This window comes from Dactylosporangium siamense (assembly GCF_016862795.1).
GTDB classification, from domain to species: domain Bacteria; phylum Actinomycetota; class Actinomycetes; order Mycobacteriales; family Micromonosporaceae; genus Dactylosporangium; species Dactylosporangium siamense.
Window position 1 is genome coordinate 53326 of sequence record NZ_BONQ01000052.1, and the last position, 56094, is coordinate 109419.

Here is a 56094-nt window from a genome sequence, read left to right on the forward strand (position 1 = left end):
GCTCGGCGACCACGGCTGGCGGATCACGCACCGCGTCATCCGGCCCCGCCGGGTGCCCCTGCAACCCTGACGCCGGCTCAGCCGCGGGCCTCGTACGACGCCTGCGCACCGAGCCCCACCAGCAGCTGGCAGAGCACCGAATATCCGGATCCGTCCAGGTAGTTGACGTACCTGCGGGACTTGCCGTTCGTCAGGCGCACGTCGACGCGCCCGGGCCGCAGCTCGACCCGCTCGATCTCGGCCCATGGTGTGGCCCCGGCGTCCTTGGGGCCGACGATCCCGGCCGGGGTCACCCGGACGTCACCGCGCCTGACGACGCGGCCGGCGCGCACCGCCTCGACCTGCCGGGCCACCACCCGGGCCACCGCCTGCTCGGTGATCAGGTCGGCGATCGGCCGGACCAGGGGAAAGTCCGCGGCGACCTCGGCCGGCACCAGCGCGGCGAAGAACCCGCCGCCCGGACCGTACGGATCCAGCGCGTTCTGATAGTCCGCCCGGATCGTCACGGTGCGGTCATCGCCGGCGGTCAGCAGGAACCCCTTATAGGACCAACTCGACTCCGATTCGCTGACGTCCGGCGTCCAGTGGTCCACCACGCCGGTGACCTCGTCCCAGCGCACCGGCCGGGGCGGCACGCCGGGGTCGACCTCCACCAGCCCGTCGGGGTAGGCGTACAGCCACCGGACGAACCGGCCCCGCCGGAGGCGCACCGGCGGGGTGATCTCGGTGCGGTGGTACAGGCCCAGCGGCTCCCCCATCCCGAGCTCCAGACCGACCTGGACGGCGTGCCGCCAGTTGGCGGCGCTGCGCTGCTTTGCCTGCCCCACCATGCGCTGGTACTGCTCGTCCAGCCGCTGCCGCGCCTCGGGCCGCATTCCCATACCCCCTGGGTAGCACCGCCGGGCAACCGGACCGGCTCAGCCGCTGGCCTCGTACGACGCCTGCACGCCGAGCGCCATCACCAGCCGGCAGAGTACCTCGTAACCGGATCCGTCCCGGTAGTTGTCGTGCTTGCGGGCCTTGCCGCTCGTCAGGCGCACCTTGACGCGCCCGGGCCGCAGCTCGACCCGCTCGACCGCGGCCCACGGCGTGACCGTGGCGTCCTTGGGGCCGGCGATCCCGTCGCGGGTCACCCGGACGCCACCGCGCCCGACGACGCCGCCGGCGCGCACCACCGCGACCTGCCGGGCCACCACCCGGGCCACCGCCTGCTCGGTGATCAGCTCGGCGATCGGGAGGACCCGGGGGAAGGCCGCGGCGACCTCGGCCGGCAGCAGCGCGACGATCAACCCGCCGCCCGGACCGTAGGGGTCCAGCGCGTTCTGATAGTTCGCCGGGATCGCCATGGTACGGCCATCGCCGACGGTCAGCAGGAACCCCTCATAGGTCCACGTCGAATCGGATCCGGCCGACGTCCAGTGGTCGACCACGTCGGCGACCTCGTCCCAGCGCACCGGACGCGGCTGCCCATCGGGGTCGACCTCGGCCAGGCCGCCGGGGTAGCCGTACAGCCACCGGGTGAACCTCCGGCGCCCCGTCAGCACGGCGCACACCAGGATGTAGGCGCCGGCGAGGACCGGCGAGACGCCGAGGACCGGAATCGCCGCGTCCGGCGCCCACAGCATGATCAGCACGACCCCGCTCACGAAGGCGGCGACGGGCGCCAGCAGGAGCAGCACCCGCCGGGCGCCCATCGGCGGGGTGATCTCGGTGTGGTACAGGCCCAGCGGCTCCCCCAGCCCGAGCGCCAGCCCGACCTGGACGGCGTGCCGCACGTTGGCGGCGCTGCGCTGCTGCGCCTGCTCCACCCTGCGCCGGTGCCGCTCCTCCAGCTGCTGCCGCGCCTCGGGCCGCATTCCCATGCCCACCTGGGTAGCACTGCCACGCAATCGGAGCGGTTCTAAGCTGTCGCCATGCCCGGCAGGCCGATGTCGCAGGACCAGTACCCGCATCGCGTCGCGCGCGTCCGGAGCCTGGTCGCCGGGGAGCAGGACGGTGCGCTCGTCGAGGAGCTCGTCGACCTGGCGGTGCACAACGAGGACGTGTGGCGCTACGACGGGGCGGCCGTGCGCATGGCGGTGGAGGTGCTGCCGCCGTCGCGCCGGCACGCCCTGATCCTGGCGGTCGCCGACCGGGCCGCGGCCGGGGCGCCCCCGGTCGAGGTCTCCTCGCTCCTGCGCTGGCTCGCGCGCGGCCTCGGACCGGCGGCGCTGTCCTGGCGCGCCGGCCGGTGCCTCATCGACACCACCGCCGCATCCGTGACCGGCCTGCCCGACGAACTGCGCGTGCTGGCCGAGGTAGCCGTGCGGGAGACCGGCGCGGTCCCGCCGGAGCTGCTGGCGGTGATCCGGCGGTCGGCAATGCGGTTCTCCGACTGGGCAACGGCGTTGCAACCGTGGCTCGACACCGCTGCTGACCCGCTCAACGTCGGCGAGGCCTGGGCCGGGACCGCCAACGCCGAGGTCGCCGATCGGCCCCTGCTCGTCCACGCGCTCGCCGCCAAGGGGGCCCACCCGGCCGCCGGCTGGGCCCGCCGGGCCGCGGCCGTCGCTGGCGAGCTCGGCGCCGCCAGGTGCCGGACGCTCATCCACCGCTGGTTCGACCTGGTGCCGCGGCCACGCACGCTGCGCCTGCGCGACGACGACCGGTACGACGCCAACGAGGTGCTCGACCCGCACAACGCGCTGGCGTTGCGCGGCCTGTTGTTCCTGCTGACCACCGTCCCGCCGGACCCGGAGGATCCGGCGGTCGTCGGCCGGCTCGCCCAGCACGCCGCCGAGAAGGGCCCGGGCCATGGGCCACGCAGCAAGGTCGTCGCGTACGCCGCGGTCCACACGCTGGAACGTCTCGGCACCGTGCCCGCGCTGCACGAGCTCCAGCGGCTGCGCAGCGGCACCAACCAACCGGGCTTCAGCGGCCGCCTCGACGTCGCGATCGCCCGTCGCCGCGCCGCGCTCAGAACCTCCGCGCTCATTGCCTGACCGAGGCCGGGACGGACAACGGGCCGGCGTCGAAGCGGGTGGCCGGGGCGATGCCGTATTGATCAACTCTCTATCCTGTCGGCGTGACCGACACTCCCCCGCCGAACGACCCCGCACCGGCCCCTGAACCCGCGCCGGTGCCGGTCCCAGCTCCGCCGTCGGAGGACGGGCAGGCGCCCGTTGCTGAGCCGGCGTCCGTTGCTGAGCCGCAGGTGGCAGTTGGTTCGGAGGGCGGGCGGCCTCGGCGGCGGCGCATGCTGCTCGTGGCCGCCGCGCTCGTGCTCGTGCTGCTCTCGGTCGGTGGTGTGGTCGCGTGGCGGGTGTTCGCCGCCGACCCACGCGACGCCGCCAAGGAGTACTTCGCCCGCCTGGCCGCCGGGGACGCGAACGGCGCGCTGAAGATCGTCGACGCCAGTTCGATCGCGGCGCAGCTGCCGACCTCCAACCCGCTGCTCTCCGCCGCCGCGCTGAGCGACCCGGCGGCGCGGCCCCGGGCGATGACGGTCACCCACGTCACCGAGGCCGGGGACACGGCCATGCTGGCGGTGCGGTACCAGGCGAACGACGCCACGGTCACGCAGGCGCTGACGGCGCGGCGGCAGGGACGCAGGTTCGTGCTGGTGTCCCCGTTCGTCCGGCTCTCGTTCGCGGGCGCCGCGGCCACGGACAAGGCACGGATCACGGTCAACGGGGTCGCGGTCGACCCGGCCGGGAGCGGGTCGGCGTTTCCGGGCGCGTACACGGTCACCGCGGACGGCAACGCCCTGCTCGCCGGCCGCTCCACCGCGGCCGTGCCGTCCCCGGACGCCACCGCCACGGTCACGCTGCCGCCGCCGAGCCTGTCCGCGGACGGCCAGGCCAAGGCCGACGCGGCCGTCACCGCCGCGCTGCAACAGTGCGCCGCCAAGTACTTCCAGCCGGGGTCGGGCTGCCCCGCCGTCACACTCTTCAACCCGCCGGCGCGGGTCGTCCCCGGCTCACCGCCGCCCGGCCAGCTGATCAGCGGCAGCTGGACCGTGACGACCGCCAAGACCGACATCACCGTAACGATCACCAAGGTCCCGGTCTGCACGTTCACGCCCGACGCCGGCGCCGTGACGTTCTCGGCCGCCGACGGCGTCGTCCACTGGGACGTCAAGCTTGCCGTGGACGGCAAGGTGCTGACCGGCCAGTCCGGCGACACGCAGTTCACGGCCAAGGGCCGGGTCGCCCTGGACGCCGACGGCACGCTCCACGTCACGTTCGCCTGAACCGCCGGGGTTGCGCGGCGCCGGCCGGATGCGCCATCGTGCGGTGGTGGACGCCCGGCTGACGTGGCGGCTCCTCCTGGTGCCGAGGCTGCTGCTCGCCGCCGGCGTCATCGTGTGGGCGTTGCTGAACGTGCTCACGGCACGGCGGCCGGCCCAGCCGCCCCGCCGGCCGCCGACGGCCGGGGACCCGGTCGGGGACGCCCTCGCCGGCGCCCGGCCCGTGCCGCGGTACACCGACGAACCGTTGAAGGTGACCGACCTGCGCTGGATCGTCGGCGTCGAAAACCTCGAGGTCGCGGACGAGGACGGGTTCAACACGGTCGTCGGTCTCGACGACGCGGTGTCGACGTACGTCGACGTGGCCGCCGACGGGCTCGAGGACGCCCTGGCCGACCAGCCCGGCATCGACGCGGTGGAGCACACCGACCGGGAGGTCGTGCTGGTGCGCAGCACGCTGTCGCTGCCGGACGTCCACGCGGCCGCCGTCCGGGCCCTGCTCGCCATCAACCGGGATCCCCGCCCGATGCCACGGCGCCGGCCGTTGGATCCGGCCGTGGTCGGTGCGGTGGCCGACGACGTGGCGGCCGTCATGAGCGGGCACGGCTTCGCCGGCCGGCTCCCCGGCCCCGCGTTCTACCGGCTGCTGCCCGACGAGCACCTGGTCCAGATCGTGGGGCTCCGCGACGGCTTCGGCCACCACAACGACGACGGCACGATCACCGACGCCCGGGTCAGGCTCGCCGTCGACGTCCTCGAACTCGACGCGGCCGACGTCACCGCCGGCCCGCGCGTGCTGTCCACGTCGTGCGACTGGGCGCCGGCCACCGTCAGCGGCATCGAACACGTCCTCGTGACCAGGGCGGTGCCGTGGTGCGCGGCCACCGCGTCACGGGCCGCGATCGTCGACCGGTGGGTGCGTGGCCTGCCGTGGCACGTGCCGGACCGGCCAAGGTGGGAAGCCGCCGACATCGCGGCGCAATGGGGCTTCCGCAAGCACGCCCGGGACCTGCTGGGGCGCAGCCGGTCACCGCAGTCGGCCGCCGTGGCCGCGAAGCACGGCTTCAGCCGGTGAGGACGTCGTCGAGGAAGTCGATGCCCGCCTCGGTGAAGGTGCCGACCTCGACCGACGCGCCGGCGAAGACGTGACCGGCGCCCTCCACGGGCAGCACGTCGCAGCGCACCCCCTGGGCCCGCAGGGCCTCGGCGAAGCCGACCGCCTCCGCGAACGGGACGATGTCGTCCTCGGTGCCGTGCACCAGCAGAAACGGCGGCGCGTCCGGGTGGACGTTGTGCAGCGGGCTGGCCAGCCGCGCGAACGCCGTGCGCTCCCCGATCGGGCCGCCGAGCAGGAGCGCCGGGAAGGCGAACGGGTCGTCCTGCTCGCGCAGGGTGGAGAGGTCGACCGGCCCGTACCAGATGACGGCGGCCTGGATCGCGGTGTCGCCGGTGCCCGTGAGCGCCGCGATCGCCGCGATCTGGCCGCCGGCCGACTCTCCCAGCACGGCGAAGCGGTCCGGGTCGAGCCGCAGCGTCGCGGCGTGGTGCCGCAGCCAGCGCACGGCCGCGTCGACGTCGGCCTGCTGCGCGGGGTAGACGGCCTCCAGCGCCAGCCGGTAGTCGACGTCGGCGACGGCGTACCCCCTGGACACCATGCGCTCATGGAACCTCTGGTCGACCGTCCACACGCGACTCCCTGTCGTCCAGGCACCGCCGTGGATCCAGAGCACGACCGGGAACGGGCCGTCTCCCGGCGGCACGTGCAGGTCGAGCTGGAGCGGGCGGTGCCCGAACGGGGCCGAGACGACGCAACCGGCGTGGGTGAGCGTCTTGCGTGGTTCGGGCACGGGATGGAACTCGGTCATGAACTCAACTTCCTGGTCGGATCGGCGTCAGCGGTGCGCGCCGATGGTGTGCCTGTACGGTGTGGCCATGCCACCGCCGAACGAGGTCGTCGTGTTCTTCCTCGCGGTGTTTCTGGCGGCGGGCGTGTTCAACCTGGTTGAGGCGCGCCGCTGGTTCGCGCGCCGGCGGCAGGGCATCCCGCCGCCGCGGCAGACGTTCTGGAACGCCAGCCACAGCGTGCCCCGCCATCCGGTGGACGGTTACCTGTACGGCGCCCTGTTCCTGGCGCTCGCCGCGGCGTGCGTGGTTGTCCTGGTCGGCCGGCGCCTGCATCGGTGGTGATCGAGCCGCGGTGGCTCAGAGCAGGAACGAACGCCGCGTCTCCGCGCCCACGTTGATGGTGCCGAGCAGCGTGCCGGCCTGATCATAGACGTTGGTGGTCCGGTTGCTGCGCATCACCTCGCGGATGCCCGGCGGCAGGGCCGGCGGGTCGTCCTCGGTCAGGCGCATCCGGGTCGCGGCGGCGATCAGGCGGGAGACGAGCCGGGCCGCGTCGGCGGTGACCGGGACCCGGCCGAACTCCCAGCCGGACACGGTCAGGTCCAGCAGTTCCAGCGTGTGCAGCAACAGCAGGTTCGGGTCGGTCAGCACCATGGCCCGCTTGACGTCGACCTCGACGGCGGTCAGTGCCGCCTCCAGGTGGACGTGGGGATGGAACCCCGTGGGCAGTTCCGCGAGCCGGTCCCGCAGGCCCGGCCCGAGCTGCCGGAACAGCGCGCGGTAGTTGTGCCGGTCGACGCCGCGGCCGAGGGCGGAGGCCTGGGCCTGGATGTCGGCGTGCGCCCGGTCGGCGGTCTCGTGCACGATCCGGTTCGCGACGGCCAGGCCGTCGTCGTCGGTGAGCAGCTGGACCAGCGAGCCGACCTGCTCCTGGAACCCGACCGGGACGTGCCCGCCGTACCGGTGCCGGATGTCGGCGATCAGGGCCTCCTGCCGCGCCGGGTCGAGCCGCAGCGCGCGGTCGGCCTGCCTGCGCCGGAACCATCGCATGTCCGCTCCTCACCTCGGCGCCGACCGACCATGCTACTGCGGCCGCCGGTGTCAGCCGGAAACGAGGATCCGGTACCCGGCGTCGTAGTCCGGACATTCGAGCAGGTCACGGTGGCGGTCGTGCCAGCGGCGGGACTGCAGGTCCGCGGCGAGCCGCTCCAGTCCCGGCCGCAGCACCTCCTCGTCGAGCTGGGCCAGCATCGAGATGCTCGACCGGACCACCGGGTCGAGGTAGGCCTCGGGCCGGCGCCAGTACGCCGCGCCGAAGCCGTCGGTGCAGTCGTGGGGCACCGGCACCGGCTGGACCGTGGCCCCGCCGAGCAGCCCGGTGAGCCGGTCCACCGGCACGGCCCTGGCCTCGTCGAACGCGGTGACCTCCGGCAGGTACTCGCTGACCAGCCAGAACGAGCGGATGACCCGCGGATCCCAGGTGAGGATGACGACCCGCCGGCGGGCGACCCGGCGCAGCTCGGCGATGCCGGCCTCGACGTCGGTCCAGTGGTGCACGGTGAGCACGGCCATGACCGCGTCGGCCGCGCCGTCGGCGAGCGGGAGCGCCTCCGCGCACGCCTGCACGACCGGTGCCGCTCCGGGCGGACGCTGTCCGATCATGACCGAGCTGGGTTCGACGGCGACGACCGTCTGCGGGGGTTCGTAGGCGCCGGCCCCGGCACCCACGTTGACCACGGACCGGGCGTCGCCGAGCGCGGCGGTGAGGTGCGCCGCGATCCGCCGGTCCGGCCGGCGGGTGGACGTGTACACCGTGCCGATCGCGTCATAGATGGTCACGGTCTCAGTGTCCCAGGACGGGGCGTCGCCGAGCGGCGCGGCGACCTAGGATTCTCGCGATGGGGGCTGACACGTCATTGCTGGACGGCTGGCGCCAGGTGCGGCGCTTCGCCGTGCCGCGGTGGATGATCGAGCAGGCCACGGCGCTGCGGTCGGCCGGGGACTGGCGGGGGGCGTGCGCCGCCGCGGACATCGAGGTGGACATCGACCTGGCCGGCATCGGCCGGGACCACGGCACCGCCGTCGCCGAGGCGGTCGAGGACGACCTGCGGCACCTCGCGCCGGACCTGCTGCGCTGGCACCTGGACCGGGACCTGTGGCCGCGGGTCAGCCTGCGCCGCGAGCCGACCCTGCTGAGCGTCCACCCCGGCGGGCAGCTGCTGGTCGTGCCGCGCTACCGGGACACCTCCAGGCCACGGCTGGTGCTGCGGTTCGCCGGGCCGGCCGACCCGCGCCGGGGACTGCACACCAACCGGGAGCAGTGGGACGTCCGGTGCACCGGCGATCTCCTGGCCCGGCAGCAGCCGTGCCCCGACGCGGCCGAGATCCTCGCGCTGCAGGACGCCGGGCAATGGCGCGAAGCGTTGCGCCTCGCCGGGTTCGACATCGACGCGCTCGCCGACCTGTCGCCGATGCTGGAGAAACGGCTCAGCCCCACCCGCCTCGATCTCACCACGCTGGCCGCGGCGGCCCGCGAGTTCGGGCGGCCGGAAGCGACGATCGACCTCGAGGGCGAATGCCTGTGGATCGACGGCTTCCGGCACCGGATCCACCTCGGCTACGACGATCGGCGCGACCTCCCGCCGGTGCTGCCGATGGCCCGGATGGAACGGTCGATCGACGCCGACCTCGTCCGGCTCGGCCTGCTGTCCCTCGACGAGCTGCACCCGCTGGTCGCCGCGGCGATGGTCCCGGGGCACAAGGGCGCCGCGGGTCCCGCGCCCAGGGTCGACATGTCGCCGTTCACCGTGCCGTGCGGCAGCGAACGGCACCGCATCGGACCCGACGGCATCCCGCACCCGCCGGAGGAGATCCGGCGGGAGCAGAGCCTGCACGCGCTCGGCGGGCCCACGCCCACCGGCTGTTTCGCCGCACATATCGGCTGGCGCGACCCGTCGGTGCCCGTGCCGAAGGTGCTCCGCCGGCGCCGTTCGGTGCTGGTGGACCAGGCCCGCAACGGCGACGGCCCGGCACTGACCGCGTGGCTCGACGCCGGCCTCGACCCGCACCTGCGCACCGGCGAGTCCTGGACCCTGCTGCACCTGATCGCCTGGCTGCCCGACCCGGCGGCGTTGGTGACGCGCCTGGTCGCCGCCGGGCTCGACCTGGAGGCCCAGGCTCGGGGCGGGAACACGCCCCTTCGCCACGCGATCGGCCAGGGCGGCTCGGTCGCCGCGATCCGGGCCCTGGCCGCCGCCGGCGCGGTCACGACCGGCTGGGCGGACGCCGCCGAGCGCGCCAACCGGCTCGCGGAGCTGCAGTTCCTGGCCACGCCGTGCTAGCGGCCCTGCGGATCCGCGACTTCAGGCTGCTGTGGACGGGCCGGTTCGTCAGCCAGCTCGGCACCTGGCTGCTCACCGTCGCGGTCCCGGCACACGTCCTGCACCTCACCGGCTCGCTCATGGCGACCGGTCTCACCCTCGCCGCGGAGTACCTGCCGGCGCTGCTGCTCGGCCCGCTCGCCGGGGTGCTCACCGACCGCTGGGACCGCCGCCGGGTCATGCTCACCACCGACGTGTTCCGGGCCGTCGTGGTCGCCGCGATGCTGCTCGTCGACTCCCCCGGCACCGTGTGGATCCTCTACGCCGCCCTCGCGGCCGAGAGCGCGGGATCGATCCTGTTCCGTCCGGCCGCGCAGGCGTACACCCCGGCAATCGTCGGCACCGGCAACCTGCTCAGCAGCGCCAACGCGCTCACCGCCGTGACCGACGGCACGGTGCGGCTCGTCGGCGCCCCGCTCGGCGCGGTGCTGCTGCTCGCGTTCGGGTTCCCGGTGCTGATCTGGGTCGACGTCGCCAGCTACCTCGTGTCGGCGCTCGCCATCTTCCTCACCACCCGCCGGCCCGCACCGACCCGGACCGCCGCCGCGGACCTGCGGGCCGACCTGCGGCACGGCCTGCGGACCGTCGCCGGCCACCGGATGACGTTGTGGCTGCTGGTCATCGGCGTCGTGTTCACCCTGGCCAACGGCGCGCTCAGCGCCCTGCTCATCCCGCTCGGCGTCACCGAGCTCGGCGGGCCACGCCAGACGGGGCTGGTCGTGTCCGCGCTCGGGGTCGGGTTCCTGCTCGGCGCGCCGCTCATCCGGGTGCTCGTCGACAAGGTCCAACCGCGGCGGCTGTACTCGGCCACCCTGCTCGGCACGGCGGTCGGCTTCCTGCTGCTGTTCACCGCGCACACCCTGACCGTGGCCCTGCCGGCGGCCGTGGCCATCGGCATGTTCGGCTCGATGACCTGGGCGGTGCCGCAGACCACCCTGCAACGCACGCTGCCAAACGACGTCCTCGGCCGGGTCAGCGCCGTCTTCCTCAGCGGCGAGGCGCTCGGCACCCTGCTCGGCGCCGTCACCGGACCGATCGTCGCCCAGGCCGCCGGGCTGGTCACCCTGGCGGTCGCCGCCTGCGCGCTGACGGCCGCGTGCGCGCTGCTGGGCGCGGCGCTGCTGCCGACCGTCGAGCTGCCGGCACCAATTGCCCATTGAACGTCTTCCATCGATCTTCGGTGTCTGCCTACAGTCGTGCCCTGTACCTCGACGACGGAGGGGAGAACACATCGTGGTGTCTCGCTCGGTTCGAAGACTCCTGGGCGCGGCGACGGTCGCGATCCTGGTGGGATCGATCGGGTTGGTGGATCCGGCCTACGCCGGCTCCACCGGTTCGGGCATCAGCACACCGAAGCAACTGACCAAGGCCGTGACGCTGCCCGGCGTCCTGCGGCACCTGCTGGCCTTGCAGCTGATCGGGGATCTCAACGGCGGCAACCGGGCGTCCGGCACCGCCGGGCACCGGCGCAGCGCCGACTACGTTGCGACCCTGCTCCAGCACGCCGGGTATCAGGTCACCCGGCAACCGTTCCAGTTCAACTTCTGTGACGAGACGAGCTCGTCGTTCGCGCAGACCGCGCCGGCGCCGGCGATCTACGTCGAAGGCACCGACTACGACCTGATGACCTGTTCGGGCTCCGGGGACGTCACGGCCGCGGTCGTGCCGGTCGACCTCAACCTGGTCGCGCCGCGGGTCGCGGTCACGTCCGGGTGCGAGGCGGCCGACTTCACCGCCGCCGTGGTCGGCCAGATCGCGCTGATGCAGCGGGGCGGCTGCCCGTTCGGGACGAAGGTGGCCAACGCCGAGGCGGCGGGTGCCGCGGGTGCGATCGTCATGAACCAGGGCAACGGCGACCCGGTCACCGCGCCCGACCGGTACTCGCTGCTGCTCGGTACCCTCGGCGCACCGGTCGGCATCCCGGCCGTCGGGGTGTCCTACGGCAGCGGTGAGGCGTTCGCCGCCACGCCCGGCCTGACCGTTCACCTGGCGGCGTCGACGACCGCCGAGGTCCGCGACACCGAGAACGTCATCGCGGAGACGAAGACCGGGCGGGCCGACAACGTCGTGATGGCCGGGTCGCACCTCGACTCCGTGCCCGAAGGCAACGGCATCAACGACAACGGCAGCGGCAGCGCCGCCCTGCTCGAGATCGCGCTGCAGATGGCCCGCACCAAGCCGGTCAACAAGGTCCGCTTCGCCTGGTGGGGCGCCGAGGAGGCCAGCCTCGTCGGTTCCACGTTCTACGTCAACAACCTCACCCCGGCGCAGCGGGCCGAGATCAGGCTGTACCTCAACTTCGACATGGTGGCGTCGCCCAACTACATGTTCGGGGTCTACGACGGTGACGACTCCGCGGCGGAGGGCTCCGGCCCCGGCCCGGCCGGCTCGGCGCAGATCGAGGACCTGTTCGAGGCGTTCTTCGCCTCCCGCGGGCAGTCCACGAACGCCGCCGACTTCAGCGGCCGGTCCGACTACGGCCCGTTCATCGCGGCCGGCGTCGGCATCCCGGCCGGTGGCCTGTTCACCGGCGCCGAGGGGATCAAGACCGCGGCCGACGTCGCCAAGTACGGCGGTGTCGCGGGCGCCGCGTACGACCCGTGCTACCACGACCCGTGCGACGACCTGTTCCGCGTCACCCAGAAGGGCGGCGACGCGGCGCTCTACGGCCAGCTGCGTAGCCAGTACACCCTGTTCGGCAACATCAACACGTTCGCCCTGGACACGAACGCCGACGCGATCGCGACCGCTGTGATCACGTACGCGTTCGACACGTCCACGATTCCGCCGCGTACCACCACCGCCACCGCCAGGTCGGCCGTGACGGCCGGTCCCCCGCTGCAATGACACCTCGTCGGGCACCGGCCTTCACCGGTGCCCGGCGACACAGCGGGGGATGCGGTGGTCAGCCCAGGGGTGGGAGGCGGTGGCGCAGGGGGGTGCCCGGGCCGGCGCCGACGAGACGGCCGGCGTGGGCGGTCAGGGTACGGCTGCCGGCCGCGTCGCACACGTCGGTGAACGGGTGCGGCGCGGCGACGGGTGGGCGGCTGACGATCCGGTCGTCGCCGGTGATGCCGTAAAGACGGCCGCCGAGCGTGGTCAGGGCGACGGCGCCGCTCGCGGTGCCGATCGGCCGCCACGCGCCGGTCCGCAGCTCCAGGGCGGGCAGATACCAGAGCACGTCGTCGGACGTGGCGGCGAACAGGCCCGCGTCGCACAGGGCGAGACTGTGCGCGCCCGGCGGTGCGGCGGTCACGTCGGTCCACTGCGGGGCGTCGAACGCGGGGTCGCGGTAGCACAGCCGGCCCGTGGTGGTGAGCGCCCACAGGCCCTGCAGCATCGCGCCGGCGGCCTCCCGCGGCGACGCGAGGCACAGCAGCGACGGGGCGTCGTCGATGCGGCGCCACGGCAGGTTCTGCGGGCACGCCTCGCGGGTGCGCAGGCCACCGTCGGCGGCAACCGCGTAGAACGCGCCGTCGCAGCTGGTGAGGGCGTGCAGCTCGGCGGGCGGGCCGATCACCGTCCAGCCGTCGCGGGCGGCACCCGAGGTGAAGCGGTCCAGGACGTTGCGGGTGATGCGGTCCACGACCGGGTCGCTGAGGCCCTTGCCCCAGTTGACGGTCGCGGCGGTGAACACCGTGCCGGCGCCGAGGTCGAAGACGCCCATCGTGGCGGCGCCGCCCTGACCGTATCGGCGCCAGTGTCGCAGGTCGGCGGTGGCGAGCACGACGAAGGAGGGTGGGGTGCCGTCGCGGCCGGTGGCGCGTGGCACGCCGGCGACGTCGACGATGTCGGCGGCGTCGGTCTCGTAGCCGAGGGTGCCCTGGCCGAACTTGTCGCCGTCGCTGACGCCGGTGCCGTCGAAGACCCAGTGCGTGGCGAACCGGGCGGTGAACGTCTCCTGCCCGATGATGGCCATCCCGTCGCCCCAGGCGCCGGCGCCGCGGCGGAAGCTGACCCCGGTCATCGCGTTCTCGGGCCGGTTGACCGGGGCGCTGGACCATTCGACGGTCACCCGGCCGGGGTCCACTGTGGACATCGGGTCGGTGGTGGCGTCGCGGTGGCAGACCATGGTGCGGCCGCCGTCCTCGAGGCGCATCTGCCACCAGGCGGTGTTGGCGCCGAGGACGGCGAGGTTCCCGCCGCGGCGGACGAAGGCCTCGACGGCGTCGCGCTGCTCCCAGGTCCAGTACTCGTCGTGGGCGCAGACGATGAGGGCGCGGCGCCCGTCGAGGACCGCCGGGTCGAGGTGCAGGTCCAGGTTGGAGCAGAACTCGACCGGGTAGCCGGCCGCGCGCAGCCACCGCAGCAGCGGCTCCTCCCAGCGCTCCGGCGGCGGGCCGCCACCCGGCCGGTCGAAGGTGACGGCGGTCGCGCGGGTCGGTTCCTCGGCGTAGTAGAGGCCCTCCGAGGGTTCGCCGGCCCGGTTGTACGCCTGCCACGTCGCGAACGGCACCGACACCAGGATCGGCGCGGTCGGTTTTGCTGACCGCACCACGAACCACGCCTCGTCGTCACCGGCGCTGTCGATGCGCGGCACCGCACCGGCGGCGGCGAACGTCGCCCGGTACAGCGACGACGGCCACGACACCGGCACGGCGAGGGTCCACGTCGGATCGGGCACCGCAGCGCGGTGCATGACAAGCCCGGAGATCGCGTCGGTGACGACGACCGTGGCCGCGTCCGGAGCGACGAACGACAGTGATGTGCCGGCCACGCAGGATGTGGCCCGCGCGTAGGCCCGGGGTGTCACAGCAGTCCGGACAGTACGGTCATCGGCACGTCCTCACCGGCGGCGCGGACCAGCAGCTCCTCGAGTGCCCGCAGCTGACCCTCGATCGCGGTCGGCGGCAGGTACGCGGTGTCGGCGGTCAGCGTCACGACGAGCGCCGGCCCGTCTTGCGTGACGTGCAGGCAGTAGCGGCAGGCGACGCGTTCCTGCGTGGCGGGGAAGTCGAACCGGGTTTCCCGGGGCGCGGTCGCGGCCTGGACGGGGCGCCCGTCGACGAGTCGCATGTCGTTGAAGCAGGTGTACGGGTGCACCTCCGTCCCGCGGGCAGCGGCCGCCGTGGCGAGCATCTCGTCCCAGCCGGCCGGATCGTAGGCGGCGGCGCGGTAGCCGCGCAGGGCGGCCTGCCAGCCCGGGCGCAGCAGCGCGCCGAACGTGGGCCGGTCGACGTCGAGGACGAACAGACCGTCCTGCGACAGGGTGCTGACGAGGTCGCGGTGCCCGGTGGTGAACCGGTTGCCGACGATCGGCATGACGGCAGTGGTCTGGTGCCCACCGGCGGCGGCGGCGAGCGCCCCGGCGGCGGTGAGCAGCACGGTGGAGCCGCTGACGCCGTGCTGGGCGGCGAGCGTGTCGACGGCGCCGGTGAGCGCGGTGGAGACGAGCCGTCCGGTCCAGAACCTCGGCGCGCGCGGCGCGGCGACCGGGGTGGCCCACATGGTCGCCGGGATCCGGGCGAACTGTTCGGCCCAGTACGACAGGGCGGCCGTGCCGCGGCGGTGCCCTTCCGGGGAGTCCTGCTCGGCGGCGACGTCGAGCGGGGTGGTCTCCGGGTCGCGCAGGCCGCGGGTGCCGCGCCGCACGAGCAGTCGCAGATCCCGGGCGAGCACCTCGGCGCCGTGCCCGTCGGTGGCGAGGTGGCACAGCACCAGGACCAGGTGGCTGACCTCACCGCCGTGCGTGACGAGCGCGGCCCGCACCGGCCATTCCGCGCGGTAGTCGAACGCGGTCCCGGCGAGCAGGTCCCGGACGCGGCCGGCCTCGGCGGCCGGATCGGCGCCGCCGTCGACGATGTGCACGTCCAGAGCACCGTCGAGCGCGAGCACCTGGTGCGGCCCATCGCCGAGCCGGGTGCGCAGCGCCTCGTGCCGGGCCACCAGCGCCGCGAGCGCACCGAGCGCGGCCGGGACCGGCACGGTCCGCGCGCCGAGGTCGACGATCCGGTCGAGGTTGAAGTAGTGGTCGTTGGGGACCGTGCGTCCGATCGCGTGCCAGATGGCCCGCTGCCCCCACGTCAGCGGGCCGGTGCCGGACCGCGAACCGGTGAACGGCACCCGGACCGGGGTCAGCAGCTCAGTCATCGCGGACCGCCCGTTCCTGCACGGTGCGCACCAGGTCGTCGAAGTCGTCGAAGCCGGGCGCGTCCAGGTCGAGCTGGACGCCGAGCTCGTCGTCGAGGGCGTCGATGAGCCGCAGCACCGCCAGGGAGCCGACGCCGAGGGCGGCCAGGGAGCCACCGCCGGCCAGGATCTCCGCGGCGGTGACCTCGCCGTCGGTGGCGGTGCTGACCATCGTCGCGACCCGGTCCCGGAGGCCGTTCATCGGGCGGCCAGCCGCTGCCGCAGGCTCAGCGGGCGGATGTCGGTCCACACCTCGTCGATGTGCGCGACGCACTCGTCCCTGGTGCCGGTGAACCCGGTGCGCCGCCAGCCGGCGGGTGGCTCCTCGGCGGCGTTCCACAGCGAGTGCTGCTCCTCGTCGTTGACGACGACGGCGTACGTGTCATTCATCGGGCCTCCCTCAGGTCGGCGATCGCGGCGACGACGCCGTCGATCGTGGGGGTGTCGAAGAAGACGTCGAGCGGCACGTCGACGCCGAGGCGTTTGCGGATGCGGACCGCGATCTGGGTGATGGTCAGCGAGTGGCCGCCGAGGTCGAACAGATCCTCGTCGGTGCCGATGTCATCGATTCGCAGCACCTCCTGCCAGATGGCGGTGACCGTGTCCGTGTCCGTGGTCTGGTCACCGGTACCGGCATCCGGAGCGCGGACGTCCGCGGGCCGTTCTTCTGTGGGTGCCGGCAGGGCGGCCCGGTCGAGCTTGCCGTTCGGGGTGAGCGGGAACCGCTCGAGGACGACGACCTCGGCCGGCACCATGTAGCCGGGCAGGACCTCGGCCACGTGCGCCCGCAGCCCACCGGCGTCGACCGGCCCGGCGGGCACGACGTAGGCGACCAGGCGGGCCCGCGGGCCGTGCGGGTCGGCGAGGGTCACCGCGGCCTGCGTCACCGTGGGGTGGGTGGTGAGCCGGGCCTCGATCTCACCGGGTTCGATCCGGTGGCCGCGCAGCTTCACCTGGTTGTCGACCCGGCCGAGGAACTCCAGGCCGTCCGGCCCGCGCCGCACCCGGTCGCCGGTGCCGTAGAGGCGGGCACCCGGGGCACCGAACGGGTCCGGCCGGAACCGGTCCGCGGTCAGCCCGGACCGCCCCCGGTAGCCGTGGGCGACGCCGAGCCCGCCGATCCACAGCTCCCCGGCGATCCCGTCGGGCACGGGCCGCAGCGCTTCGTCCAGGACGTGCAGGGTGGTGTTCGCGACCGGCCCGCCGATCGTGACCTGGGCACCGGCCTCGATGTCGGCGAGCGCCGACCAGACCGTGGTCTCCGTCGGCCCGTATGCGTTGACGAGCCGACGCACCAGCGGCCGCAGCGCCGCGGCGAGGTCGGCCGGCAACGCCTCACCACCGGTGACGGCGACCAGCGACGAACGGGCGAGGCCGGCCTCCAGCAGCAGCCGCCAGCCGGAAGGAGTCGCCTGCACGTGCGTGACGCCGTGCCGGTCGATGAGGCGCAGCTGCCCGGCGGCGTCGCGGTGGCCGTCCGGTGGCACGAGGACGAGCGCGGCGCCGACGGTGAGCGGCAGCAGCAGCTCGACGGTGGAGATGTCGAACGACAGCGAGGTCAGCCCGAGCCACGTGTCGCCGGCCCCGGAGCCGAGGTGCTCGCGCATCGAGTCGAGTAGGTTGGTCAGTGCGCCGTGCGGGACGGCGACGCCCTTCGGCCGCCCGGTCGATCCGGACGTGTAGATGACGTATGCGACGTCATCGGGGGACGGCGCCTCGTCCGGTGTGGCGTCGCCGCCGTCGACCTCGGTCTCGCCGCGCCAGGTGGCGCCTGCCTCGAGGGACACGTCCTGCGGGCCGAGGACGAGCGCGGCGCCGGCGTCGTCGCGGATGAACGCGATCCGCTCGGCCGGATACGACGGGTCGAGCGGCAGGTATGCGGCGCCGGTCTCCAGCACACCGAGCACGGCCACAAGCAGCTCGGCAGCACGGGGCAGGGCGATCCCGACCAGCGAACCCGGCCCGATCCCCTGGGCCCGGAGCCGGGCGCCGAGGCCCGCCGCCGCGGCGCCGAGCTGTCCGTAGCTGACCTCCCGCTCCCCACAACGAACCGCGACCGCGTCGGGCCGCACGGCGACCTGTGCCAGGAACCGGTCCACGACGGTGTCCCGGGGGCCCGGGCCCACCACAGCGCCGGTGACAGGGCCCGACAGTCCCACCACAGCGCCGGTGGCAGGGCCCGACAGGACCAGATCCCCGATCGCCGTGTCCGGCGCCGCAACCGCCGCGGCGAGGAGCGCCTGGAACTGCGCGCAGACCTGTTCGGCCGCGAACGAGCCCGCGACGAGCTGGAGGCTGCCCTCGACCACCGACGGGCCCTCGACCAGCTGCAGGTTGGCGGTGCCGCGCACAGCACCGCTGAACACCAGCCAGTCGACGGTGCTGTCCACCCCGGTGAACCCGGGTGGGTCGGCGCGCCGCCGGTAGCTGACGGTCAACGGCGCGAGCGACGCCCGAGGGGTGAGCCGGACGGCGTGACTGAGCGGGACGGCGCGGTGGGCGTACACCTCGCGCAGCTGGACCCGCAGCGCCCGCGCGAACGCGGCGAACGGCTGCGACGGTGCCGGGGCGGTGCTGACGGGCAGCTCGTTGACGTGCAAGCCGATCCGGGGCGCGGCCCGGTCCCCTGTGGACAGTTCGAGGGCGGTGGTGACGGTGTCGTTGCCGTACCGGCGCAGCAGCGCGTGCCAGGCGGTGAGGAGGAACTCGAAGTGGGTGACGCCGACGGCGGCGGCCGCCTCGGCGAGGGCGGCCGTGCCGATGGTGAACGGCACCGCGACGGCGGTGGTCCCGGGTGGGGTGTGCCGCAGGCCAGGCAGCTGTGGCGCGGCCGGCTCCCGCCACCGCTCGGTCCAGTAGGCTGCTGCCGCCGGCACATCGACCACCGCCGCCAGCCCATCGACCGCTGCCGCCGACCCATCGACCGCCGCCGACCCATCGACCGCCGCCAGCACATCGACCGCCGCCAGCACATCGACCGCCGCCGGCATTTCCACGGGCAGCGGAACCGGGGTCATGTCCACTGGGAACAGAACCGACGTCGTGTCTCCGCCCTGCTTCCCTGACACTAGCACATCCGAAAAAGTAATCTTTCGGTGAGCCCGGTCTGCCGGCTGAGCGGGTGCCCCATCGGTTGTGGACAAGGCCGTGCCATTGTACGCGGCGGCAAGGTCGGCGATGAGGACCTGCTTGGAGGTGCCGTCGAAGACCAGGTGGTGCACGACGACGCACAGCAGGTGCTCGCCGGGCCCGGTGTGCAGCAGGGTGAACCTGGCCAGTGGGCCGTGGCGCAGGTCGAACGGCGCCGCGACGAGCGCGGCGACCTCCGCCGGGTCGCCCGGCCGGACGGCGAGGGTGACCGGGTCGGTCGCGGGCACCAGGGCCGGCAGATCGTCGTCGACCGCGCCGCCGAGGACGGGGTGCCGGGCCACGACGGCGGTGACCGCGTCCCGGAGCCGGTCGACGTCGAGGGCGCCGGCGAACCGGATCGTCACCGCCAGGTGATAGCCGGCCCCGGCCGGCCGGGTCCGCTCGGTGATCCACACCCCGTGCTGGGCGGGGGTGAGGTGGTCCGCGGTGGTCTGGGCGGGGGTGAGGTGGTCTGCGGCGTGCTGGGCGGGGGTGAGGTGGTCCGCGGTGGTCTGGGTCGTCACGGGGTCGCCCTGTCGTCGTCGAGGAGCTGGCGCAGCTCACGCTTGAGGATCTTGCCGTTGTCGTTGCGGGGCAGCCGGTCCAGGAACAGCAGCCGGCCGGGGAGTTCGTGCCCGGCGAGCCGTTCGAGCAGGAACGTGCGCAGCTGCGGCGCGGTGAGGGGGCCGTCGGTGACGACGGCGGCGGCGACGGCGGCGCCGAGGACCGGGTGCGGCACCCCGAACGCGGCGGCCTCGCGGACCAGGGGGTGCTCGTGCAGGGCGTGCTCGACCTGCAGGGTCGACACCTTGTGCGCGCCGGACTTGACCACGTCGCTGTCGCGGTCGACGAGGTACAGGTAGCCGTCGGCGTCGAGGCGGCCGACGTCGCCCATCCGGACCCACCGGCCGTGGAAGACCTCGGCGGACGCGTCGCCGTCGCGGTAGTAGGACCGGGCCGCCGTCGGGGACCGCAGCCACACGTCGCCGACCTCGCCGGCCGGCAGCGGCTGCCGGTCCGGGCCGGCGATCATCAGGTCGGCGGCGACGGTCGGGCGGCCCAGCGCGGCCGGTCGTTCGGGGTCGAACACCATGGCCGTCTGCGCCGGTGCCGCCTCGGTCGAGGTGTAGTAGTTGACGATCGTCGCGGCCGGGTACGCGGCGGCGAGCTGCGCCGCGACCGCCGGTGGCAGCGCGGCGGCGGTGGAGCCGATGAGCCGCACGCCGGACAGGTCGTGGGTGGTGTGGACGCCCGCGTGCAGCAGTTCGATCGCCATGGCCGGGACGAGGAAGACGGTGCCGACGGCGTGCCGGGCGATGAGTTTCGCGAAGCGGCCGGGGGTGAACGTGCCGGCGGTGAGCGCGGCGGCGCGGGCATTGAGCGCGTTGACGAGCATCGTCTGCCCGGCGTTGCTGCCGACCGGGAACGCGTGCAGGAAGTGCCCGGAGTGGGCGAGGGGCCGGCGGCGCGGGTCGAGGGTGCAGCCGTGGGCGAGGTTGGCGTGGGTGGCGCCGACGCCCTTGGGGACGCCGGTGGTGCCGGACGTGTAGAGGATCTGCGCGAGGTCGCGGGGGCCCGGAGGCTCAGGCAGCGTGCCACCGGAAAGGTCGGCCAGGGTCATGCACCGGACACCGTCGAGGCCCGAACGGCCCAGCACCACTGTCGCGCCGCTGTGGGTGAGCACGTGGCGGACCTCGGCCGGGGCGAGCCGGTCCGACACCGGCACCGCGACCAGCCCGGCCCGCAGCACGCCGGCGAACGCGACGGCGTAGTCGTTCCAGCCCGCGGCGCCGTAGTGCAGCGCGACCCGGTCACCGGCGGCCAGGCCCAGGCCGCGCAGCCCCGCCGCGACCGCCACCGCCCGGGCCTGCCAGGCGCCGAACGTGATCTGCTCGTCGCCGGCGACGAGCGCCACCCGGTCCGGCTCCGTCAAGGCCCGGTGCGCGAGAAGCTCCGGCAGCGTCGCCGGCACGGCCGGCGCCCGGGCTGGACGGGCGATGGTGCTCATCGGACCAGCTCCGGTGACAGGTCGCCGCCCGGTGCGACGGGCGACCGGTCTCCGCCCGACGCGACAGGCGACCGGTCTCCGCCCGACGCGACAGGCGACCGGTCGTCGTCGGACGCGACCGGCGACCGGTCGTCGTCGGACGGGACGGGCGACCGGTTGTCGTCGGACGGGACGCGGCGGCGCAGCTCCTGGATACCGACGAGGTCGTCGGGCAGCGCGTCGGGCACGTCCAGGTCGAAGCGACGCAGCACCGGGATCCGCAGCCCGACCGCCACCAGCACCATCATGGCGAGGCCGAACAGGACGTACATGAACGCGATCCCGCGCCCCGGCCCGGTGCCGATGACCGCGCCGACGGTCCCGGCCAGCGGGCCGCCGCGGGCGAGGAGCGGTTCGAAGAGCTTCGTGCCGAGCGGCGCGACGATGCCGTGCCCGATCGGCAGCGTCGACCAGGCGACCATGGTGTTCAGGGCGAAGACCCGGCCGTGGTACCGCTGCGGCACCTTCACCTGCACGATCGTGGTGTACACGCCGTTGACCAGCGACAGGGCCGCGGACAGGCCGAAGGCGCACGCCCCGACGACCCAGACGCCGGGGTGGGTGCCGCCGAGGACCGCGGCGACGCCGAGCAGCGCGGCGAGGCCCAGCATGCCGCGCAGCCGCTGCCGGCGCGGGCCGCCCCAGAAGCCCATCGCGATGCCGCCGACGATGACCCCGGCCCCGCCGCACATGGCGACCCGGGCGGCGTCATCCAGCGAAGCGAACGACAGCACCAGCGGCGTCATGAGCAGGAACAGCGGTGCGAGGAACACGTTGAGGCCGGCGAACCACAGCAGCATGGCCCGGAACCCGCGGTGGTGCCACGAGTAGGCGAAGCCGTGCCGGATCTCGGCGAGCAGGGTCTCGCGGCGCCGCCACGGCAGGGTCCGCGGGAACTTGACGACGGCGAGCACGGTGATCGCGACGGTGTAGCTGAGCACGTCGAGGATGAGGATCCCGCGCAGGCCGATGCCGGCCATGAGCCCGACCGCGATCAGCGGCACCACGAACGCGCTGACCCCGCCGGCGAGCTGGACGATGCCGTTGGCGTGGCCGAGGTACTGCTTGGGCACCAGCTGTGGCACCGCGGAGGCGTACGCGAGGCGCTGGAACGTCAACGCGACCGACAGCGCGGCGAGCAGCGGGTAGATGTGCCAGGGCACGAGCACGCCGCTGACCAGCAGGGCGAGCAGCGCGGCCTGGGTGGCGCCGGCGGCGACGTCACCGGCGAGCATCACCTTGCGCCGGTCGAACCGGTCGACGATCGCGCCGGCGACGGGCCCGGCGAGGATGCCGGGGAGCATGCCGATGACGGCGTAGAGGGCATACCTGGCAACGGATCCGGTCTCCAGGTAGATCCAGATCGGCAGGGCGAACTCGGTGAGCGCGGAGCCGGTGATGGACACGAGCTGGCTGAGCGCCACGATGAGGAAGCGCGCCATGCCGGGCTGCGCGACCGGTTTCGCCTCGGCCGCGTCCGCCGGGGCGGGTGCGGCGGCGGCGGTGCCGTGCAGCCACCACGACGTCTCCCCCGCTTTCGACGGAAGGACCTCTGAAGGTTCGGGGCCGCCGGCGGCGAGGGTCGGGTGGGCCCGGCTGACGATCTGCGCGAGCTCCTTCGCCCGGTACTTGAGGAAGAAGTGCCCGGCCTCGTCGAGCAGCACGAGGGCGACCCGGTCGGAGACCAGCAGCCACTCCCGGTAGCGCTCCTGGTAGAAGTCGGCGGCCGGGTCGCGGGTGCCCATGACCGAGACGATCGGGGCGCGCAGGCGCGCCGCCTGATGACCGGAGCCGCCGTCGAGGGTGGCGGTGAAGTACTCCTCGGCGGCCACGGAGTCGCGGCGCATGTTGCCGATGATGAACTGTTTCTGGGTCTCGTCGAGGTCGGCGACGTCGGCGCCCATCGACGTGAGCCAGTTCTCGTAGACGCGGTTGCCGAGCAGCGGTTCGAGGGCCGCGAACCGGCTCAGGGCGGACAGGACCCGGCTGCGTGGGCGGGCGAACGGGAACTGGGCACCGATGTAGACCGCTTCCAGGTCCCGGCCGGCGTGCTCGAGGCGGCGGGCGACGGCGACGATGAGGGCGCTGCCGACGCCGCAGTGCCCGTAGAGGGCGACGGGCCCGCTGACGCGTTCCTGGATCTCGGCGGCGACCCGGTCGGCGAGCTCCTCGAAGGGCAGCCGCTGCTCGGTGAGGCCGACGTCATGGCCCGGGATCGCGACCGACCACAGGGCGTGCCCGGCCGGGAGCGCGCCCGCGAGGGGCTGGTAGACCACGGCGCTGCCACCGCCGTACGGGACGCAGACCAGCGACAACTCGGGGGTCTGCACAGATGACGTCAGCCGGTGCAGGAGCCGCCGCGGCCCGCGGTCCTCCTCGGAGGCGGACGCGAACGCGGCCAGCTCCCGGATCGTCTTGAGGGTGAACACGTCCATGACGCTGACCGGCTGCCCGATGCCGTCGAGCTGCTTGCGGGCGCGGGCCACGACCTGGGTCGCGAGCAGCGAGTGCCCGCCGAGGTCGAAGAAGTCGTCGTCGATGCCGACGGACGGCAGGCCGAGGACGTCGGCCCAGATCGCGGCGAAGATCAGCTCGGCCGGGGTGGTCGGCGGGGCCGCGTCGGCGCCGGCGGCCACGGCCACGGGCGCCGGCAGGGCCCGCCGGTCGAGCTTGCCGCTGGGGCCGAGCGGAAGCCGTTCCAGGCCGACGAACGCGGTCGGCACCATGTAGTCCGGGAGGACCTTCTTCAACGCCGCCTTGAGGGGCGTCGCGTCACAAGACACCGAGCCGACCAGGTACGCGACGAGGCGTTTGTCGCCGGGCCGGTCCTCGCGGACGGTGACGGCGGCCTCGGTGACGCCGGGCTGGGCGCGCAGCGCCGCCTCGATCTCGCCGAGCTCGATCCGCAGGCCGCGCAGCTTCACCTGGTGGTCGATGCGGCCGAGGAACTCGATCGTGCCGTCGGCGCGCCAGCGGGTGAGGTCGCCGGTGCGGTACAGCCGCCCGCCGGGCGGGCCGAACGGGTCGGGGACGAACCGGGTCGCGGTGAGCCCGGGCCGGTCGTGGTAGCCGAGGGCCAGCCCGACGCCGCCGATGTGCAGCTCGCCGGGCACGCCCGGGGGCACCGGCTGGCCGGCGGGGTCCAGCACGTAGAGCCGGATGTTCTGGATGGGCGCCCCGATGGGCACCGTGTCCGACGCGGCCGCGCACTCCCAGGCGGACACGTCGACGGCCGCCTCGGTCGGGCCGTACAGGTTCCACAGCGCCGTCGCGGGCAACGCAAGAGCGAACGCGCGGGCGGCGTCCGGCGGCAGCTCCTCGCCGCTGCAGACGACCCGGCGCAGGCTGGTGCACGCGGCGACGCCGTCCTCGGCGAGGAACATGGCGAGCATCGACGGCACGAAGTGCGTGGTGGTGACGCCCTCGCGCACGATCAGGTCCCGCAGGTACGCGGCGTCCTTGTGCCCACCCGGCTTGGCCAGGACCAGCCGGGCGCCGGTGATGAGCGGCCAGAAGAACTCCCACACGGACACGTCGAAGCTCGCCGGGGTCTTCTGCAGGACCACGTCGGTGCCGTCGAGGCGATACGTGCGCTGCATCCAGTCGAGCCGGTTGACGATGCCCCGGTGCGTGTTGGGCACGCCCTTCGGCTTTCCCGTCGAACCGGACGTGTAGATCATGTACGCGACGTCGCCGGCCTGCGGCGCGTCGGGGACGGGCGGCAGCTTGCGGGCGAAGGCCGACGGGTCGTCGAGGAAGATGACCGTGGCCGTGGTGTCCGGCACCGGCAGCCGCGACTGGGTCAGCAGGACCGGCGCGTCGGCGTCGGCGAGCATGAACGCGAGCCGGTCCGCGGGGTAGTCCGGGTCGAGGGGCACGTAGGCGGCGCCGGACTTCAGCACGCCGAGGAGCCCGACGACGAGGTCGGTGGAGCGTTCGGCGCTGACGGCGACGAGCCCGCCGGGCCCGGCACCCTCGGCCCGCAGCCGGCGGGCGACGCGGTCGGCGGCGGCGTCGAGCTCGCGGTAGGTCAGGCGGCGGTCCTGGAACTGCACGGCGACGGCGTCCGGGGTACGGGAGGCCTGCGCGGCGATGAGCCCGGGCAGCGTCGCCGTGTCCGGGAAGTCGGCGGCGGTGTCGTTCCAGCCGTGCAGGACCCGCTCCCGGTCGGCCGGCTCGAGGAGGTCCACTGTGGACACCGGGCGGTCGGGGTTCGCGACGACGGAGCGCAGGAACTGGTCCAGGTGCCGGCCGAGGCGGGCGATGGTCGCCTCGTCGAACAGGTCGACGTTGTAGTTGAAGGCGCCGCGCAGCCCGCTCGGGTCCTCCATGACGAACAGTTCGAGGTCGAAGCGGGTGCCGGTGGCCCGCAGGCCGAACGGTGTGACGTCGAGCGGCCCGGTGGGTGGCCCGGCGGCGGCGTAGTTCTGCACCGCGAGGACGGCCTGGAACACCGGGGAGCGGCTCACGTCGCGGGGCACGTTGAGCTCGGACACCAGCTGCGCGAACGGCAGCTCCTGGTGCGCGTACGCGGACAGGCACGTCTCGCGGGTGCGCTCGACGAGCTCGGCGAACGTCGGGTCCCCGTCGAGGCGGGCCCGCATGGCGAGGACGTTGACGAACATGCCGATGAGCCGTTCCAGCTCCGGCTCGGGCCGCCCGGCGATGGGTGAGCCGACGGCGAAGTCCAGCTGGCCGCTGTGCCTCGACAGCACGACCTGGAACGCGGCGAGGAGCACCATGTAGACGGTGGCGCCGCGCGCCCGGCCCAGGGCGGTGAGCCCGTCGAGCAGGTCCCGGTCGATGTCGAAGCCGTAGCCGGCGCCGGCGAACGTCTGCTGCCGGGGGCGGGGCCGGTCGGTGGGCAGGGCGAGGGGTTCGACGCCGGCGAGTTCGGTGCGCCAGTGCTCGACCTCGCGGGCCATCGCCGCCCCGGTGAGCCGTTCGCGCTGCCAGGCGGCGAAGTCGCCGTACTGCACCGGCAGCGGCGGGACCGGCGACGGGACCCCGGCGGCGTGGGCGTCGTAGCCGGCCAGGACCTCGCCGACGAGGACCTCGCTGGACCAGCCGTCGCTGATGCTGTGGTGCGTGACGAGCAGCAGCACGTGGTCGTCCGCGGCGAGGCGGACCAGCAGCGCGTGCAGCAGCGGGCCGTGCACCAGGTCGAAGAGCCGCCCGACGGCCTCGTCCACGATCCTGACGGCGGCCTCGTCGTCCAGGGCGTCGACGAGGGTGAGGCTGACGGGGCCCGGTTCGGCGAGGTCGAGGACGGGCCGGCCGTCGTCGGTGACCGGGTAGCGGGTCCGCAGCGACTCGTGCCGGGCCACGACGTCGTCCAGGGACCGGGTCAGCGCGGCCTGGTCGAGGTCGCCGCGCAGCCGGCGGGCGACCGGGATGTGGTAGGCGGCGGTCCCGGGCGCGAACTGCTCCATGAACCAGAGTCGTTCCTGCGCGAACGACAGCGGCGGGGTGGTGCCGGCCGGCCGGACCGGGATGGTGGCCGTGGCCGCCGCCGGCCGGTTGCGTAAGCGGGCCGTGAGCAGCGCCCGTTTCGTCGCGGACAGGTCGTCTACGGTCATGCGTCCTCACTTCGTTCCGGGCGCCTGACCCATTGCCGTCCTCCTGATGACCGGCCCGAGACGCTCCGCTGGCCGGTCATGATTTCCCCGTGAGCATGTGCTGTGCCGTCTCCTCGTCCATCGCCTCGATCTCGGCGATGAGCAGTGCCTCGACGGCCGCGGCGAACCCGGCGACCGTGCGGTGGGTGAACAGGGTGCGGATCGGCACCGTCAGGTCGACGGCGGCGCGGATACGGGCCACCATGCGGGTGGCGAGCAGCGAGTGGCCGCCGAGGTCGAAGAAGTCGTCGAGCGCGCCGACCTTCTCCACCCCGAGGACCTCGGCCCAGACCCCGGCGACCAGGTCCTCGGCGTCGGTGCGGGGCGCGACGAACCCCGTCGCCGAGCGGACCTCGGGGTCGGGCAGGGCGGCCTTGTTGAGCTTGCCGTTGACGGTGAGCGGCAGCGCGGCGAGGGCCACGATCGCGTTCGGGACGAGGTGCGCCGGCAGCGTCCCGGCGAGCGCCTGCCGCAGGGCCGCCGGATCGAGGTCGGCTGGGACCACGTAGCCGATGAGCGCGTCGCCGCGGGCGACGACGGCGGCCTGGCCGACGCCCGGGAGCCCGAGCAGCGCGGCCGTGATCTCGCCGGGTTCGATCCGGTACCCGCGGACCTTGACCTGCTCGTCGAGCCGGCCGAGGAACTCCAGCTGGCCGTCGGGCCGCCACCGCACCCGGTCGCCGGTGCGGTACCGCCGGGCGCCGGGCGGGCCGTCGGGGTCGGGTTCGAACGCCTCCGCGGTGCGGCCGGGCCGGCCGAGGTAGCCGTGGGCCACGCCGGCACCGCCGACGCGCAGCTCGCCCGGGACCCCGGGCGGCACCGGGCGGCCGTGCCGGTCGGTGACCGCGACCGTGGTGTTCCACAGTGGACGCCCGATCGGCGGGCGCTCGGTGGCAGTGAGGTGGTCGCTGGTGCCGGTGAGGTCCGCGACGGTGGCGATGATGGTCGTCTCGGTCGGGCCGTAGGAGTTGACCAGGCGGACCCGGTCGCCGAAGGCGGCGGTCCACTGCGCGACGGCGGCCGCCTCGACCTGGTCGGCGCCGAGGATGACCAGGCGCAGCCCGGCCGGCCAGCGAACGCCGCCGAGGTCGTCGACCAGCCGGTGCCAGTAGGGCGTCGGCAGGTCCAGCACGGTCACCGCCGCACCGGCCGGGGTCGCGAGGAAGTCGGGCAGGTCGGCGTCGGCGAAGACGACCGTGCCGCCCGCGGTCAGCGCCGGCCACAGCTCCTCGGCGTGGGTGTCGAAGCTCAGCGCCGCGAACTGCGCGACGGTGTCGGCGGCCGTGATGCCGTAGCCGTCACGCATCCAGTCGGCCCGGGCGGCGAGGGCCCGGTGCGGCACCAGGACGCCCTTCGGGGTGCCGGTGGAGCCGGAGGTGTAGATGACGTAGGCGGTGTCCTCGGGGTCCGGCCGCACCGGGGTGCCGGCGCCGCCCGCCGTGACCGGGACCGTCCGGACACCGGCAAAGGACAGGTCCGCGCCGACGACAGCGTCCGCGCCGACAACAGCGTCCGCGCCGACAACAGCGTCCGCGCCGACGACAGCGTCTGCGCCGACGACGACGGTGGCGCCGCTGTCGGCGACCATGAACGCCAGCCGGGCGGGCGGGTACGCGGGGTCCAGCGGCAGGTAGGCGGCGCCGGCCCGCCAGGCGGCGAGCATGGCGACGACCGCCTGCGGGCCGCGGGGCAGGCAGACGCCGACGATCCGCGGGGCGTCTTCCAGTAGCGCCCCGGCCAGCCGGCCGGACGCCTCCCACAGCTCCCCGTAGGTCATGCCGTCCAGCGCCGGCCGGTCCGGGTGCGCGGCCACCCGGGCCGCCAGGCCGTCCAGCACGGAGCCGGTCGGCGGGGCGGCGGTCGTACCCGCGACGTCAAGGAACGCCAGGTCGGCGTCGGTGAGCACGGGCAGGTCGCGGACCCGGGTGTCGGGGGCGGCGAGCGCGGCGCGCAGGAGCACCTCGAGCCGTTCGGCGAGGGCGGCGATCGTCCCGGGGCGGAACAGGTCGCGCCGGTAGCCGAACACGGCGACCAGGTCGTCGCCGGAGCGCCAGACGTCGAGCATCACGTCGACCTTCGTCTGGGCGTGACCGCCGTCGATCTCGACCGCGGTCAGCGGCCCGAACGGCCGGGGGACGCCGTGCCGGTCGCCGTCCTGGCTGTGCACGGTGAGCAGGGTCTGGAACAGCGGGTTGCGGGTCAGGTCCCGCTCGACCCGCAGCTCGTCGATGAGCCGCTCGAACGGCAGGTCCTGGTGTGTGAACGCGCCGAGGGCGGTGCGGCGGGTGGCCCGCAACAGCTCCCGGAACGTGCCGTCGCCGCCGAGGTCGGCGCGCATGACGAGGGTGTTGGAGAAGTAGCCGACGAGCGGCTCGACGTCGGGGTCGTTGCGCCCGGCGACCGGCACGCCGACGCTGATGTCGTCCTGGCCGGTGTGCCGTTGCAGCAGCACCTGATACGCGGCGAGCAGCACCATGAACGGGCTGACCCGCTGCTCACGGGCGACGGCGTCCAGGTCGGGGCCGAGCGGGATCCGGCGGGTGTGGAACGCGCCGTCGGAGGTCTTCGCCGCCGGCCGGCGCAGGTCCGGCTGCAGTTCGAGGGGGGCGGCGCCGGTGAGCTGGCCGCGCCAGAAGGTGGTGTCCTGCCCTGCGCCGGTGACAGTGCCGGCGTCGCGCTGGGCCTGCGCGAACGCGGCGTACGTGGTCGGCAGCGGCGGCTCGTCGAACGTGCCCGCGTAGCGGTTCGCCAGCTCGTCTCGCAGCACGTTGAGCGACCAGCCGTCGGCGACGATGTGGTGCACGACCAGGCTCAGGACGTGCTCGCCGGGCCCGATCCGGATCAGTGTCGCCCGAAGCAGCGGCCCCTCGGCGAGGTCGAACGGGGCGTTGCTGCGCTCGGCGAGCAGTGCGTCGACGTTTTCCGCGGTACCGGTGAGCTCGGCCAGCTGCGGCGCCGGGCCGGCGGTCGCGTGTGGGCGGCCGTCGACGGCGGGGAACCTGGTGCGCAGGGTCTCGTGCCGTTCGACCAGGCCCTGCAACGCCGCCCGCAGCCGCGCCGGATCCAGGTCTCCGGTCAGGCGCAGGACCAGCGGGATGTTGTAGGAGGCATCTCCGGGGTCGAGCTGGTCCAGGAACCAGAGCCGTTCCTGACCGAAAGACAAAGCTCCCGACACGAGTCCCCCTCTCGTCGGCGTGACCATGGGTAAGGTACGAGTCGATGCCTCAACTGTCAACAATCCTTACGATTAATCCCGGCCGTCGACACCGGTGGATCTCCCGCACTCCGGACATGGATGTACCGCCGACCAGGTAGGTCCCGGTCGGCGGCGCTCGGTCGGTGCGGTCAGGGGGTGGCCCGGTGCAGATCCTCCCGATGGACGAGCAACTCGACGACGCCGTGCTCACCGTCGGTGACCACACCGACCTGGGTGCCGGCGGCATAGACGTCGTTCGACAGGACACCGGTGCCGTCGATGCGGAGGTAGCCGGTGACCATCAGGTGCTCGGCGATGCCGGCGACGACGTCCGGGCGCACGTCGGTCCCCGCCGGCTGCACGGCGCTCACCGTGCCGACCGGCGCTCCGGTGGAGTCGACGACCCGCATCCCGGCGACAGCGATCCCGACCGGCGTCTGCATGGCCGGATCGTGCCCGATAACAGCGGGACGAAACGTCGGCGCTTTCGACAAGGCGCTTTCGGCAACACGCCCTCCGCACCGCACGTTCGGCACCGCGGTTTCGGCACCGCGCTTTCGAAAGGCGTGGAGTGCTTCGCGGCGGTGGCCCTACCGTCGCCGCAACACCCCGCCCTGGAGGTCACCCTTGTCACGACGCTCGGCCCGCTGGGCCACGATCCTTGCCGTCACCGCGACCGTGCTCGCCCTCACCCCGTCGGCGCAGGCCGCCTCCGGTGACGCCGGCCGGCACCGCCCCCTGGCGGCACGCAACCTGCCGTCCGGCGACCGGGTCCTGTTCTACCTGGGCCAGGACAGCACGACCCTGGCCGACTACAAGGCCTCGGTGCTGGACCGGGACCGCGACTTCCCGGTGCCGGCCGGGGTCACGCTCTACACCAACCTGGTCGGCGCGCCGATGAGCGGCATGTTCCAGCCGACGGACTACGGCGCGGGCGAGAACGACTTCCCCGCCACGATCAACAGCTACGGCGGCGGGCTCGCGGTCGGGCTGTTCCTGTCCGACCCCGCGCAGACGCCGCTGAAGGCCCTCGCCGGCACCGCCGACACCGCCACCACCGCGCGCTACCGGCGCTGGCTCGATGAGTTCATCACCTACCTCGACCGCACCGACCGTGAGGTCTTCCTGCGCATCGGGTACGAGTTCGACGGCGCCTGGAACGCCTACGAGCCGGAGCTGTACAAGCAGGCGTACCGGTACATCGCGCGCCGCATCGACCAGCTGCACGCCCGCAGGATCGCCACGGTGTGGCAGACGGCGGCCTGGCCGCGCGTCGAAGCCGAACCGTACGCGTCGACCGCGGCCGGGCACTGGGACCAGTGGTACCCGGGCGACGAGTACGTCGACTGGGCCGGCCTGTCGCACTTCTACGGCACGGCGTTCGACCGGTACCAGTGGGGCTGCGAGGACCCGGGCAAGATCGCCGCGACCCCGGCGGCCGTGCAGGACTCGTTCCTCGCGTTCGCCCGGCGGCACCGCAAGCCCGTGTTCGTCTCCGAGTCCGCGCCGCAGGGCTTCGACCTCGGCAAGCTGACGGCCGGCTGCATCTTCGTCGACCCGGCGACCGGCGGCCCCCGGGCGACCGTGCCCGTCACCGCCGAGCAGATCTGGGACACCTGGTACGCGCCGTACTTCCGGTTCATCGAGCGCAACCGGGACATCGTGCGCGGCGTCGCGTACATCAACACCAACTGGAGCTCCCAGTCCATGTGGAACTGCCAGCCCGGCGCGTGCGCCAACGGATACTGGGGCGACAGCCGGGTCCAGGCGAACCCGACCGTCCTGGCCCGCTTCCGCGCGGAGCTGAGCAAGCGCATCTACGTGCAGGGCCCGCGCCGCGTCGCCGCGTTCGAACCGCCGGACTTCTCCGGCGCCGGACGCTCCGAGGCGGAGTACGCCGACCTGCCGCAGGGCGGGACCACCGGCATCGCGATCGCCGACACGACCGCCTCGAACGACCGCACCGCCCTCGTCTATGCCAACGGCGCGTCGATGCAGTTCGACCACGTCGCCCGCGGCGGCGGCATCGACCTGCGCTACGCCACCGTGACCGACAACGTCAACCTCACGGTGCTCGTCAACGGCGTCGAACGGCACCGCCTCGCACTGCCCAACCGGGGCTCGGCCACCGCCTGGGCGACGGTCACGATCCCGGTCGCGGTCCCCCGCGACGCGACCGTGACGCTGCGCCTGGACAGCGGCGACGTCGTCTGGATCGACTACATCACGCCGGGACAGCGCTGACCTTCGCTAGGGTGCCGGTCATGGACCCGTGTCTGCGACTGGCACTGCTGGAGACCGCCGACGTGCCCACGCAACGGTACGACGAGCTGCTGGTGACACCGATCCCGCCGGACACGGACGAGGGACGCTGGACCGACCGGTCCGAGCTGTTCGAGGCCGTGCCCGACGGGATCGACACCACCATCCGGAGCCTGGCCGGCATCACGGATTACCCGGACGTCGGCATCCTGCACCTGGTGGAGTCCGCCGTCGGGGACCTCGCGCCGCTCGCCGCGCTGCCGTCGCTGCGGCTGCTGAGCCTCGGCGTCACCCCGGCGGCGGACCTGCGCCCGCTGCTGGACTGTGCGCGCCTCACCCGGGTCGACGTCGACTGGCACACGCCGGAGCAACGCGAGGTCCTGGTGACGCTGGCGGACCGCGGCGTCCACGTCGACTCCCTCCTGCCGGACCCGTCGACGCTCACCGCGCCGTTCGCCGACCAGAACCTTAAGCTCGCCGTCATCGACCTGCTCGGGCTGCCGCTGCCGACCGCGGAGTTCTTCGACGAGTACGAGCTGGACGAGGCGAACCTGGCCCGCGTCCTGGCCATCGAACTGACCCAGGAGCAGCTGGACGGCATCGAGCGGCTGCACTGGACCGGCGGCGGCTACACCATCCAGCACGCCGTGTGGAGCCAGTGGGACGGCGAGACCGACGAGTTCGACATCCGCTCCCTGGACGGCATCGAGACGCTGCGCAACCTGAAGCGCCTCGAGGTGACCCCGCTGAAGCTGATCCCGGAGGAGCAGCTCGCCGCCCTGCGGGCCAGGTCGGTCACCGTCACCTCCTGGTGAGCCCGGTGCAGGTGGCCAGGGCATCGCGGAGGCCGGCGGCGGGGTCGGCGGAGGCGGTGCGGCTGCGCCAGGCGACGTGACCGTCGGGGCGGACGAGCACCGCACCGTCGGGTGCGACGCCGTACAGGCCGGGCCATCCGGGATCGGTCACGACGTAGCTCGCCACCGGCACCGCGGGACGGCGCAGCGCGTCGCGCCACGCACTGCCGGGTCCGGCGGTCAGTAGCGTGAACCGGTCGTCGAACAGGTCGATGGTCGAGGTCCCGCCGGGCAGCCACAGGTGCGGGGCGCGGCAGCCGGGCGCGGCGCGCTGCTCGTAGTCGGCGCCGGCCGGATCGGCGTCGGGACCACCGTCGTCGACGACGATCCGCGACCGGTACTGGTACCCCATGTCGATCTGGCTCAGGCTCCGCCCGTTGAACGGCGCGGCGCTCCCGTCGAAGAGCCGGGACCACGCGGCGCCGGTCTCCTCGGCGTTGCGCCGGCCGACCGGCTCCCGTTCGGCGGCGTAGCTGGCCAGCAGCCGATCGTCGCCGTGCCCGTGGACGACGGCGGCGATCTTCCAGGCGAGATTGTGGACGTCGTGCATCGCGGCGCTCACGCCGGTCGCGCCGGCGGGCGGGAACCGGTGCGCGGCGTCGCCGGCCAGGAACACCGGGCCGTGGGCATACCGGGCGGCGGACTGCGCGGCGGCCGTCCACGGGCCGCCGGCCAGCACGTCGAGCTTCAGGTCGGGAAGGCCGAGCACGGCACGGACGACCGTCGCCGGGTCCTCGCCGTCCGGGGTGCCGGGCCGGCTGATGATCCAGCGGTCGTCGGCGTGGGTCCAGATCAGCGCGGCACCGGTGGCGGTGAGGAAGTAGATCCCACGCGGGCGGGCACCGGTCCAGCCGGTCAGGTCGGCCCGGAACGCGATCATCTCCTGCCGGCCGAGGTCGTCGGGGCCGTCCATGGCGATGCCGAGCCGCTCGCGGATCCCGCTGCGGGCGCCGTCCGCCGCGATCATCCACCGGGCCCGGACCCGCCTCGCACGTCCCGTGGCCGGCTCGACCACGCTCGCCAGCACGCCGCCGTCGGCGAGCTCGAAGGACTCCAGCAGCGTGCCCCGCTCGACGCGCGCGGCCTGGTGACCGCGGGCGTGGTCGCGCAGGACGGACTCGAACACGTCCTGCGAGACGGCGAGGCCCTCGCACGGGCTCACCGTCATGCGGCCGGCCGACGGCACGTCCTCCCGCAGCGGCGGCCCGGTCAGGTCGGTGCGCCATTGCGCCCCCGGCGTGATCGGCAGCTCCACGGCGCGCAGGTCGGGTTCGACGCCGCAGACCCGCAGGATCTCCATCGCGCGGGAGTGCACGCCCCGGGCCCGCGGCAACCCGGACTCGCTCGCCCGCTTGTCGATGAGCAGGGAGTCGACGCCGTGCCGGGACAGCAGCAGCGACGCGGTCAGCCCGGCCGGCCCGCCGCCCACGATCAGCACGGGCGTTTCGATCAACTCGTCAGCCATAGTCCCGCTCTTTTCATCATAGTGAAGCTATGACGACAAGAGTGATACTCTCCGTGCGTGGTTGTCAAGAAGGGCCACCGGCAGCGGCAGGCCGAGGCGACGAAGGCGCAGATCGCGGCGGCGGCGCGCACCCTGTTCGCCACCCAGGGCTACGTGGGGACGACCATCGCCGCGATCGCCGACGCCGCCGACATCCCGGCCCCGACGATCTACTCGGCGTTCGGTGGCAAGGCCGCCATCCTGCGGGCCATCGCCTGGGGCGTCGTCGGCACCCTCGACGTCGACCGCGCCCACGACGAGGCCCTCGCGCACCCGGACCCCCGATCGGCCCTGCGCCTGGTCGCGAACCTCCAGCGCCGGCAGCACGAGCAGATGTACGACGTCATCGACATCTACCAGGAGGCGGCCCGGACCGACCCGGACATCGCCGAAGACCTCCGCACCATCGCCGGCAACCGCGAACGCGCCTTCCGCCGCCAGGTCGAGGCCGTCGCCGCCCACCTGGCGCCCGGGATCGACGTCGACGCCGGCGTCGCCATCTACCTCACGCTCGTGCTCCCCGAGGTCTACCGGACCCTCGTCATCGAGCGCGGCTGGACCGCCGACCGCTACGAACAGTGGCTCGCCGGCGCCCTGATCACCCAGCTGCTGCGGCCACCGGCCTGACTCCTCACCGTCTCACGAGCCCGGCGAGCAGGTCCTTCGTGCGCTCGTCGCGGTCGCGGGGTTCAGCCGTGCCGGTTCAGCAGGGCGCGGGTGACGGCGGCGACCGTGGGCAGGTCCTCGACGACGGCGACCTCCAGCGGACCGGACGACCGGACGCACAGCGCGTGGCCGTAGCCGGCGCCGATGACCACAGCGGTGAACTCGTCGGTGACGGGCTTGTCGATGACGATGACCGATCGGGCCTGACCGACGAGGCCGTCCAGGGAACCGGCGATGCCCGGGACGGCCCCCGCCCCGCTGGAGACCAGCACGACGGCGGAACGGTCGGCCGCGAGCACCCGGCGCAGCCCGGTGAGCGCCTCCGCGACCGTCTCCGCACTCCCGACGGTGGCCCGTCCCGCAGCCTGGAACGGCGTGCCGGGCGCCTGGTGGAACCCCGGACGCGGCGGGCGCAACGCCTCCCGGGCGGTGGCGTCGAACCGGTCGCTCGCCTGCTCGATGCGGCCCGGCCGCCCGAACAGCCAGCCCTGCCCCCAGTGGGCGCCGAGGTCGCGGGCGACGACCAGGTCGTCCTCCGTCTCGACCCCCTCGGCGATCACCACGGCGCCGGTGCGCCGCGCCTCCGACCGCACCACCGCCGCCACCGCCCTGGTGGTGTGCGCCTCCGGATTGCGGACCAGGCTCATGTCCAGCTTGATCACTTCGGGTTCCAGGACCGGCAGGAAGGCCAGCGACATCGGATCGACCCCGACGTCGTCCAGCGCGATCGCGTTCCCCCACTGCTGCACCGCCCCGACCAGCCGCAGCATGCTGCCCGGCACGGACGGCAGGGCCCGCTCCGTGAACTCGAGCACCTCCCGGAACGGCAGCCCGGCGCTCACCAGCTCGATCAGCCGCGGCGACAGCGGCTGGTCGAGCACCGCCGGCTCGGCGTTGACGAACAGCAGCGGCGGCGGGACCGGCGCGGCCACCGCCAGCTCCAGCGCCCGCTCGGCGCACAGCATGTCGAGCTCCCCGAACCGGCCGGCGTCCCGGGCGGCCGCGAACAGGCGGTCCGGGAACTCGAGCACCGAGCCGGCGGGCCCGCGGGCGAGCGCCTCCATCCCCACCACGGCCCGGGTGGACAGGTCCACGATCGGCTGGAACACCGGCCGCACCAGGCGCCCGTCCAGCACCGCGCCGATCATCGCGCCGGTGCCGTGTGCCTCGCGGGCGCGTACGTCAACAGTCCGTGTCATCAAGCAACCAATCGCAGAAACGTGCCCCCTTCATCGGCGGCCGGGCGGCGAACTGAAGCGGTCGTGAACCGGACAGCGGGGAACGCCACCACCCGGACCGGACGTCGGAGGGTGCATGTCTCGCAGTCTCGTCATCGCAGTGGCCGTGGCCGCCCTTGTCAGCGGCTGCCGCCCCGCCGACGCCCGCCCGGACCCCTCGCCCGAACCCGTCACCTCGCCGACGGTCGCCCCGGCCGGCGGCCCCGTCCCGTTGCGCATCCAGCTCGGCGCCGGCGAACGGCTCATCCCGCGCTCGTCCGCACCGAGCGGCTGCCCGGGCCTCGACACGGTGGTGTACCTCGGCGCCGGCCGCGCGTTCCGGCTCATGGCGTTCGCCACCACCTGCCCCGCCGGTGACACCTCCCGCCACATCAACGGCGACCACGGCGTCTACCGCACGACCGCCGACATCCCGGCGGACCGCCGGAATGTCACCGTGCCGACCGCGCTCGGCGAGGCGGTCGTGTTCACCCAGGCCTACTCGGAGTACACGAACTCCGCCAACCACTACACCGAGCCGGTCGCCGTCATCACGCTCACGCATCCGGCCGATCCCGCGTACCAGGCCCTCACCGTGATCTCGGAGAAGGGCACGCTGACCGTCGACGAGCTCTCCACCGCCCTGCGGAAGCAGCTGCTGGCGCCCTGATGGGTTCAGGGCTCGTACGGGGTCGGCGACGGCGTGTTCCAGGCGGCCGCGAGGCGTGCCACGTCCGGGCCCGATCGCCACAGTGTCTCCGGGTCCGTGGGCATGGCGGCGTTGAGCAGGTGCAGCAGCCGGCCCGGCGGGAGCGCGCCGAGCTTGCGCGACGCGGCGCGTTCGCGACGTGCGGTCAGACCGGTCGCAGCCAGGTAGTCCGCGGGAACGACGACATCGTCAGCGGCAACCGCGTACAGCGCTCCGGTGAGCAGCGCTGTGGCGGTCGCGGCCCGCACGCCCACGGCGGTCGCCGCAGGGGCTGCCCACTCCGGGCGCCAGGTGACCGGGCCACGCTCGGCGAGCAGGTCAACGAACCGCTGGACGGACCCCGTGGTGCCCCATGCGCCGAGCGGAGTGCGTTCCACCACCTGTAGCCCGTCACGTTCGGGCGCCGCCCCGCGGACGATGACCCGATGACACGAGCGGCCGAGCCCGGAGTGGATCCCTTCGGCGACGACCGCCCGCAGGTCGAACTTCGCGGCGATATCGCCCGGGAACTCGTCGTCGACCACCACGGTGAGCATCGACAGGCCGGCGGTGCCGTCGGCGAGGCCGGCGTCGGCGAGGGCGGTCAGCAGCGTGGCGAGGGCCTCCCGCTCCGGTGCCGGTGTGGTCGCCATCCCCGCTCGCAGCGCCAGGGCGCCGAGACCACCGACCACACGGCTCCAACCCCTCACCCCGGCGGAGCGAGGGCTCGACCCGCCTCGCAGTGCGGCCGGCAGGCTGTGCAGCAAGTCCATCAGGCGGTAGCCGGCGGTCAGGTCGGCGCGGGCCGACCGCCTGGGCGCGCCGAACTTCGACGCGTAGGCGAGTCCGGCGACGGCATTGGTGAGGGTCGCGTCATCGGCGTGGGCCGGCACCAGTGGCGAGGGCGGCAGGTGGCGCAGCGCCCGGAACAGGTGGACGGTCGCGGTCAGGTCCGCGGCGATCGTGGCCTGCCGTTCCACCCCGGCGACCAGGACCGGGTCGGTGGCGGGCGGGAGCGGTCCGCCGGCACGCATGGCCGCGGAAGCGGCCTGGTCCCGCGGGCCCAGCAGATCCCACCAGCCGACCGGCGGCATTCCCTCGGCTCTGTCCGGGCCGTACGCGGGCGTGCCGGTCACCGGATCCCAGATCGTCACGGCGCCGAACGGGTCGGCGGTGACGAGGCGGTCGGCGCCGCCCGGCAGTCGCAGCACCCCCGCGATCTGGGCCACGACAGCGGTGGCCGGCAGTGGGACCTGGCGGCCGTCGACCGACCGGACGCACGACATACCGGCGGTGTCGATCACGTCCCAGCCGGTCTCACCGTCGACGGCGCCGAACGCGGCGGGCGCGCCGGCCGGCAGTTCCCGACGCCAGCGCCGGCGGACCGGACCGCCGTCGGGGACCGGCTCGAACCGGCCACCGGGGACGACGTCTGAGAACGTGGGCGGCCGCGTCGCCGGGCCGACCACGATACCGGCGAGTTCGGCGTCCACGTCGGCGACGTCGAGGACGACGTCCAGTGTGTCGGCCCAGTAGCCGACCTCCGTGCCGCGGGCCCGCCAGCTGACGAGGAGCCGGCCGCCGTGCAGGGTGCAGCGCGGCTGGAACCGGCCCTCGATCCCATCGCGTTCCGGGACATTCAGGTGATACCGGGCAATGACGCCGGACGGGCCCAGGACCACGGCATTGTCGTTGTCGTGGATCGCCAGCAGTGGCCAGTCCTGGTCGGTGCGCAGGTGCGCCGGGTCGAGGCCGGCAAAGGCCTGCACGTACGCCGGCCAAGCCAGCTCAACTGGGATGCCGCAGCGCAGTGTCCGCGACAGGGCGTCCGCCGGATCCAGCGTGGCGAGGCGGTCCAGGAGCGGCCCGAACGCGGCGTAGCCCGCCGGGGTCCGCAGCGGCCCCAGCCGGTGCAGGATGCGCTTCAGCTCGCCGATCGGCGCGGCGGCCGCCGCCGCGGTCAGCACGTCGACCTCGGCGGCGAGCATCGCGGCCACCCCCGGGACCGCCAGCGCCCGTGCGAGCAGGTTCGGGTGCAGCGGCTGTCCACCCGTTATCTCTGCACCGAAGGAATGGCTGCCCAGTAGGTCCACGCATTCGCGACGGAACCTGGTGGTGAACAGCGGGTGCGTGCCCAGCGCCAGCAGCGGCCGGCGGCCGGGTTCGCCGTCGGCGAACCAGTCGGCGAGGGGGATCCGGTTCGGCGGCTCCAGCTCGAAGGGGATGTCCTCGGCGACGAACAGGTCGTACACGTCCAACTCGCGGAAGCTCCAGGGGCCGCCCGAGCTGGTCACCGGCACCCCGTCCGCGCGCAGCCGGTCGCCGAGCCTCGACACCAGGTCCAGCAGTGGCGCCGACCGCGTCCTGACGTTGTGCTCGGCCCGGTCGGCGAGCAGGCGGCTCAGCCGGCGGGCTGGCGCACCCGGCTCGGAGGCGTGGAGCTGGCGTTCGATCTCGTCAAGGCGCTGCACAGTACAGCACGATAGCCCCCACCCCCGTCCACAACGCGGCGGAGTGATCATGGATCGACGAGAGCAGCTCCTGGCCCCTGTGGCCGTCGTCCTTCCGATCAACGTGGAGCGGCTCGTCACCGGCGACGAGCAGTGGTTCGACCGGGTCCTGACCGCGGCGAGGGACCTGCACCGGGAGCGCGCCGGGATCCTGATCGACGCGCTGCACGAGCAGCTGCCGGGCGCGTTCGAGACGCAGGCACCGGAGGGCGTGCTGTTCCTGTGGCCGCGGCTCGCCGACGACGCAGTCGACCCGGCGGCGCTCTACCAGCGGGCGGCCGCCAACGGCGTGGTCTACCAGCAGGGCGAGTTCTTCGCGGCGAGCCCGCAGCGGGACTCGGCCCGGCATCTGCGGTTCGCGAACGGCGACCGCACCCCCGACGAACTGCGCGAGGCGGTGCGCCGACTGGCCCTGGCGTTCTGACCGTCCACTTGCGACACTCAGCCGCCTTCCCGCCGCGCCTGGTAGGGTTGACGATTCCAGAATCGGCGGGAGGTGCGGCGTGAAGAACTCCTCCGCGCTGCGCGCCGCCGCCATCGGGCTGGCGCTCAGCGCCTGCGCGCTGCTGCTCGGGCTGTCCCGGGCCCAGCACGCGCTGCCCGGCGACATGTTCCAGGTCGCCCGCGCCACGGCCGCCGTCGCCACCGTGGCCGGCGCCGAGACCCCGCAGGGCAGGAAGCTGCCCGAGCCGCGGGACTCCCGGGCCGACGCGCCGCACTGGCTCGCCGTCCTGCCACGCATCACCGGCGCCGAGGTCCACCTCGGGCCGGTGTGCGACGCGCCCGCTTCCGCGACCATCCACGATGGACGGTCGGCCGGGACGCCGGGCTGCCGCGGTCCACCGACCTCCTGAAGCACGAGACGACACCTGTCACAGCCGTGACCCACAAGGGTCGACGGCATCGTCGCGTTGCCCTTTCGGAGGTTGTCCATCATGTACCGCATACCGCCGCGCCCCCGTCAGCTCGTCACGCCGCACGGCCCGCCGGGTCGCCGATGAGCGCCCTCGCCGCGATCGCCATCTTCACGATCGCGTTCGTCCTCATCGCCACCGAGAAGGTCCACCGGGTCGCCGTCGCCCTGTTCGCCGCCGGCATGATGGCGCTGCTGGGGCTCGTGCCGGGCAAGGACGTGTTCTTCTCCGAGCACGCCGGCATCGACTGGAACGTCATCTTCCTGCTGCTCGGCATGATGATCATCGTCGGGGTGATCAAGCAGACCGGCGTCTTCGAGTTCCTCGCGATCTGGGCGGCGAAACGGTCCCGCGGGCGGCCCTACAAGCTGCTCGTGCTGCTCATGGTCATCACCGCGGTCGCGTCGCCGTTCCTGGACAACGTCACCACCATCATGCTGGTGGCGCCGGTGACCGTCCTGGTGTGCCGCAAGCTCGGGATCCCCGCGGCGCCGTACCTCATCGCGGAGGCCCTCGCGTCCAACATCGGCGGTGCGGCCACCCTCATCGGCGACCCGCCGAACATCATCATCGGCAGCCGGGCCGGGCTGACGTTCAACGACTTCATCGTCCACATGGCCCCGATCGTCGTGGTCCTGTTCGTCCTGTTCGTGCTCCTCGCGTGGGTCATGTTCCGCAAGCGCTTCGAGTACCACCCCGAGCGCGTCGCCGAGGTCATGGCCCTGGACGAGCGCGCGTCGATCACCGACCGGCGGCTCCTGATCCGCTGCCTCGCGGTCCTGACACTGGTCGTCACCGGGTTCGCGCTGCACGCCGTCATCCACGTCGAGCCGGCCATCATCGCCCTGCTCGGCGCCGGGCTGATGGTGCTCGTCGCCCGCGTCGACACGTCGGTGTACCTGCAGGAGGTCGAGTGGTCGACGCTCGTCTTCTTCATGGGCCTGTTCGTCATGGTCGGCGGCCTCGTCGAGACCGGCGTCATCCACAACATCGGCAGCTGGGCGACCGGTCAGGTCGGCGACAACTGGTTCCTCGCCGCGACCGGGCTGCTGTTCGGCTCGGCGATTCTCGGCGCGTTCTTCGACAACATCCCCTACGTGGCGACGATGGCCCCGATCGTCGAGGACATCGTCGCGATGACCCCCGACCCGGCCACCGGCCAGTCGCTGTGGTGGGCGTTCGCGCTCGGCGCCGACTTCGGCGGCAACGGCACCGCCATCGCGGCCAGCGCCAACGTCGTCGTGCTCGGCATCGCCGCCCGGTCGGGCGAGCCGATCAGCTTCTGGCAGTTCACCCGCTACGGCATCGTCACCACCGTGATGACCACCATCATCGCGTGGGGCTACGTCTGGCTGCGGTACTTCACATGACCGCCGAAGGAGGCATCATGCACACCACCAGCACTCCACTGCCCGGCATCGGCACCCTCCACGTGCTCGCCGCCCGGGACGGTCACCGCGTCGGGGTCGTCCGGCACGCCGACGACCGCCGGGAGCTCGTCGTCTACGACCCGGCCGACCCGGACACCCGCCTCACCGGCGTCCTGCTCACCGCGGCCGAGGCGGGCGTCCTCGCCGACCTGGTCGGCGCCGCCGGCCCGGTGACGCACTGCGCCCGGCTGGACCGGCACGCCGGCGGCGTGTCCGTGCTGCAGGTGCTGATCGGCACCGACTCGCCACGGGTGGGCCGCCCGCTGGCCGGCACCGGCGTCGACGGCGCGGCCATCGTCGCGGTCGTCCGTGGCGAGCACGTCATCCCGGCCCCCGGCCCGGGGCTGCGGTGCCGCGCCGGCGACGTCGTCGTGGTCATCGGCCGCCCCGACGCCGCGTTCGAGGTGATCGACGCGGTCACCTGACGCTCATGATCCGGAAAGAGACCTGGTGCGCCACAGGTCTCTTCCGGATCACCGGGAGGTCAGGTCTACCGAGTTCCCCAGCGGGATGCGGGAGTAGTCGGTGCCGGCGGTCTCCGTCAGCCAGTCGTCGAACGACTCGAGGCCCCGGGCGCTGAGGTTGACGTCGTGGATCGGGAACGCGCGGGCCGGGCGGACGGCGCGGGTGAACTCGATGACCTCGCCGAGCTTCACCCACGGGCCAGAGGCCGGGACGAGCAGGGTGTCGACGGGCTCGGCGGGCACGAACAGGGCGTCGCCCGGGTGGTAGACGCCGTCCACGATGTATCCGACGTTGGGGCAGCCGGGCAGGCCGTCGACGATCTCGGCGTGCACGCCGCCCACGACGCGGACGGTGAACCCCGCGGCGGTGAACGTGTCGCCCACCTCCACCGCGACCGCGCCGAGCTGCGCGGCGAGGGCCGGATGGGTGTAGACGGTGAGCGCCGGGTTCGTGGCGAGCAGGTCGACGTCGACGTGATCGGCGTGCTCGTGGGTGATGAGCACCGCGGTGGCGCCGGCCAGGGCCGCCGGCTCGGAGTACACGCCCGGGTCGATCACCAGGGCCCGGTCGCCGTCCTCGAGGCGCACGCAGGCGTGGCCATACTTGGTGAGCCGCATCCGGTCAATCTACCCGCGGACGTGACGCCGCGGCGGGTCAGCCGGACCGCTGCGCGGCGATGGTGCCGCGGCCGCAGTTGACCGCCTCGCCCGGCGCGGTGAAGAAACGACCGCCGGAGTGTCGCCGGCTCGCCCGACGCGGTGGAGAAGCGGACCGCCGGGATGTCGCCGGCTCGCCCGACGCGGTGAAGAAGCGGACCGCCGGGATGTCGCCGACGGTGAGGAACGCGGCGTGGGAGATGCCCGCCCGCCGGACCAGGTCGCGGCGGGCGGCATCGGTGAGCTCCGGATCGTCGTCGAACACGGCGGTAAGGCTGCCGCCGCCCGCGTGCGGCGTGCAGGCGTCGACGATGACCGTGCGCCGAACCTACCCCTCGTCGTGGATCTCGATGACGAGCGCGGGGCAGCGGGTCGCGGCGTCGTGCGCCGACTCGTGGTGCCGGGCGTCGGGATGCTCGTCGAGCAGCACCACGACGCCGTCGTCGTCGCGCTGGTCGAACACCTCCGGGGCGAGCAGCACGCAGACCCCGGAGCCGATGCACCGGTCCGCGTGGATCTCGACCCGCATCAGGCGCCCGATTCCAGCGCCGGGACGATCTCGTCCCAGGCGACCGGCACGGCGACCGGGCCGAGCACCGAGCTGTTCACCTTGAACCGGATCTCGTCGAACGGCACCGCGAGGCGCAGCGACGGGATCCGCCGCGGCAGGGTGGCCAGGACGGTGGTGAGCTCGAGGCGGGCCAGCTGCTGCCCGACACACTGATGCGGGCCGTGCCCGAAGCCGAGGTGCGCGCCGCTGGTCCGGCCGACGTCGAGGCGGTCCCCGTCGGCGTAGAGGGCGCCGTCGCGGTTGGCCGACTGGACCGCGACCACCACGTAGTCGCCGGCCTTCACCGGCTGCCCGGCGATCTCGGTGTCCTGGGTGACCTCGCGCAGCAGCCCGCCACCGACGCCGAGGTAGCGGACCAGCTCCTCCGTGGCGGTCCCGGCCAGTGACGGGTCCTCGCGCAGCCGCTCCAGCTCCTGCGGGTGCTCCAGCAGCGCGAGGACGCCGTGGCTGATCAGGCTGGCGGTGGTGTCATACCCGGCGATCAGCAGCGCCGCGGCCATCGTGACCAGCTCCATGTCGGTGAACGGCTGGTCGGTCTGGTCGCTGCGCACGATCATGCGGCTGATGACGTCCTCGCCCGGGGCGGCGCGACGGGTCACGACAGTCATGTACAGGTATTCGAACAGGGGCTGCAGCGCCGCCGCGACGTCAGTGGCGCTCGACCCGCCCGCGGACAGCGACTCGGCGGCCCGTTTGAACAGCGGCTGGTCGGCCTCCGGCACGTCGAGCAGCTCGGCGATGACGGCGGTGGTGACGGGCCGGGCGAAGTCGGCGTACAGGTCCACCGGCTGCGTGGTCGCGGCCAGCGCGTCCAGCTGCCGGTCCACGATCCCCTGCACCAGCGGGCGGAGCTGGTTGATCCGCTTGATGTTGGACACCTCGGGCGCCATGTGCCGGCGGAACCGCAGGTGCTCGGCGCCGTCCATGCGGGGGAACTCACCCTCGCTGACCGGGACGTCGGTGCCGCCACCGAACCCGAGCAGGATGTGCGCGGCGACCCCGGCCCGATTGCTGAACAGCTCCGGGTCCCCGAGCACCTGACGGACGTCGGCATACCGGCTGACCAACCACGCGTCCACGCCGGTCGGGCAGGACACCCGGATCACCGGCTGTCCGGCGCGCAGGTCCTCGTATTCCGGCGGCGGCCCGAACGGGCACTTCTGCTCCCCCGGCAACGGTAACGGCGGCAGCGCCCCGGCCTGATGTTCGCTGACTGCGGTCATGAGAAACCCCCGACGTCGTGACTGGCAAAACCCATCCACTTTCATCAAATCATCGATGAAACGCAACGGGCAAGTAGGGTGGACGCCGATGGTCACGATGCGGATCGAGGACGCCTTCACCCTGCCGGACGGGCGCACGGTGGTGACCGGCCGGCCGGTCGGCGGCGACGTGCGGCTCGGCGGCCGGTTGTGGCTGACCGGCGACCGGACAGCGCCGCGGGAAGTCGTGGTGACGGCGTTCCTGCGCATCTGCGGGCGGCAGGACGCGACGCTCGCGCGGGACGGTTTGAACGCCGCGATGACCCTCGGCGGCCTCCCGCCCGACGCGATCCTCATCGGGCGGACGCTGCGGGCCGGCGATCCGTCATCTCCAGCCCGACCACCGCGCTCGTAACAATCGTCGTGCGTGGCCGGCCGGCACTGTGACACGATCCCACCGCACGCCGCAGCATCAGCCGTGCGGATGTTGGGAGGACGGATGGCCGGACTGAGCATCATCGTGTGCCTGCCGCCGGACGCGACGGCGGACGTGGTCGGCGCGCTCGATGTGGCGCTGGCACCGTTCGAGGCGTATCAGGGCTATCCGGCCGAACGGGACCAGTGGGAATCCTGGCGCATCGCGGGCGGCAACGACGGCCACGGCTTCCACATCCGGCCCGGTGCCGAGGACGACCCCCGGCTCATCCACGACCAGCCGCACTGGAGCCTCGGGGAGCAGCCGAGCATGCCCGGCATGTGCACGGGCGGCCCCCGCGGGCTGCTCGACCTGACCAGCGCCGGCGCCGCGGCCGAGGTCGCCGCCGGGCAGATCTGGGACCTGTTCCACCAGCTCCGCGACGAGCTGCCGCCTGCCCTGCCCATGGAGCATTTCGCCCAACTGCCGCGCAATCAGATCCCGTACGTCCCGATCGGGCGGGACGAGCACGGCGGTTTCAAGCTCCTGCCGGACCCCGGCCGCCAGCAGGCCGGGGAGCAGTACCGGGCCCAGCCGCTGATCCGGCAGCTCCTCGAGTCGCCGCACTTCGGAGCGGGGGCGGTGGCCCAGCTCCCGGAGATCCTGCCGTGGTTCACCGTGTCCCGGGAGCGATACGTGGCCGCCCGGGCCGAGGAGGTGCGGCGCAACTCCGCGCTGCTCACCCTGGACGGCTGGTGGGTCGACCTGGACCTTGAACCGGTCCACAGCGCCTGCGACAGCCTCAGCACCTGCCCGCACCGCGACGGCTGGACCGAGCCGTGGACCCGGGCCCGGATAGCCACCTACCTGGAGGAGCTCCCCGGCGACGTCATCATCGTCCGGCTGCGCTGCCGTGTGTGAAGGGACCGGCCGCCACTGACTGCTGGCGGGCCAGGAGCTGGGACACGCCGTCGGCGGTCATCGGCCGGGCCAGGTGGTAGCCCTGGCCGAGGGTGTAGCCGAGCTCCAGGAGCACGGCCGCCTGCTCCGCGCTCTCCACACCCTCGGCGACCGTGTCCAGGCCGAGCGCGCGGGCGAGCTGCATCACCGCCCGGGCCACCGCCTGCCGGGCGTCGGCCGCGGCCGGCTGACCGTCGTCGATCTCGATGCCGTCCACGAAGGACTTGTCCAGCTTGACGATCGCGGCGGGGAACGCGCGCAGCAGGCTCAGCGACGACTCGCCGGTGCCGAAGTCGTCCAGCGCCAGCCGGATGCCCATCCGGTCCAGCTCGTACAGGGTCCGGGACACCTGCTGCCCGCGCAGCACCGCGGACTCCGTCACCTCGAGGACCAGCCGCTCGCAGGGCAGCCCGCTGTCGGCGAGCGCGGCGGTCACGTCGGACACGAAGTCGGGGTCGTGCAGCTGCCGCGCCGACACGTTGAGCCCCGCCTCAGGCAGCGCGTCCGGCCCGAACTCGGCCAGCCACGCGGCGGCCTGCCGGCAGGTCTCGCGCAGCACGAACCGGCCCAGCGGCACGATCAGGCCGGTCCGTTCGGCGGCCGGGATGAACTCGGCCGGACTGATCACGCCACGGGCCGGGTGGTGCCAGCGGACCAGCGCCTCGACGCCGATCATCCGGTGATCCGCCAGCCGCATGATCGGTTGGTACACCACGCGCAGCTCGCCGTCGTCCAGGGCCCGCCGCAGCTCCCCGCCGAGCTGCATGTGCGCCAGCACCGGCTCGCCCATGCCCTCGACGTATCGCACGAAGCCGGCCTTGCCGCGCTGTTTCGCCGTGTACATCGCGACGTCGGCGTTGCGCAGCACCGAGTCGACGGTCGCGCCGGGCGCGGCGGTGGCGATGCCGATGCTCGCCTGCACCAGGAGGCGGTGCTCGCTGATCGGCTGGTTGAGCGCGTCGACCAGCCGGCCGGCCAGCTCCTCGGGGTCGGCGTCGGCCGCGGTGAGCAGCACCGCGAACTCGTCGCCGCCGACCCGCACCGCCAGACCGTCGTCGCCGACCTCGGCGCGCAGCAGCCGCGCCACGGAGACGAGCAGGTGGTCGCCGACGCCGTGGCCGAGCAGATCGTTGACGGCCTTGAAGTCGTCCAGGTCGACCAGGAGCACCGTCGCCCGTTCCGTCCTGGTCAGCGCGGTCGTCAGCCGCCCCCGGAACAGCGCCCGGTTGGCCAGCCCGGTGAGGGCGTCGTGGCTGACCTCGTACTGCAGCCGCTCCTCCTGGACCCGCGTGTTGTGCAGCAGGCGGGCGTTCTCCTGGAACGCGAGGTACTGCCGGACCGTGACCAGCCCGGTCACCACCACCGCGGCGATCACGACCACGCGGGCCGGCCAGTGCACCGGCGCGCCGAACGCGACCGCGATCAGCGGCGCGTCGACCGCGATCACGGCCAGGTAGGGCAGCAGCACACCGCCGCGGTTCGGGTCGCGGCGGGGGCCCCGGTCGGCCCGCCACTGCGCCGCGACACCGAGCGCGACCAGCGCCGGGGCGAGGGGCATCACGACCGCCTGGGCGGGCACGGTGGCGGCGTATCCGAACCGCACCGCGAGCACGGCGACGACCCCGGCGATGACCCCGCCGCTGGCCGCTACGAGCCGCAGGGCGGTGGGGTCGATGGGCCCGCCCGCGACGTAGGACACCTTCGTCACGGCACCGACCGTGACCAGGAACGCGAGCGCGGTCAGCACCATCGCCTGGCGGCTCCACGGCTCGCGGGCCGACAGCATGGGGGCCAGCACCGCATACCACAGCACGGCCGTGCAGCCGAGGAACGCGATCGCGCGGTCGAGCAGCATCCGCCACCACTCGGTGCCCCCGGTCGTGGCGACCGGCACCCGGGCGATGGCCCAGATGGCGATCCCGAACCCGACCGCCGCGCAGGCCGCGGCCGGCACCGGCATGGTCCGCGTGTGCGCCGTGTCGGCGTGCACCAGCATGTCGACCGCCAGCCAGCCGTAGCCGACCGTGACCGTGCCGACGGCGACGAGCACCGTGCGCCAGAACCGCCGGGCGACCCTGCCGAGGTGCCCGCTGCGGGCCAGCCGGTGCACGGCCGCGACCGCGAACACCCCGCCGAGCGGCGCGAACGCATACGCGAACGCCTCCGTGCCGGCGCCGACCGTGACGAACGCGACGCACCAGGCGGTGCCCAGCACGGCATTGACGATGGTGGCCGCGACGCATCGCCGGGTCACCGCATCGACCGCGGGGGCGGCCGTTGATCGAAGCGCCTCCCGCGTCACGGTCCCGACCCTATCGTGCCGGTTACGTACCGGATCTCACCCGAACGTTCGACTTTCCCCGCCTGGTCAGAGCCTCAGCATGCCGCCCACCAGGCGGCGCCGGACCCGCCACTGGGTGGCCTCGCCGGACGGCCAGGGGAACCCGCCCTCGCGGAACACCCAGTTCAGGTACGACACGAACGGCATCGTGGTCTCCCAGTTGAACAGCCCGTCGACGCAACGGTCGGGCAGGACCATCCCGTACGGCCCGCCGCCACTGACGTTCGCCTTGTGGTACCGGTCCGGCGCCAGCGGCAACACGAACAGCCCGGCGTTGTCGGGGTCGTCCGCCTGGTCCTGCTGCCAGCCGGTCCAGCCCTCGTCGAAGTAGTCGCGGATCGACGAGTCCGGGTGGTGCGTGCCCTCCACCTGCAGCACCAGCGGGTCGCCACTCGCCGACGAGGCCCATTGCGGGTGCGTGCCGACCAGCCAGACGTCGCCGACGATCCGCACCCACGACAGCAGCGTCATCGGCACCGCGCCGAACCGCTCCTGCAGCCAGGCCGCCTGCGCCTCGGCGCCGGGCCCCGGTGGGATGTGCCCCCTCGTCGGGGTCTCCTCGTCGTCGTTGCGGTGGAAGCGGTACCCCTCCGCGGTCAGCCGCTCGACGATGAGCTCGACGTTGTGCCGGGCCCGGTGTGCCATCTCGTCGCAGACCAGCTGCGCCTCCCCGGCCCATTCGGACTCCCGGACCGCGCCGCCGAGCAGGCGCAGCTCCTGCCAGACCTGGTCCTGCTGCCCGTCCTTGTAGCGGCTGAGCCACCGCGGCGAAGATCCCATGGGGGCAGATCCTGCCGGACCCGCCGGCCACGCCTCGGGCCGGGCCTGCCGGGTCCGACCTCAGGACGGCGGGGTGACCGGAATCGATCGCCGGGGGACGGCGAGCGCCGCGCCGGCCAGGGCGCCGAGCAGCGCCGCGCCGCCGTGGATGTCGGCGAGGACGAGGAGGGTCAGCGCGGCGATCAGGCTCACCGCGGCCGCCGAGCGGGCCCGGCGGTCCACGTCGCGGGCGACGACGGCGGCCGCCGCGAGCGACCCGGCGAGACCGAAGATGACCAGGGAGGTGCCGGCACCGACGGGCTGGACGACGAGGCCCCACAGGTTGCCCAGGACCTGCACGGCGAGCGCGATGGCGACCCACCGGCCCGGGCCCCAGCGGCGTTCTGCGAGGGTACCGATGACGGCGAGCGCGGCCAGGTTGAAGATCGTGCCGGTCCAGCCGCTGTCCTGGACGGTGAACGACGTGACCAGGCGCCACAGCTCGCCGTCGCCGATCGCCGTCCGGTCGCGGCGCAGCGCCTCGAACAGGCCCGGCGCCACGGTGAGTTGCAGGAGCGACGGCACGGCGGTGAGGGCGAACGCGATCATCGTGGCGATCGGGGTCCGGCGGGGCGTGGAACGCACCAGTTGCGCCCCGGCCATTCCGGCGGTGACCAGTAGCACGATGTACAGGACGGACAGGAGGGCGGACACGTGACCCATGGTGGACCATGCCCGGGCTGTGACGCGTCCCGCGGGGGCGTGTCCTTGCGGAGCTGCTCCCTCGAGCGTGCCGGCGACGCCCGCGCCGCGGTGCCCTTGTTAACAGATGTGGTTCGATATTGCCGGGTGCTCGACGGAGGAATTCGGGCGGCCTACCTTCGCTGGCACGGCTCCCGCCGCCGCCACGAGGGGAATCGACATGAGCAGTGCAATGGATCGCCGCGCCGTGCTGCGTGGGCTCGGTGCCGCCGGGATCGGCGCCGGCACCGGTTGGGCGCTCGGACCGGGTGACGCCGCCGCCGCGACGAGACCGAACATCGTCGTCGTGCTCATCGACGACCTGGCCCGGCGGGAGCTCGGCTGCTACGGCAACACGTTCAACGAGACCCCGCACATGGACCGGCTCGCCGCCGACGGGGTGCGGTTCACCGCCGGGTACACCGCCGCGCCGGTCTGCTCGCCGACCCGGGCCAGCATCATGACCGGGCAGTACCCGGCGCGGGTGGGCATCACCGAGTTCCTCGGCCCGTCCGGCGACGACTTCCTGCCGACCAGCCACCGCACGCTGCCGGAGACGCTGCGCGACGCCGGCTACCGCACCGGCCTGATCGGCAAGTGGCACCTCAGCGAGACCTACACCGGCCCGGTCACGTCCCGGCCCGGCAACCCGTGGTCGCACGGGTTCACCGACGTCATCGCCTCCGAGCAGCAGTACATCGCCGGCGGCGACTACTTCCACCCGTACTTCATGCTGCCGGACCTGCCGGCCCGCAAGCCCGACGAGTACCTGGTCGACCGGCTCAACCTCGAGGCCGTCGACTTCATCACCGGCTCGCACCAGCAGGGCACGCCGTTCTTCCTGTACCTCGCCCACTACGCCACCCACGCGACCCTCGCCGCACCGCAGGCGCTCGTCGACAAGTACGCCGCGAAAACCGGCAGCGGGCAGCCCGGCCGTAATCCCGTCCTGGCCGCGATGCTCGAGGTCATCGACGACGGCGTCGGCGCGATCCGGGCCACCCTCACCCAGCTCGGCATCGCCGGCGACACCGTCATCGTGCTGCTGTCCGACAACGGCGGCGACAGCGCCGTCGCGACCAACGCACCGCTGCGCGGCAGCAAGGCGACCCTGTACGAGGGCGGCGTGCGGGTACCGATGATCACCTACCACCCGGCGGGCGCGCCCGGCCGGGTCGTGGACACGCCGTTCAGCACCGTCGACTTCATGCCCACGCTGCTCGACGTGGCCGGCGTGGCCCGGCCCGCCGGGCAGCAGCTCGACGGGGCCAGCTTCGCCGGGCTGCTCAGCGGCGGGGCGGCGCCGGCCCGGGAGGACCTGTTCTGGGTCTACCCGCACTGGCACCCGCCGGGCGCGCCGACGGCGTCCGTCCGCAGTGGACGGCACAAGCTGCTGCGATACCTGCACGACGGCCGCGAGGAGCTGTTCGACCTGGTCGCCGACCCGGGCGAGGCCACGGACCTGGCGGCCAGCCAACCGGCCCGGGTGCAGGCGCTGCACGCGGCCCTCGACGCGCACCTGCGCGACGTCGACCTGCTGCCGCCGTTGCCGACGCCGGAGAACTATCCGACTGTGGTGCTGGAGCAGGAGTTCGACGCCGGGCTCGGCGGGTTCACGGTGCTGGCGCCCGCGCCCGAGAGCCGCGCCGGGACCGTGCAGGCCGCCGGCGGGGTGCTGACCGTCGCGGCGGGCGGCGCGCCGGCGTTCGCGCTGCTGCGCTCGACCGTGGCCGCGACCGTCTCACCCGTCGCGGTCATCGCCAGCCAGCGCTCCTACGCCAACGCGGCCGCCACCGGCCAGGACACGCTGTTCGCCGGGCTGGTCAAGGACGCGCAGAACTACCTGCTCGTCTGGTACAACCACAAGCTCAAACGGACCGGCTGGGACGTGCGGATCGCCGGCACCCTCACCGGCCAGCGCGTCACCCAGCTCGACGCAACGATCAACTATCCGGGTCCGAACGCCCGCCTCGCGTGCGTGCTGCACCGCGACGAGCTCAGCGCCTACGCCGTCGCCGCGGGTGGCGCGTGGCAGTACCTGTTCACCGCCGACGTCGGCCGCTTCGCCCGCCTCGACGACCCGGCCGTGCGGGCGCAGTACCGCTACGGCTTCGGGATCCGCGTCGACGGCGGGACGTTCACGGCCGAACGGTTCGCCGTCCGCCGCCGGTGACCTCAGCGAGGCCGTCGAAGACGATCTCGAGGGCCCGGGCCGTCACCTCGGCGTCGGTGGCCAGCCGGGACATGGCCACCAGCAGGGCATAGACCTCGGGCAGCTCGACGTCGTCGCGGACGGCGCCGGCCCGCTGGGCGCGCTGCAGCAGGGCCCCGACGGCGCGGCGCAGGCCGTTGGACGCCTGCGCCGCCTCGCCGTCGCTGTCACCGCCGGCGTGCAGCAGCGCCTCGCCGATGGCGATCTTCGTCGCGGCGTCGGCGACGAGGTGGCGGAAGAAGTCACGGAACGCGCTGCCCGGGTCCTCGGCCCCGAGCAGCGCTTCGGCCTGCTCACGGAGCCGGTCGTACCGCCGGACGAGCACCGCCTGCAGCAGGGCCGCCTTCGTGGGGAAGTGCCGGAACACGGTGGCGATGCCGACCCCGGCCCGGCGGGCCACCTCCTCGGTCGACGCGGCCGCACCGCTGGCGCCGAACACCTCCTCGGCGACGTCGAGGATCCGGCCACGATTGGCCTGCGCGTCGACCCGCTGGGTCCTGGGCATGCGGCGTCCCTTGATATCCGGAGTGGCGACTCCATATAATCGGAGTCAACACTTCGGATACTACCGGGAGGAATCGCATGACTCCGCGAGAGGTGTTCCTTGCCCTGGTCCACGGCGTCTCGGAGGGGCGGTGGGACGAGCTTGCCGACCTCTACGCCGAGCAGACCGACGTCGTGCACCCGTTCGACCCGCTGCGCGCGCCCGCGCTGCGCACCCGCGACGAGCTCCGCGAGCACTTCCGGCCCACCGGCACCGGCCCGGAGCTGCACCGCCGGCCGGTCAACATCACCGTCCACGAGACCACCGATCCCGAGGTCATCGTCGCCGAGTTCGAGTATCAGGGCACCGCCGCCGGCGAACCGTTCTCGCTGCCCGGCATCTTCGTGCTCCGCGTCCGCGACGGTCAGATCGTCAGCTCCCGCGACTACTTCGACCACCTCACCGCCGCCCGGATCCACGGCCGCCTCGAGGAGGTCGTCGCCGCCGTCCAGCAGCGGCCGGCCGCGCCGCCCGGCGACCAGCCAGCGACTTCGATCACCGCGACGCGCTGACCGCACCGCCGGAACCCCTCCCGCGAGCACACCCCGGTGATCGAAATCGCCCACTGGTCGCCCGGACGACCAACCCGCAACTTCGATCACCGGGGAGATCCACCCCGGGCGCGGCATTTGGGCTGATCCGGACCTCGGGATGCCTGATCGAGCGCCGGGCACACGGAGGTCGTTGCCGGATCCCCGCAACCGGAAGGATCCTCGTTCCGCTCGTCGCGCCATCACGCGCTGCATTACTGGGCCCGGAACGCTCTTCCACGCGGAGTCACCTCCGGCCGGATCGCCCACCTGGGTCGGTGATCGAAGTCGCGCGGCGGTCGTGTGGACGGCCAGCGCGCGACTTCGATCACCGGGAAGATCGGCTTGCCTGCGGCACAAGGCACACAAAGCACACAAAGCACGACGCGGGCGAGGTGCGCGAGGGGTCACGGGCTCAGGGGCGGTTCGCGGCGGTCAGGCTCCGGTGGCGGCGGACGGCGTCGCGGTTGCCGCAGGCCGGGGAGCAGTACCGCTGCCGGCCGGTGCGGCTCAGGTCGGCGAACGGCCTGGCGCAGCCGGCGGCCGAGCAGCGGCCGAGGCGGTGCATGCCGCGACCCGACAGGTGCAGGGCGGTGCCCACGCTGATGAGCGCCCGCAGCGCGCCGGCCAGCGGCAGGTCCGGATCCCGGTAGTGCAGGTGCCAGCCGTCCTCGGCGTGGTTGGACAGCCGGGGATACGCGGCGGCCCGCTGCAGCAGGACGTTCAGCCGCGAAGCCCGGGTCGCGTCGTCGGGGGCGTCGACGACGGCGAGCCAGTCGTCGAGGAAGGCCAGGGTCTCGGTGAGGTCCTCCGGGCGCACGGCGACGTCGATGACGAACCCGGCCTCTCGGCACCGCGAGGCCAGCGCGGCCACCGTCGCCGGCGGGTCGTGGACCAGGGCGAGGGCGAGCCGCACCGGCTCCTCGCCGTAAGGGTTGATGTGCACAAGACCATTACAGCATGCTCGGAGCCATGCAGGAGCACACTTGGCGAACCACATCGAGCCATGTCACCAGCGGCGGCCGGGTCCGATACGAGCACTGCCGGTGCGGACAGTGGCGTGTCGTCGTCGACGAGGCCACCGCGCCGGCCTGGCGGACCGTCGCGACGCCGGGCGCGGCCGACCGCTGACCACGCGGCACCGCTGACCACGCGGCACCGGTGACCACGCGGCACCGGTGACCACGCGGCACCGCGTGGCACCGCTGACCGCGCGGCCGGGTCAGCGGCCCACCGGTGTCTCCCGGCCGATCCGGGACAGTTTCTCCGGGTTGCGCACGGCGTAGAGCCCGGTGATGCGGCCGTCGTCGATGCGCACGGTGATGACGGTGTCGACCGCGTCACCGACCCGGAGCAGCAGCGCCGGGTGCCCGTTGACCTGCGCCGGTCGCAGCACCGCCCCGGCGGGCACCTTGCGGCGCCCGACGAGCAGCAGCCGGGCCACCTTGCCGGCGCCGGTGATCGGCCGGCGCACGGCCTGCACCACCCCGCCGCCGTCGCCGAGCAGCACGACGTCGGGCGCGAGGATGTCGAGCAGCGGTTGCAGGCCACCGGTTTCCACCGCCCGCTGGAAGGCTGCCAGGGCGTCGCGGGTCTGCGCCGCCGACACCTCCCCGCGCGGCCGGCGGGCGGCGACGTGCGCGCGGGCCCGGTGCGCGATCTGGCGCACCGCCGCCTGACTCTTGTCGACCGCCTCCGCGATCTCCTCGTACTCCAGGGCGAACACGTCCCGCAGCACGAACACCGCCCGCTCCGTCGGCGCCAGGGTCTCCAGCACCAGCAGCATCGCCATCGACACGCTCTCCGCGAGCTCGACGTCCTCCGCCACGTCGGGCGCGGTCAGCAACGGCTCCGGCAACCACGGCCCGACGTAGGACTCCTTGCGCCGGCGCAGCGTCCGCAGCCGCATGAGCGCCTGCCGGGTGGTGATCCGGACCAGGTACGCCCGCTGGTCCAGCACGACGTCCAGGTCGACGCCCGCCCATTTCAGCCAGGTCTCCTGCAGGACGTCCTCGGCGTCCACGGCCGAGCCGAGCATCTCGTAGGCGACGGTGAACAGCAGGTTGCGGTGCGCGACGAACGCCTCCGTGGCCGGGTCCATGGTTGCTGCCTGCTCCTTCGCTCGACGGTGCCACCCCACCGGATGCCGGTCCCGGCCGCGCTGTGACAGCCGCGGGCGGTGGCGTACGTCACGCCGCCACCCTGTCACGGGGGCGGGACCGGCGGCACCTGAATGGCACCGAACACCGATGCAACCAAGGAGCTTCCCGATGAACCTCGCCCTGTGGATCGCCGCCGGCCTGCTGGCCACCGTCCTGCTGATCAGCACGTCGAAGATGTTCGTGCCCAGGGACAAGATCGCGGCCATGGGTGGCCACGCCGCCGCCTGGGTCCTGGACTTCAGTCCGGGGGCGCTGCGGGCCATCGGCACGCTGGAGCTGCTGGCCGCGGCGGGCCTGATCCTGCCCCGCGCGCTCGACATCGCGCCGGTCCTGGTGCCCGTCACCGCGGTCTGCGTGGCGGCACTGTTCGTGGGCGCGGCGACCATGCGCCTGCGCCGCGGCGAACGGGCGACGATCACGCCCGACCTGATCTACCTGGCCGTCGCGGTGTTCGTGGCCTGGGGCCGGTTCACCGGCTGAGCCGCGCACTACAGGCCGCCGCCGCTACAGGTCGTCGTGGGCCGCCGGCACGCCGTGACGGACGCACCGGGGGCAGCAGTGCGGCCCGCCGGTCGTGCGTTCGCCGATCCATCCGTACCGCCGCAGCACGCTCCAGGCGAGATCCCAGCGGTGCAGGACGCCCCCGAGACCGCGCAGGATCAGTCCACAACCGTCACATCGCAAACCGAAGTCGGTGCCGTCAACCGCGGTCATCATCGACGCCCCCTTGAACCGCCGTTCCGGTCGAACTCTCACCATCGTCACGCCGCTGCATTGCAACAATCCCTCGAAAATATGACAGCTGTACGACAACCTCACCCGACCAGCGCGTCGCCCAGCGGGGTGCGGTGATACAGCACCGACCGGCCGGACCTGGCGCGCTGCACCAGCCGGGCGCGGTGCAGGACGGCGAGGTGGT

At 73.5% G+C, this 56094-nt stretch carries 51 protein-coding genes (2 of these 51 cut by a window edge); 22 read left to right on the forward strand and 29 right to left on the reverse strand.

Features of this window, described 5'->3' with window-relative positions; genetic code table 11:
• Positions 1-70 carry the final stretch of a nuclear transport factor 2 family protein gene (locus tag Dsi01nite_RS17430; protein ID WP_203847216.1) on the forward strand. Its footprint begins 329 nt before the window's first position, so only the last 70 of its 399 coding nucleotides appear in the window; its start codon lies beyond the left edge, outside the window; it ends in the stop codon at positions 68-70.
• A 7-nt stretch (positions 71-77) separates the two neighbouring features.
• On the opposite strand, the gene Dsi01nite_RS17435 is transcribed toward Dsi01nite_RS17430, so the two are convergent.
• Together Dsi01nite_RS17435 and Dsi01nite_RS17440 are read right to left on the reverse strand one after the other, a co-directional pair.
• Positions 78-881 carry a hypothetical protein gene (locus Dsi01nite_RS17435; RefSeq protein ID WP_203847217.1) on the reverse strand — a complete coding sequence of 268 codons (804 nt, stop codon included), beginning with the start codon at positions 879-881 and terminating at the stop codon, positions 78-80.
• 36 nt (positions 882-917) lie between these two features.
• Positions 918-1862, reverse strand: a complete 945-nt coding sequence (locus tag Dsi01nite_RS17440) for a hypothetical protein (RefSeq protein WP_203847218.1) — start codon at positions 1860-1862, stop codon at positions 918-920.
• Positions 1863-1913: 51 nt separating this feature from the next.
• Here Dsi01nite_RS17440 and Dsi01nite_RS17445 point away from each other — a divergent pair, with 51 nt between their 5' ends.
• The 3 genes from Dsi01nite_RS17445 to Dsi01nite_RS17455 all read left to right on the forward strand — a co-directional run bounded on the left by Dsi01nite_RS17445 (position 1914) and on the right by Dsi01nite_RS17455 (position 5303).
• Positions 1914-2981, forward strand: a complete 1068-nt coding sequence (locus tag Dsi01nite_RS17445) for a hypothetical protein (protein WP_203847219.1) — start codon at positions 1914-1916, stop codon at positions 2979-2981.
• 83 nt (positions 2982-3064) lie between these two features.
• Positions 3065-4231: a hypothetical protein gene (locus Dsi01nite_RS17450; RefSeq protein WP_203847220.1), complete on the forward strand. Its 1167-nt coding sequence runs from the start codon at positions 3065-3067 to the stop codon at positions 4229-4231.
• A 46-nt stretch (positions 4232-4277) separates the two neighbouring features.
• A complete protein-coding gene (locus Dsi01nite_RS17455; RefSeq protein WP_203847221.1) occupies positions 4278-5303 on the forward strand; it encodes a hypothetical protein in 1026 nt (341 codons plus the stop codon).
• Here Dsi01nite_RS17455 and Dsi01nite_RS17460 read toward each other — a convergent pair.
• Positions 5293-6093 carry an alpha/beta hydrolase gene (locus Dsi01nite_RS17460; protein WP_203847222.1) on the reverse strand — a complete coding sequence of 267 codons (801 nt, stop codon included), beginning with the start codon at positions 6091-6093 and terminating at the stop codon, positions 5293-5295. The genes Dsi01nite_RS17455 and Dsi01nite_RS17460 overlap by 11 nt on opposite strands.
• A 67-nt stretch (positions 6094-6160) precedes the next feature.
• On the opposite strand from Dsi01nite_RS17460, the gene Dsi01nite_RS17465 reads away from it, so the two are divergent.
• Positions 6161-6415, forward strand: coding sequence for a hypothetical protein (locus Dsi01nite_RS17465; RefSeq protein WP_203847223.1), 255 nt, complete (start codon positions 6161-6163; stop codon positions 6413-6415).
• A gap of 15 nt (positions 6416-6430) precedes the next feature.
• On the opposite strand, the gene Dsi01nite_RS17470 is transcribed toward Dsi01nite_RS17465, so the two are convergent.
• Both Dsi01nite_RS17470 and Dsi01nite_RS17475 read right to left on the reverse strand, forming a co-directional pair.
• Positions 6431-7123, reverse strand: a complete 693-nt coding sequence (locus tag Dsi01nite_RS17470; protein WP_203847224.1) for a hypothetical protein — start codon at positions 7121-7123, stop codon at positions 6431-6433.
• A gap of 51 nt (positions 7124-7174) precedes the next feature.
• A complete protein-coding gene (locus Dsi01nite_RS17475; RefSeq protein ID WP_203847225.1) occupies positions 7175-7912 on the reverse strand; it encodes a class I SAM-dependent methyltransferase in 738 nt (245 codons plus the stop codon).
• Between the two features lie 59 nt (positions 7913-7971).
• Here Dsi01nite_RS17475 and Dsi01nite_RS17480 point away from each other — a divergent pair, with 59 nt between their 5' ends.
• From Dsi01nite_RS17480 to Dsi01nite_RS58895, 3 genes are all read left to right on the forward strand, one after another.
• Positions 7972-9414, forward strand: a complete 1443-nt coding sequence (locus Dsi01nite_RS17480) for an ankyrin repeat domain-containing protein (RefSeq protein WP_203847226.1) — start codon at positions 7972-7974, stop codon at positions 9412-9414.
• A complete protein-coding gene (locus Dsi01nite_RS17485; protein ID WP_203847227.1) occupies positions 9408-10613 on the forward strand; it encodes an MFS transporter in 1206 nt (401 codons plus the stop codon). Before Dsi01nite_RS17480 ends, Dsi01nite_RS17485 begins: the two co-directional genes overlap by 7 nt.
• A gap of 73 nt (positions 10614-10686) precedes the next feature.
• A complete protein-coding gene (locus Dsi01nite_RS58895; protein WP_373318786.1) occupies positions 10687-12300 on the forward strand; it encodes a M28 family metallopeptidase in 1614 nt (537 codons plus the stop codon).
• Between the two features lie 58 nt (positions 12301-12358).
• Here the strand turns inward: Dsi01nite_RS58895 and Dsi01nite_RS17495 are convergent, their stop codons facing one another.
• The 9 genes from Dsi01nite_RS17495 to Dsi01nite_RS17535 all read right to left on the reverse strand — a co-directional run bounded on the left by Dsi01nite_RS17495 (position 12359) and on the right by Dsi01nite_RS17535 (position 30015).
• On the reverse strand, positions 12359-14206 hold the full coding sequence (locus tag Dsi01nite_RS17495) for a N,N-dimethylformamidase beta subunit family domain-containing protein (RefSeq protein WP_203847228.1): 1848 nt from the start codon (positions 14204-14206) through the stop codon (positions 12359-12361).
• On the reverse strand, positions 14203-15543 hold the full coding sequence (locus Dsi01nite_RS17500; RefSeq protein WP_203847229.1) for a condensation domain-containing protein: 1341 nt from the start codon (positions 15541-15543) through the stop codon (positions 14203-14205). Before Dsi01nite_RS17500 ends, Dsi01nite_RS17495 begins: the two co-directional genes overlap by 4 nt.
• Positions 15536-15784 carry a phosphopantetheine-binding protein gene (locus Dsi01nite_RS17505; RefSeq protein ID WP_203847230.1) on the reverse strand — a complete coding sequence of 83 codons (249 nt, stop codon included), beginning with the start codon at positions 15782-15784 and terminating at the stop codon, positions 15536-15538. Before Dsi01nite_RS17505 ends, Dsi01nite_RS17500 begins: the two co-directional genes overlap by 8 nt.
• Positions 15781-15972 carry an MbtH family protein gene (locus tag Dsi01nite_RS17510; protein ID WP_203847231.1) on the reverse strand — a complete coding sequence of 64 codons (192 nt, stop codon included), beginning with the start codon at positions 15970-15972 and terminating at the stop codon, positions 15781-15783. Before Dsi01nite_RS17510 ends, Dsi01nite_RS17505 begins: the two co-directional genes overlap by 4 nt.
• Complete coding sequence (locus tag Dsi01nite_RS17515) at positions 15969-19235, reverse strand: non-ribosomal peptide synthetase (protein WP_203847232.1); 3267 nt, start codon at positions 19233-19235, stop codon at positions 15969-15971. The genes Dsi01nite_RS17510 and Dsi01nite_RS17515 overlap by 4 nt, the downstream gene beginning before the upstream one ends.
• Positions 19232-20719, reverse strand: coding sequence for a class I adenylate-forming enzyme family protein (locus Dsi01nite_RS17520; protein WP_239135961.1), 1488 nt, complete (start codon positions 20717-20719; stop codon positions 19232-19234). The genes Dsi01nite_RS17515 and Dsi01nite_RS17520 overlap by 4 nt, the downstream gene beginning before the upstream one ends.
• Entirely contained in the window at positions 20716-26337 is a 5622-nt protein-coding gene (locus Dsi01nite_RS17525) for a non-ribosomal peptide synthetase/MFS transporter (protein WP_203847233.1), read from the reverse strand. Before Dsi01nite_RS17525 ends, Dsi01nite_RS17520 begins: the two co-directional genes overlap by 4 nt.
• A 76-nt stretch (positions 26338-26413) precedes the next feature.
• The gene (locus tag Dsi01nite_RS17530; protein WP_203847234.1) at positions 26414-29539 is read right to left on the reverse strand and encodes a non-ribosomal peptide synthetase; all 3126 of its coding nucleotides are present in this window, start codon (positions 29537-29539) and stop codon (positions 26414-26416) included.
• A 182-nt stretch (positions 29540-29721) separates the two neighbouring features.
• Entirely contained in the window at positions 29722-30015 is a 294-nt protein-coding gene (locus Dsi01nite_RS17535; protein ID WP_239135962.1) for a hypothetical protein, read from the reverse strand.
• Between the two features lie 184 nt (positions 30016-30199).
• Here Dsi01nite_RS17535 and Dsi01nite_RS17540 point away from each other — a divergent pair, with 184 nt between their 5' ends.
• Both Dsi01nite_RS17540 and Dsi01nite_RS17545 read left to right on the forward strand, forming a co-directional pair.
• Positions 30200-31816 carry a hypothetical protein gene (locus Dsi01nite_RS17540; RefSeq protein ID WP_203847235.1) on the forward strand — a complete coding sequence of 539 codons (1617 nt, stop codon included), beginning with the start codon at positions 30200-30202 and terminating at the stop codon, positions 31814-31816.
• Positions 31817-31836: 20 nt separating this feature from the next.
• The gene (locus Dsi01nite_RS17545) at positions 31837-32649 is read left to right on the forward strand and encodes a DUF6892 domain-containing protein (RefSeq protein WP_203847236.1); all 813 of its coding nucleotides are present in this window, start codon (positions 31837-31839) and stop codon (positions 32647-32649) included.
• Here Dsi01nite_RS17545 and Dsi01nite_RS17550 read toward each other — a convergent pair.
• Positions 32636-34153 (reverse strand): FAD-dependent monooxygenase, encoded by a 1518-nt coding sequence (locus tag Dsi01nite_RS17550; protein WP_203847237.1) that lies wholly within the window; start codon positions 34151-34153, stop codon positions 32636-32638. The genes Dsi01nite_RS17545 and Dsi01nite_RS17550 overlap by 14 nt on opposite strands.
• A 57-nt stretch (positions 34154-34210) precedes the next feature.
• Between Dsi01nite_RS17550 and Dsi01nite_RS17555 the strand changes: the two genes are divergently transcribed.
• Complete coding sequence (locus Dsi01nite_RS17555) at positions 34211-34819, forward strand: TetR/AcrR family transcriptional regulator (RefSeq protein ID WP_203847238.1); 609 nt, start codon at positions 34211-34213, stop codon at positions 34817-34819.
• Positions 34820-34881: 62 nt separating this feature from the next.
• Here the strand turns inward: Dsi01nite_RS17555 and Dsi01nite_RS17560 are convergent, their stop codons facing one another.
• The gene (locus Dsi01nite_RS17560) at positions 34882-36057 is read right to left on the reverse strand and encodes an EAL domain-containing protein (RefSeq protein WP_203847239.1); all 1176 of its coding nucleotides are present in this window, start codon (positions 36055-36057) and stop codon (positions 34882-34884) included.
• A 115-nt stretch (positions 36058-36172) separates the two neighbouring features.
• Between Dsi01nite_RS17560 and Dsi01nite_RS17565 the strand changes: the two genes are divergently transcribed.
• Entirely contained in the window at positions 36173-36745 is a 573-nt protein-coding gene (locus Dsi01nite_RS17565; RefSeq protein ID WP_203847240.1) for a hypothetical protein, read from the forward strand.
• A 5-nt stretch (positions 36746-36750) separates the two neighbouring features.
• On the opposite strand, the gene Dsi01nite_RS17570 is transcribed toward Dsi01nite_RS17565, so the two are convergent.
• The gene (locus Dsi01nite_RS17570; RefSeq protein ID WP_203847241.1) at positions 36751-39234 is read right to left on the reverse strand and encodes a hypothetical protein; all 2484 of its coding nucleotides are present in this window, start codon (positions 39232-39234) and stop codon (positions 36751-36753) included.
• A gap of 49 nt (positions 39235-39283) precedes the next feature.
• Between Dsi01nite_RS17570 and Dsi01nite_RS17575 the strand changes: the two genes are divergently transcribed.
• The 4 genes from Dsi01nite_RS17575 (at position 39284) to Dsi01nite_RS17590 (ending at position 42042) form a co-directional block, all read left to right on the forward strand.
• The gene (locus tag Dsi01nite_RS17575) at positions 39284-39697 is read left to right on the forward strand and encodes an aminotransferase-like domain-containing protein (protein ID WP_203847242.1); all 414 of its coding nucleotides are present in this window, start codon (positions 39284-39286) and stop codon (positions 39695-39697) included.
• A gap of 79 nt (positions 39698-39776) precedes the next feature.
• On the forward strand, positions 39777-40127 hold the full coding sequence (locus tag Dsi01nite_RS17580) for a hypothetical protein (protein ID WP_203847243.1): 351 nt from the start codon (positions 39777-39779) through the stop codon (positions 40125-40127).
• A gap of 143 nt (positions 40128-40270) precedes the next feature.
• Positions 40271-41557 (forward strand): ArsB/NhaD family transporter, encoded by a 1287-nt coding sequence (locus Dsi01nite_RS17585; protein WP_203847244.1) that lies wholly within the window; start codon positions 40271-40273, stop codon positions 41555-41557.
• Positions 41554-42042: a cation:proton antiporter regulatory subunit gene (locus Dsi01nite_RS17590; protein ID WP_203847245.1), complete on the forward strand. Its 489-nt coding sequence runs from the start codon at positions 41554-41556 to the stop codon at positions 42040-42042. Before Dsi01nite_RS17585 ends, Dsi01nite_RS17590 begins: the two co-directional genes overlap by 4 nt.
• 48 nt (positions 42043-42090) lie before the next feature.
• Here Dsi01nite_RS17590 and Dsi01nite_RS17595 read toward each other — a convergent pair whose 3' ends face one another.
• The 4 genes from Dsi01nite_RS17595 to Dsi01nite_RS17610 all read right to left on the reverse strand — a co-directional run bounded on the left by Dsi01nite_RS17595 (position 42091) and on the right by Dsi01nite_RS17610 (position 44532).
• Positions 42091-42699: an MBL fold metallo-hydrolase gene (locus Dsi01nite_RS17595; RefSeq protein WP_203847246.1), complete on the reverse strand. Its 609-nt coding sequence runs from the start codon at positions 42697-42699 to the stop codon at positions 42091-42093.
• 37 nt (positions 42700-42736) lie between these two features.
• Positions 42737-43003, reverse strand: a complete 267-nt coding sequence (locus Dsi01nite_RS17600) for a hypothetical protein (RefSeq protein WP_203847247.1) — start codon at positions 43001-43003, stop codon at positions 42737-42739.
• A gap of 63 nt (positions 43004-43066) precedes the next feature.
• Positions 43067-43267 (reverse strand): ferredoxin, encoded by a 201-nt coding sequence (locus Dsi01nite_RS17605; protein ID WP_203847248.1) that lies wholly within the window; start codon positions 43265-43267, stop codon positions 43067-43069.
• On the reverse strand, positions 43267-44532 hold the full coding sequence (locus Dsi01nite_RS17610; RefSeq protein ID WP_203847249.1) for a cytochrome P450: 1266 nt from the start codon (positions 44530-44532) through the stop codon (positions 43267-43269). The genes Dsi01nite_RS17605 and Dsi01nite_RS17610 overlap by 1 nt, the downstream gene beginning before the upstream one ends.
• An 88-nt stretch (positions 44533-44620) precedes the next feature.
• Here Dsi01nite_RS17610 and Dsi01nite_RS17615 point away from each other — a divergent pair, with 88 nt between their 5' ends.
• The gene (locus tag Dsi01nite_RS17615; protein WP_203847250.1) at positions 44621-44926 is read left to right on the forward strand and encodes a hypothetical protein; all 306 of its coding nucleotides are present in this window, start codon (positions 44621-44623) and stop codon (positions 44924-44926) included.
• An 84-nt stretch (positions 44927-45010) separates the two neighbouring features.
• Complete coding sequence (locus tag Dsi01nite_RS17620) at positions 45011-45847, forward strand: hypothetical protein (RefSeq protein ID WP_203847251.1); 837 nt, start codon at positions 45011-45013, stop codon at positions 45845-45847.
• Here the strand turns inward: Dsi01nite_RS17620 and Dsi01nite_RS17625 are convergent.
• From Dsi01nite_RS17625 to Dsi01nite_RS17635, 3 genes are all read right to left on the reverse strand, one after another.
• Positions 45819-48188 carry a putative bifunctional diguanylate cyclase/phosphodiesterase gene (locus tag Dsi01nite_RS17625; RefSeq protein ID WP_239135963.1) on the reverse strand — a complete coding sequence of 790 codons (2370 nt, stop codon included), beginning with the start codon at positions 48186-48188 and terminating at the stop codon, positions 45819-45821. The two genes, Dsi01nite_RS17620 and Dsi01nite_RS17625, sit on opposite strands and share 29 nt — an antisense overlap.
• A 66-nt stretch (positions 48189-48254) precedes the next feature.
• Positions 48255-49007, reverse strand: coding sequence for a hypothetical protein (locus Dsi01nite_RS17630; RefSeq protein ID WP_203847252.1), 753 nt, complete (start codon positions 49005-49007; stop codon positions 48255-48257).
• A gap of 60 nt (positions 49008-49067) precedes the next feature.
• A complete protein-coding gene (locus Dsi01nite_RS17635; protein ID WP_203847253.1) occupies positions 49068-49700 on the reverse strand; it encodes a rhomboid family intramembrane serine protease in 633 nt (210 codons plus the stop codon).
• A 208-nt stretch (positions 49701-49908) separates the two neighbouring features.
• On the opposite strand from Dsi01nite_RS17635, the gene Dsi01nite_RS17640 reads away from it, so the two are divergent.
• Entirely contained in the window at positions 49909-51900 is a 1992-nt protein-coding gene (locus Dsi01nite_RS17640) for a sulfatase (RefSeq protein ID WP_203847254.1), read from the forward strand.
• Here Dsi01nite_RS17640 and Dsi01nite_RS17645 read toward each other — a convergent pair.
• Positions 51866-52444: a TetR/AcrR family transcriptional regulator gene (locus Dsi01nite_RS17645; RefSeq protein WP_203847255.1), complete on the reverse strand. Its 579-nt coding sequence runs from the start codon at positions 52442-52444 to the stop codon at positions 51866-51868. The two genes, Dsi01nite_RS17640 and Dsi01nite_RS17645, sit on opposite strands and share 35 nt — an antisense overlap.
• A gap of 77 nt (positions 52445-52521) precedes the next feature.
• On the opposite strand from Dsi01nite_RS17645, the gene Dsi01nite_RS17650 reads away from it, so the two are divergent.
• Positions 52522-52995, forward strand: a complete 474-nt coding sequence (locus tag Dsi01nite_RS17650) for a nuclear transport factor 2 family protein (RefSeq protein WP_203847256.1) — start codon at positions 52522-52524, stop codon at positions 52993-52995.
• Positions 52996-53428: 433 nt separating this feature from the next.
• Here the strand turns inward: Dsi01nite_RS17650 and Dsi01nite_RS17655 are convergent, their stop codons facing one another.
• On the reverse strand, positions 53429-53959 hold the full coding sequence (locus Dsi01nite_RS17655; protein WP_203847257.1) for a CGNR zinc finger domain-containing protein: 531 nt from the start codon (positions 53957-53959) through the stop codon (positions 53429-53431).
• 26 nt (positions 53960-53985) lie between these two features.
• Here Dsi01nite_RS17655 and Dsi01nite_RS17660 point away from each other — a divergent pair, with 26 nt between their 5' ends.
• Entirely contained in the window at positions 53986-54144 is a 159-nt protein-coding gene (locus Dsi01nite_RS17660) for a hypothetical protein (RefSeq protein ID WP_203847258.1), read from the forward strand.
• Between the two features lie 91 nt (positions 54145-54235).
• On the opposite strand, the gene Dsi01nite_RS17665 is transcribed toward Dsi01nite_RS17660, so the two are convergent.
• On the reverse strand, positions 54236-55114 hold the full coding sequence (locus tag Dsi01nite_RS17665) for an RNA polymerase sigma-70 factor (protein WP_203847259.1): 879 nt from the start codon (positions 55112-55114) through the stop codon (positions 54236-54238).
• Between the two features lie 169 nt (positions 55115-55283).
• Here Dsi01nite_RS17665 and Dsi01nite_RS17670 point away from each other — a divergent pair, with 169 nt between their 5' ends.
• Entirely contained in the window at positions 55284-55655 is a 372-nt protein-coding gene (locus tag Dsi01nite_RS17670) for a DoxX family protein (protein ID WP_203847260.1), read from the forward strand.
• Positions 55656-55679: 24 nt separating this feature from the next.
• Here Dsi01nite_RS17670 and Dsi01nite_RS17675 read toward each other — a convergent pair whose 3' ends face one another.
• Together Dsi01nite_RS17675 and Dsi01nite_RS17680 are read right to left on the reverse strand one after the other, a co-directional pair.
• Complete coding sequence (locus tag Dsi01nite_RS17675; RefSeq protein ID WP_203847261.1) at positions 55680-55892, reverse strand: hypothetical protein; 213 nt, start codon at positions 55890-55892, stop codon at positions 55680-55682.
• Between the two features lie 98 nt (positions 55893-55990).
• Positions 55991-56094, reverse strand: partial view of an ArsR/SmtB family transcription factor gene (locus Dsi01nite_RS17680; protein WP_203847262.1) — the end only. 865 nt of this gene lie beyond the right edge of the window; 104 of the gene's 969 nt are visible here — the last part of the coding sequence; its start codon lies off the right edge, out of view — the gene reads right to left on this strand; the stop codon is at positions 55991-55993.

Bases quoted from the DNA above. Each gene is read 5' to 3' on its own strand.
- Dsi01nite_RS17435 (WP_203847217.1), bottom strand. From the start codon at position 881: ATGGGAATGCGGCCCGAGGCGCGGCAGCGGCTGGACGAGCAGTACCAG.
- Dsi01nite_RS17440 (WP_203847218.1), bottom strand. From the start codon at position 1,862: ATGGGAATGCGGCCCGAGGCGCGGCAGCAGCTGGAGGAGCGGCACCGG.
- Dsi01nite_RS17445 (WP_203847219.1), top strand. From the start codon at position 1,914: ATGCCCGGCAGGCCGATGTCGCAGGACCAGTACCCGCATCGCGTCGCG.
- Dsi01nite_RS17460 (WP_203847222.1), bottom strand. From the start codon at position 6,093: ATGACCGAGTTCCATCCCGTGCCCGAACCACGCAAGACGCTCACCCAC.
- Dsi01nite_RS17465 (WP_203847223.1), top strand. From the start codon at position 6,161: ATGCCACCGCCGAACGAGGTCGTCGTGTTCTTCCTCGCGGTGTTTCTG.
- Dsi01nite_RS17470 (WP_203847224.1), bottom strand. From the start codon at position 7,123: ATGCGATGGTTCCGGCGCAGGCAGGCCGACCGCGCGCTGCGGCTCGAC.
- Dsi01nite_RS17480 (WP_203847226.1), top strand. From the start codon at position 7,972: ATGGGGGCTGACACGTCATTGCTGGACGGCTGGCGCCAGGTGCGGCGC.
- Dsi01nite_RS17500 (WP_203847229.1), bottom strand. From the start codon at position 15,543: ATGACTGAGCTGCTGACCCCGGTCCGGGTGCCGTTCACCGGTTCGCGG.
- Dsi01nite_RS17505 (WP_203847230.1), bottom strand. From the start codon at position 15,784: ATGAACGGCCTCCGGGACCGGGTCGCGACGATGGTCAGCACCGCCACC.
- Dsi01nite_RS17510 (WP_203847231.1), bottom strand. From the start codon at position 15,972: ATGAATGACACGTACGCCGTCGTCGTCAACGACGAGGAGCAGCACTCG.
- Dsi01nite_RS17520 (WP_239135961.1), bottom strand. From the start codon at position 20,719: ATGAGCACCATCGCCCGTCCAGCCCGGGCGCCGGCCGTGCCGGCGACG.
- Dsi01nite_RS17525 (WP_203847233.1), bottom strand. From the start codon at position 26,337: ATGACCGTAGACGACCTGTCCGCGACGAAACGGGCGCTGCTCACGGCC.
- Dsi01nite_RS17535 (WP_239135962.1), bottom strand. From the start codon at position 30,015: ATGCAGACGCCGGTCGGGATCGCTGTCGCCGGGATGCGGGTCGTCGAC.
- Dsi01nite_RS17545 (WP_203847236.1), top strand. From the start codon at position 31,837: ATGGACCCGTGTCTGCGACTGGCACTGCTGGAGACCGCCGACGTGCCC.
- Dsi01nite_RS17550 (WP_203847237.1), bottom strand. From the start codon at position 34,153: ATGGCTGACGAGTTGATCGAAACGCCCGTGCTGATCGTGGGCGGCGGG.
- Dsi01nite_RS17560 (WP_203847239.1), bottom strand. From the start codon at position 36,057: ATGACACGGACTGTTGACGTACGCGCCCGCGAGGCACACGGCACCGGC.
- Dsi01nite_RS17565 (WP_203847240.1), top strand. From the start codon at position 36,173: ATGTCTCGCAGTCTCGTCATCGCAGTGGCCGTGGCCGCCCTTGTCAGC.
- Dsi01nite_RS17575 (WP_203847242.1), top strand. From the start codon at position 39,284: ATGGATCGACGAGAGCAGCTCCTGGCCCCTGTGGCCGTCGTCCTTCCG.
- Dsi01nite_RS17585 (WP_203847244.1), top strand. From the start codon at position 40,271: ATGAGCGCCCTCGCCGCGATCGCCATCTTCACGATCGCGTTCGTCCTC.
- Dsi01nite_RS17590 (WP_203847245.1), top strand. From the start codon at position 41,554: ATGACCGCCGAAGGAGGCATCATGCACACCACCAGCACTCCACTGCCC.
- Dsi01nite_RS17595 (WP_203847246.1), bottom strand. From the start codon at position 42,699: ATGCGGCTCACCAAGTATGGCCACGCCTGCGTGCGCCTCGAGGACGGC.
- Dsi01nite_RS17605 (WP_203847248.1), bottom strand. From the start codon at position 43,267: ATGCGGGTCGAGATCCACGCGGACCGGTGCATCGGCTCCGGGGTCTGC.
- Dsi01nite_RS17610 (WP_203847249.1), bottom strand. From the start codon at position 44,532: ATGACCGCAGTCAGCGAACATCAGGCCGGGGCGCTGCCGCCGTTACCG.
- Dsi01nite_RS17615 (WP_203847250.1), top strand. From the start codon at position 44,621: ATGGTCACGATGCGGATCGAGGACGCCTTCACCCTGCCGGACGGGCGC.
- Dsi01nite_RS17620 (WP_203847251.1), top strand. From the start codon at position 45,011: ATGGCCGGACTGAGCATCATCGTGTGCCTGCCGCCGGACGCGACGGCG.
- Dsi01nite_RS17630 (WP_203847252.1), bottom strand. From the start codon at position 49,007: ATGGGATCTTCGCCGCGGTGGCTCAGCCGCTACAAGGACGGGCAGCAG.
- Dsi01nite_RS17640 (WP_203847254.1), top strand. From the start codon at position 49,909: ATGAGCAGTGCAATGGATCGCCGCGCCGTGCTGCGTGGGCTCGGTGCC.
- Dsi01nite_RS17645 (WP_203847255.1), bottom strand. From the start codon at position 52,444: ATGCCCAGGACCCAGCGGGTCGACGCGCAGGCCAATCGTGGCCGGATC.
- Dsi01nite_RS17650 (WP_203847256.1), top strand. From the start codon at position 52,522: ATGACTCCGCGAGAGGTGTTCCTTGCCCTGGTCCACGGCGTCTCGGAG.
- Dsi01nite_RS17660 (WP_203847258.1), top strand. From the start codon at position 53,986: ATGCAGGAGCACACTTGGCGAACCACATCGAGCCATGTCACCAGCGGC.
- Dsi01nite_RS17665 (WP_203847259.1), bottom strand. From the start codon at position 55,114: ATGGACCCGGCCACGGAGGCGTTCGTCGCGCACCGCAACCTGCTGTTC.
- Dsi01nite_RS17670 (WP_203847260.1), top strand. From the start codon at position 55,284: ATGAACCTCGCCCTGTGGATCGCCGCCGGCCTGCTGGCCACCGTCCTG.
- Dsi01nite_RS17675 (WP_203847261.1), bottom strand. From the start codon at position 55,892: ATGATGACCGCGGTTGACGGCACCGACTTCGGTTTGCGATGTGACGGT.